This window comes from Desulfurococcus sp. (assembly GCF_038881575.1).
Classification (GTDB): domain Archaea; phylum Thermoproteota; class Thermoprotei_A; order Sulfolobales; family Desulfurococcaceae; genus Desulfurococcus.
Genome location: NZ_JAVZPN010000001.1, coordinates 199136 through 256806 on the forward strand (window position 1 = coordinate 199136; position 57671 = coordinate 256806).

Annotated in this window: 56 protein-coding genes (2 of these 56 running past the window's edge); 33 read left to right on the forward strand and 23 right to left on the reverse strand. The window is 47.5% G+C overall.

The genetic code is table 11. The features are described from left to right. Positions 1-800: the 3' portion of a pyridoxal-phosphate dependent enzyme gene (locus QXV08_RS01015; RefSeq protein ID WP_342786574.1), read on the forward strand. It extends 415 nt beyond the left edge of the window; 800 of the gene's 1215 nt are visible here — the last part of the coding sequence; its start codon lies beyond the left edge, outside the window; it ends in the stop codon at positions 798-800. Between the two features lie 5 nt (positions 801-805). On the opposite strand, the gene QXV08_RS01020 is transcribed toward QXV08_RS01015, so the two are convergent. Next, positions 806-1948 carry a magnesium transporter gene (locus tag QXV08_RS01020; protein WP_342786575.1) on the reverse strand — a complete coding sequence of 381 codons (1143 nt, stop codon included), beginning with the start codon at positions 1946-1948 and terminating at the stop codon, positions 806-808. Positions 1949-2032: 84 nt separating this feature from the next. Here QXV08_RS01020 and QXV08_RS01025 point away from each other — a divergent pair, with 84 nt between their 5' ends. Next, a complete protein-coding gene (locus QXV08_RS01025) occupies positions 2033-3241 on the forward strand; it encodes a potassium transporter TrkA (protein ID WP_342788092.1) in 1209 nt (402 codons plus the stop codon). A gap of 96 nt (positions 3242-3337) precedes the next feature. Further along, the gene (locus tag QXV08_RS01030; protein WP_342791446.1) at positions 3338-3802 is read left to right on the forward strand and encodes an archaellin/type IV pilin N-terminal domain-containing protein; all 465 of its coding nucleotides are present in this window, start codon (positions 3338-3340) and stop codon (positions 3800-3802) included. A gap of 189 nt (positions 3803-3991) precedes the next feature. Here the strand turns inward: QXV08_RS01030 and QXV08_RS01035 are convergent, their stop codons facing one another. Further along, complete coding sequence (locus tag QXV08_RS01035; protein WP_342788093.1) at positions 3992-5941, reverse strand: hypothetical protein; 1950 nt, start codon at positions 5939-5941, stop codon at positions 3992-3994. Beyond that, positions 5931-7391, reverse strand: a complete 1461-nt coding sequence (locus QXV08_RS01040) for a phospholipid carrier-dependent glycosyltransferase (RefSeq protein ID WP_342786749.1) — start codon at positions 7389-7391, stop codon at positions 5931-5933. Before QXV08_RS01040 ends, QXV08_RS01035 begins: the two co-directional genes overlap by 11 nt. A 547-nt stretch (positions 7392-7938) precedes the next feature. Between QXV08_RS01040 and QXV08_RS01045 the strand changes: the two genes are divergently transcribed. Continuing rightward, entirely contained in the window at positions 7939-8394 is a 456-nt protein-coding gene (locus QXV08_RS01045; RefSeq protein WP_342786748.1) for a hypothetical protein, read from the forward strand. Here the strand turns inward: QXV08_RS01045 and QXV08_RS01050 are convergent. The 3 genes from QXV08_RS01050 to QXV08_RS01060 are packed head-to-tail and all read right to left on the reverse strand — an operon-like array spanning position 8384 to position 11104. Next, positions 8384-9094 (reverse strand): hypothetical protein, encoded by a 711-nt coding sequence (locus QXV08_RS01050; RefSeq protein ID WP_342786747.1) that lies wholly within the window; start codon positions 9092-9094, stop codon positions 8384-8386. The two genes, QXV08_RS01045 and QXV08_RS01050, sit on opposite strands and share 11 nt — an antisense overlap. After that, complete coding sequence (locus tag QXV08_RS01055) at positions 9091-10527, reverse strand: ATP-binding cassette domain-containing protein (RefSeq protein WP_342786746.1); 1437 nt, start codon at positions 10525-10527, stop codon at positions 9091-9093. The genes QXV08_RS01050 and QXV08_RS01055 overlap by 4 nt, the downstream gene beginning before the upstream one ends. Beyond that, on the reverse strand, positions 10520-11104 hold the full coding sequence (locus QXV08_RS01060; protein ID WP_342786745.1) for a hypothetical protein: 585 nt from the start codon (positions 11102-11104) through the stop codon (positions 10520-10522). The genes QXV08_RS01055 and QXV08_RS01060 overlap by 8 nt, the downstream gene beginning before the upstream one ends. Positions 11105-11219: 115 nt before the next feature. Between QXV08_RS01060 and QXV08_RS01065 the strand changes: the two genes are divergently transcribed. Then, positions 11220-11741, forward strand: a complete 522-nt coding sequence (locus QXV08_RS01065; protein ID WP_342786744.1) for a nitroreductase family protein — start codon at positions 11220-11222, stop codon at positions 11739-11741. Here QXV08_RS01065 and QXV08_RS01070 read toward each other — a convergent pair. After that, on the reverse strand, positions 11738-13081 hold the full coding sequence (locus QXV08_RS01070; RefSeq protein ID WP_342821371.1) for a rhomboid family intramembrane serine protease: 1344 nt from the start codon (positions 13079-13081) through the stop codon (positions 11738-11740). The two genes, QXV08_RS01065 and QXV08_RS01070, sit on opposite strands and share 4 nt — an antisense overlap. A gap of 97 nt (positions 13082-13178) precedes the next feature. Between QXV08_RS01070 and QXV08_RS01075 the strand changes: the two genes are divergently transcribed. After that, positions 13179-15278, forward strand: coding sequence for an alpha-amylase family glycosyl hydrolase (locus QXV08_RS01075; RefSeq protein ID WP_342821372.1), 2100 nt, complete (start codon positions 13179-13181; stop codon positions 15276-15278). Here QXV08_RS01075 and QXV08_RS01080 read toward each other — a convergent pair. From QXV08_RS01080 to QXV08_RS01105, 6 genes are all read right to left on the reverse strand, one after another. Further along, positions 15275-16141: a cation diffusion facilitator family transporter gene (locus tag QXV08_RS01080; RefSeq protein WP_342786606.1), complete on the reverse strand. Its 867-nt coding sequence runs from the start codon at positions 16139-16141 to the stop codon at positions 15275-15277. The genes QXV08_RS01075 and QXV08_RS01080 overlap by 4 nt on opposite strands. Positions 16142-16325: 184 nt before the next feature. Continuing rightward, a complete protein-coding gene (locus QXV08_RS01085; RefSeq protein ID WP_342786605.1) occupies positions 16326-16910 on the reverse strand; it encodes a TATA-box-binding protein in 585 nt (194 codons plus the stop codon). A gap of 76 nt (positions 16911-16986) precedes the next feature. Beyond that, entirely contained in the window at positions 16987-18666 is a 1680-nt protein-coding gene (locus QXV08_RS01090) for a DUF2070 family protein (RefSeq protein ID WP_342786604.1), read from the reverse strand. A gap of 4 nt (positions 18667-18670) precedes the next feature. Continuing rightward, positions 18671-19195 (reverse strand): glycosyltransferase, encoded by a 525-nt coding sequence (locus tag QXV08_RS01095; protein WP_342786603.1) that lies wholly within the window; start codon positions 19193-19195, stop codon positions 18671-18673. 72 nt (positions 19196-19267) lie between these two features. Beyond that, entirely contained in the window at positions 19268-20035 is a 768-nt protein-coding gene (locus QXV08_RS01100; protein WP_342786602.1) for an ATP/GTP-binding protein, read from the reverse strand. 36 nt (positions 20036-20071) lie between these two features. After that, positions 20072-21904, reverse strand: coding sequence for an ATP-dependent DNA ligase (locus QXV08_RS01105; RefSeq protein ID WP_342786601.1), 1833 nt, complete (start codon positions 21902-21904; stop codon positions 20072-20074). Between the two features lie 131 nt (positions 21905-22035). Here QXV08_RS01105 and QXV08_RS01110 point away from each other — a divergent pair, with 131 nt between their 5' ends. From QXV08_RS01110 to QXV08_RS01130, 5 genes are all read left to right on the forward strand, one after another. Next, complete coding sequence (locus QXV08_RS01110; RefSeq protein WP_342786600.1) at positions 22036-23934, forward strand: S16 family serine protease; 1899 nt, start codon at positions 22036-22038, stop codon at positions 23932-23934. A 1-nt stretch (position 23935) separates the two neighbouring features. Further along, positions 23936-24613, forward strand: a complete 678-nt coding sequence (gene udg, locus QXV08_RS01115; RefSeq protein WP_342786599.1) for a type-4 uracil-DNA glycosylase — start codon at positions 23936-23938, stop codon at positions 24611-24613. 179 nt (positions 24614-24792) lie between these two features. Beyond that, the gene (locus QXV08_RS01120; RefSeq protein ID WP_342786598.1) at positions 24793-25596 is read left to right on the forward strand and encodes a GtrA family protein; all 804 of its coding nucleotides are present in this window, start codon (positions 24793-24795) and stop codon (positions 25594-25596) included. Between the two features lie 11 nt (positions 25597-25607). Further along, complete coding sequence (locus tag QXV08_RS01125) at positions 25608-25841, forward strand: DUF5622 domain-containing protein (protein ID WP_342786597.1); 234 nt, start codon at positions 25608-25610, stop codon at positions 25839-25841. Positions 25842-25846: 5 nt separating this feature from the next. Next, complete coding sequence (locus tag QXV08_RS01130) at positions 25847-26140, forward strand: hypothetical protein (protein ID WP_342786596.1); 294 nt, start codon at positions 25847-25849, stop codon at positions 26138-26140. Positions 26141-26151: 11 nt separating this feature from the next. Here the strand turns inward: QXV08_RS01130 and QXV08_RS01135 are convergent, their stop codons facing one another. Continuing rightward, on the reverse strand, positions 26152-27636 hold the full coding sequence (locus QXV08_RS01135) for a transglutaminase-like domain-containing protein (protein ID WP_342786595.1): 1485 nt from the start codon (positions 27634-27636) through the stop codon (positions 26152-26154). Positions 27637-27737: 101 nt separating this feature from the next. Here QXV08_RS01135 and QXV08_RS01140 point away from each other — a divergent pair, with 101 nt between their 5' ends. From QXV08_RS01140 to QXV08_RS01160, 5 genes are read left to right on the forward strand one after another with little or no spacing between them, the layout of a single operon-like run. Then, positions 27738-29870, forward strand: coding sequence for an ABC transporter substrate-binding protein (locus QXV08_RS01140; protein ID WP_342788097.1), 2133 nt, complete (start codon positions 27738-27740; stop codon positions 29868-29870). A gap of 57 nt (positions 29871-29927) precedes the next feature. Next, positions 29928-30986: an ABC transporter permease gene (locus tag QXV08_RS01145; RefSeq protein WP_342786593.1), complete on the forward strand. Its 1059-nt coding sequence runs from the start codon at positions 29928-29930 to the stop codon at positions 30984-30986. A gap of 12 nt (positions 30987-30998) precedes the next feature. After that, positions 30999-32096 (forward strand): ABC transporter permease, encoded by a 1098-nt coding sequence (locus tag QXV08_RS01150; RefSeq protein WP_342786592.1) that lies wholly within the window; start codon positions 30999-31001, stop codon positions 32094-32096. Beyond that, entirely contained in the window at positions 32093-33088 is a 996-nt protein-coding gene (locus QXV08_RS01155; protein ID WP_342788098.1) for an ABC transporter ATP-binding protein, read from the forward strand. Before QXV08_RS01150 ends, QXV08_RS01155 begins: the two co-directional genes overlap by 4 nt. A gap of 7 nt (positions 33089-33095) precedes the next feature. Further along, on the forward strand, positions 33096-34067 hold the full coding sequence (locus QXV08_RS01160) for an ABC transporter ATP-binding protein (protein WP_342786610.1): 972 nt from the start codon (positions 33096-33098) through the stop codon (positions 34065-34067). A 15-nt stretch (positions 34068-34082) separates the two neighbouring features. Here QXV08_RS01160 and QXV08_RS01165 read toward each other — a convergent pair whose 3' ends face one another. Next, complete coding sequence (locus QXV08_RS01165; protein ID WP_342786590.1) at positions 34083-34595, reverse strand: magnesium-dependent phosphatase-1; 513 nt, start codon at positions 34593-34595, stop codon at positions 34083-34085. A gap of 81 nt (positions 34596-34676) precedes the next feature. Here QXV08_RS01165 and QXV08_RS01170 point away from each other — a divergent pair, with 81 nt between their 5' ends. From QXV08_RS01170 to QXV08_RS01180, 3 genes are all read left to right on the forward strand, one after another. Next, a complete protein-coding gene (locus QXV08_RS01170) occupies positions 34677-35876 on the forward strand; it encodes an MFS transporter (protein WP_342786589.1) in 1200 nt (399 codons plus the stop codon). A 76-nt stretch (positions 35877-35952) separates the two neighbouring features. Further along, positions 35953-36213, forward strand: coding sequence for a TIGR00304 family membrane protein (locus QXV08_RS01175; protein ID WP_342786588.1), 261 nt, complete (start codon positions 35953-35955; stop codon positions 36211-36213). 2 nt (positions 36214-36215) lie between these two features. Then, on the forward strand, positions 36216-36503 hold the full coding sequence (locus tag QXV08_RS01180; RefSeq protein WP_342786587.1) for a hypothetical protein: 288 nt from the start codon (positions 36216-36218) through the stop codon (positions 36501-36503). 42 nt (positions 36504-36545) lie between these two features. Here QXV08_RS01180 and QXV08_RS01185 read toward each other — a convergent pair whose 3' ends face one another. Further along, a complete protein-coding gene (locus QXV08_RS01185; protein ID WP_342786586.1) occupies positions 36546-37364 on the reverse strand; it encodes a hypothetical protein in 819 nt (272 codons plus the stop codon). 101 nt (positions 37365-37465) lie between these two features. Here QXV08_RS01185 and QXV08_RS01190 point away from each other — a divergent pair, with 101 nt between their 5' ends. Both QXV08_RS01190 and QXV08_RS01195 read left to right on the forward strand, forming a co-directional pair. Beyond that, positions 37466-38731 carry a mannosyl-3-phosphoglycerate synthase gene (locus QXV08_RS01190; protein WP_342788100.1) on the forward strand — a complete coding sequence of 422 codons (1266 nt, stop codon included), beginning with the start codon at positions 37466-37468 and terminating at the stop codon, positions 38729-38731. Continuing rightward, positions 38731-39510, forward strand: a complete 780-nt coding sequence (locus QXV08_RS01195; protein WP_342786584.1) for a hypothetical protein — start codon at positions 38731-38733, stop codon at positions 39508-39510. The genes QXV08_RS01190 and QXV08_RS01195 overlap by 1 nt, the downstream gene beginning before the upstream one ends. Positions 39511-39528: 18 nt before the next feature. Here QXV08_RS01195 and lpdA read toward each other — a convergent pair whose 3' ends face one another. The 3 genes from lpdA to gcvPA are packed head-to-tail and all read right to left on the reverse strand — an operon-like array spanning position 39529 to position 43879. Next, positions 39529-40899: a dihydrolipoyl dehydrogenase gene (gene lpdA / locus QXV08_RS01200; RefSeq protein ID WP_342786583.1), complete on the reverse strand. Its 1371-nt coding sequence runs from the start codon at positions 40897-40899 to the stop codon at positions 39529-39531. Then, positions 40896-42461 carry an aminomethyl-transferring glycine dehydrogenase subunit GcvPB gene (gcvPB, locus tag QXV08_RS01205; RefSeq protein ID WP_342786582.1) on the reverse strand — a complete coding sequence of 522 codons (1566 nt, stop codon included), beginning with the start codon at positions 42459-42461 and terminating at the stop codon, positions 40896-40898. The genes lpdA and gcvPB overlap by 4 nt, the downstream gene beginning before the upstream one ends. Continuing rightward, positions 42461-43879, reverse strand: a complete 1419-nt coding sequence (gcvPA, locus tag QXV08_RS01210; protein ID WP_342786609.1) for an aminomethyl-transferring glycine dehydrogenase subunit GcvPA — start codon at positions 43877-43879, stop codon at positions 42461-42463. The genes gcvPB and gcvPA overlap by 1 nt, the downstream gene beginning before the upstream one ends. A 98-nt stretch (positions 43880-43977) precedes the next feature. Between gcvPA and gcvT the strand changes: the two genes are divergently transcribed. The 5 genes from gcvT to QXV08_RS01235 are packed head-to-tail and all read left to right on the forward strand — an operon-like array spanning position 43978 to position 48573. Continuing rightward, entirely contained in the window at positions 43978-45087 is a 1110-nt protein-coding gene (gene gcvT / locus QXV08_RS01215; RefSeq protein ID WP_342786581.1) for a glycine cleavage system aminomethyltransferase GcvT, read from the forward strand. 51 nt (positions 45088-45138) lie between these two features. Continuing rightward, positions 45139-46485 (forward strand): serine hydroxymethyltransferase, encoded by a 1347-nt coding sequence (gene glyA / locus QXV08_RS01220; RefSeq protein ID WP_342788424.1) that lies wholly within the window; start codon positions 45139-45141, stop codon positions 46483-46485. 36 nt (positions 46486-46521) lie between these two features. After that, entirely contained in the window at positions 46522-46950 is a 429-nt protein-coding gene (gene gcvH / locus QXV08_RS01225) for a glycine cleavage system protein GcvH (RefSeq protein WP_342786669.1), read from the forward strand. 56 nt (positions 46951-47006) lie between these two features. Further along, positions 47007-47711, forward strand: a complete 705-nt coding sequence (gene deoC, locus QXV08_RS01230; RefSeq protein ID WP_342784116.1) for a deoxyribose-phosphate aldolase — start codon at positions 47007-47009, stop codon at positions 47709-47711. A 1-nt stretch (position 47712) separates the two neighbouring features. Further along, positions 47713-48573 carry a spermidine synthase gene (locus tag QXV08_RS01235; protein WP_342784117.1) on the forward strand — a complete coding sequence of 287 codons (861 nt, stop codon included), beginning with the start codon at positions 47713-47715 and terminating at the stop codon, positions 48571-48573. A gap of 35 nt (positions 48574-48608) precedes the next feature. Here the strand turns inward: QXV08_RS01235 and QXV08_RS01240 are convergent, their stop codons facing one another. Continuing rightward, positions 48609-49481, reverse strand: a complete 873-nt coding sequence (locus QXV08_RS01240; RefSeq protein ID WP_342784118.1) for a DUF4350 domain-containing protein — start codon at positions 49479-49481, stop codon at positions 48609-48611. Beyond that, positions 49474-49986: a hypothetical protein gene (locus tag QXV08_RS01245; protein ID WP_342784119.1), complete on the reverse strand. Its 513-nt coding sequence runs from the start codon at positions 49984-49986 to the stop codon at positions 49474-49476. The genes QXV08_RS01240 and QXV08_RS01245 overlap by 8 nt, the downstream gene beginning before the upstream one ends. Before the next feature lie 85 nt (positions 49987-50071). Here QXV08_RS01245 and QXV08_RS01250 point away from each other — a divergent pair, with 85 nt between their 5' ends. Then, positions 50072-50617 carry an LOG family protein gene (locus tag QXV08_RS01250; RefSeq protein WP_342784120.1) on the forward strand — a complete coding sequence of 182 codons (546 nt, stop codon included), beginning with the start codon at positions 50072-50074 and terminating at the stop codon, positions 50615-50617. A gap of 539 nt (positions 50618-51156) precedes the next feature. After that, positions 51157-52035 carry an EVE domain-containing protein gene (locus tag QXV08_RS01255; RefSeq protein ID WP_342784121.1) on the forward strand — a complete coding sequence of 293 codons (879 nt, stop codon included), beginning with the start codon at positions 51157-51159 and terminating at the stop codon, positions 52033-52035. A 263-nt stretch (positions 52036-52298) separates the two neighbouring features. Here QXV08_RS01255 and QXV08_RS01260 read toward each other — a convergent pair whose 3' ends face one another. Next, a complete protein-coding gene (locus QXV08_RS01260) occupies positions 52299-52562 on the reverse strand; it encodes a hypothetical protein (protein WP_342784122.1) in 264 nt (87 codons plus the stop codon). Positions 52563-52579: 17 nt separating this feature from the next. Continuing rightward, positions 52580-53206 carry a class II aldolase/adducin family protein gene (locus QXV08_RS01265; RefSeq protein ID WP_342784123.1) on the reverse strand — a complete coding sequence of 209 codons (627 nt, stop codon included), beginning with the start codon at positions 53204-53206 and terminating at the stop codon, positions 52580-52582. A 385-nt stretch (positions 53207-53591) separates the two neighbouring features. Between QXV08_RS01265 and QXV08_RS01270 the strand changes: the two genes are divergently transcribed. The 5 genes from QXV08_RS01270 to QXV08_RS01290 form a co-directional block, all read left to right on the forward strand. Next, positions 53592-54041 carry a hypothetical protein gene (locus QXV08_RS01270; protein ID WP_342785138.1) on the forward strand — a complete coding sequence of 150 codons (450 nt, stop codon included), beginning with the start codon at positions 53592-53594 and terminating at the stop codon, positions 54039-54041. A 116-nt stretch (positions 54042-54157) separates the two neighbouring features. After that, positions 54158-55123, forward strand: coding sequence for a glycosyltransferase family 2 protein (locus QXV08_RS01275; protein ID WP_342784125.1), 966 nt, complete (start codon positions 54158-54160; stop codon positions 55121-55123). 107 nt (positions 55124-55230) lie between these two features. Beyond that, on the forward strand, positions 55231-56355 hold the full coding sequence (locus QXV08_RS01280) for a glycosyltransferase family 2 protein (protein WP_342785136.1): 1125 nt from the start codon (positions 55231-55233) through the stop codon (positions 56353-56355). A gap of 186 nt (positions 56356-56541) precedes the next feature. After that, positions 56542-57417, forward strand: a complete 876-nt coding sequence (locus tag QXV08_RS01285) for a ParA family protein (RefSeq protein ID WP_342784126.1) — start codon at positions 56542-56544, stop codon at positions 57415-57417. Further along, positions 57414-57671 carry the 5' portion of a hypothetical protein gene (locus tag QXV08_RS01290; RefSeq protein WP_342784127.1) on the forward strand. The gene runs 189 nt beyond the window's last position, so 258 of the gene's 447 nt are visible here — the first part of the coding sequence; its start codon is at positions 57414-57416; its stop codon lies off the right edge, out of view. Before QXV08_RS01285 ends, QXV08_RS01290 begins: the two co-directional genes overlap by 4 nt.

Genomic DNA, 57671 nt, shown 5'->3' on the forward strand with positions numbered 1-57671 from the left:
GGGTTGCATGGTACATGCTCCACAGGTTTCTCGAGAGAGGTGGTAGGCCGGCTAAACTGTACGAGGCGTCTTCAACTAACACGGGTATGGCGCTGGTGGGACTCGGGAACTATCACGGGGTGAAGACAAGAATATATCTCCCAGCTACAACCCAGAGATGCGTCGACTACGTGTTCAAAGCAATGGGTGCCGAGGTCGTGAGGGAGAGAACACCTATAACGATAAGCATGCTCAGCAAGGTCCTCGTGGAGGCAGCTAGGGATAATGCTGTTGTATTAAACCAGTTCGAGAACGACTATAACTTCCTCACTCATTTAAGGTATACAGCCAAGGAGATAGACTACCAGTTAATGGGCAAGGGAGTGAAGCCAAGTGTTGTTGTAGCTGGGCTCGGGACAAGCGGGCATCTCTCAGCGCTCTCATTCTACTTTAAGAATAAGTACGGGGACGTAGAGACTATAGGAGTTCAGCCGGCACAGGGCTCAAGTATCCCGGGTATCAGGAGGGTGGAGACAGGGGTTAAATGGCTCCACATGGTTGAAGTAGACAGGGTTGTCGATGTAAGGCTCGAGGAGGCTTTAACAGGGATACTTCACGTGGCGAGGATTGATGGGATACTGCCAGGCTTCAGCTCGGGGGCAGCAGTATATGCATTGATGAGGCTGCTGAATGAGGGTTCGCTTAGGGGAGATGTAGTTGTTGTCTTCCCGGATCATGGATTGAAGTACGTTGAGCTACTCGAGATGCTTCTAGCTGAGAAATGCATCGAGGAGTCAGCACCAGGGTTGAGTCATGAATAATCAGCCTAGATGAATAATCTCAGTACCAGTAGTGTGGAGAGGTAGCCTGTAAAATCAGTGAACGTGGTCATTAAGGGAAACACTATGTTATCAGGGTCCCAGCCATGCTTAAACGAGATAGTGGTGAGGTAGAAGGTTGTAACAGTTGAGAGCGAGTATACGAGTATGAATGACATAGTGATTGAAATTGTTGACACAGCGAACATCCCTGGGGCACTGGTAGCCAGGATCACGATGTATGCTGCAAGTATCGATATGAATGTAGCTATAGCCTCGACAAGGCTTTCCCACCGGTATCTACTGGTATCAGCACTGCCTTTCACATGGAACTCTATGTTCAACTTATTGCCTAGGTGCCCCATGGAGGCCCCTATTAAAGCATTAAAGGCTGGTAGAACACCGAGGACCTCGGGGACCCTGCTAAGTAACCCCTCAATGCTGACGGCTGCAAAAAGACCTCCCAGGCTGCTTCCCGAGGCAGCTATGATGGATGACACGGCGTTCTCCTTAACCGGTTTATCCTCATGTATCCTGGCCAAGTAGAGGTATGATATAGCCAGCGATGCAAGCACGCCTAGTACGAAGAGGAGCTTAACTATGAACGGTATCGCCTGGTACATCAGTGACACAAGGATCAGTGTTAAAGGGGTTAGGGCATCCCCTACACCGGTGACAACCACGGCGACGAAGCCGGATGGATCCACGCCCTTCTTAAACAACATGATCACGGAAGCCAATACAATGGGGTTTAGCACGAGGAAAACGATGATCGTCGACGCAGTCACAACGAATACGAGGGAAACGGGATCCATGGAGCCAAGGTTAAGCATGTATGAGAGTACCAGCCCCATGAAGCATAGTTCAAGCGAGGCAATTAGGGATACCGTGAACCCCGTAAGAATATTAATCATGTTGAACCTAGTGAACAACTTTGGCTCAGCCGCACCTATATGTAGCGCTGTTGTAAGCCTGTACCCTATGGCGCCGTAGACGTCGCCGCGAAGATCCATGAGCCCGGGTATCACAATCATCAACACCGGGTACACTAGTAGCAACTCTATGTTGAATCTCAGGGTCAACCCGGCTATTACCTCCCCCACGGCGAGGGTTAGCAGGGGTATTAGCGAGCCGATGAGCCTCCTAGCCACCGCAATATGCTTCCACCCTTATTCACTCTATGTGGATGTTTTTAAGAGGGTTACAGTATATATATCTACCACTCGAGGAGTTGCATGGTGTCCAGTGGGAATCTAACGCCTGAGCAACATAGGAGGCTCCACGAGAAATTCACAAGGATAAGATACAAGCCTGTATCCGTTGCAAGCATCTTAAAGACTATCTGGAGCCTGAGCGATATAGGTTTAGACCTAGCATTCTACGCTTACTTCTCAAGGGATACTGAGGCAGCTGAGAGAGTCCTAGATATAAACAGGGTGATAGACGAGAACCTAGCCCAGTTCATAATGCATACTGCACTGGCATACGGTAGAACCAGGGAGGGAGCCGAGGCAAGCCTCCTAGCCTTCTACTATGGCTCAGCAATAGACACGATAGTAGACAGCGTCAAGGACATAGTTTACACACTGCTAGTCGGGCACGCGCCGAGCCTGAGCTATGATGAGATAGCATTACTCATGGATGGAGAGATAGTCGCCAAACTCGTGCTCGAGAAACCAGTTAAAATCATAGAGCTCACCGACGCATACCCAGTCGACGTGCTGCTTAGCGTCCATGCCGGGAAATCAATGCTCGCCCCCTCACCCGAGACTATTCTACCGGCAAAGTCCACAATATACGTGAGGGGTTACAGGGAGAACGTTATCAGGCTACTCAGCGACCACGGTGCAACACTACAGGAGAAACGGTTATCAGGGGAGCTCGAGCAGGTTTTAAAGAGCATAGTGGAGCTCAAGGACTACACGAGGCTCATGATAGACCTAGCCCACTACACGCTACTGGAGCCCGAGCCAGGCGTGGTAGAGGAGGTGGAGGACCTCGAGGTCTACATAGACTGGAGGCAGCTAGACGCATTAAACAAGCTCAAGGAGGCTTCAGGTAAGATAAACCCTGATACATTCATAGGGCTCTCAATCCTCTTCAAGGAGCTCGAGGACATAGCCGATGCATCCAACACTATAAGCCACATACCAAGCCTCCTCGAGGAGCTGCCCGAGGAGTACAGCGAGGTCTTCGCCAAGATATTCGAGACAATAGGGGAGAAGATAAAGACGATCACAGTGTCAAGGGAGACAAGCCTAGACAGGGTGACGGTGTGGCTGAGGAAATACGGGGGAACAGTCCTAGCTGTTAAAACAGGGGATGCATGGATAGCGTACCCACTAGCAAGAAACCCCGTGCTTAAACCCGGAGACAAGCTAGTGGTAGCATACCCAGCCGAGTTCACTGAGGAAGTGGGGCAGCTCCTAAAGAACCATATATAATGGTTAAACAGCTACGTGTTTAAATTCGACAGAAATACCGTAAAACATTATTTATAAACCAAACCAAGGAATAAATAAATCGAGGTGGAGATAAAAATGAAGAAGGCAATTTCACCAGTAATAGCCACAGTAATAATAGTAGCAGTAACAATAGCAATAGCGATCGCAGTAGCATTATGGATGACAGGCCTAGTAGGCTCATTCACAGGCACCGAGAACCTCCAAATAGTCTCAGCATACGCTCAGAAAGCTCCTAGTGCAACAAACACGTGGACCATATATCTTGAAGTAAAGAACGTTGGAACAGTAGACGTAACAATAGACAACATATTCATAAACGGAGTACCAGTATCAAGCCTCAGCAATACGCCCACTATTAGCACAACTATCGGCTCTCAATCAGGAAGTGTTTCACTTAGCGACATAAGAATACCTATTTCAACAGGTGGAACAGCTAAGATAACTATTACTGTCACAGGCTATACTCCTGGCCAGATGCTTGAGGTAAAGCTACACAGTGCAGCTGGCAAAGAATACCCGAAGCAGGTAACGCTACCATAGGGGTGTCAAATACCTTTAAATCCACACCGTTTTTTACATGCGTCTATATGGTATCTCCTCTACACGTCGACATCACCCAGCTTGATTGCTTCCCGCAATATGGGAATTAGCCGGTTGAATAATAACGGAGATATCGTTCTAGCTCTAGGTGGTATATTGATTACTCAGACTAATAGGCTGTTTTGAGGTCTATGATGCACTGGTGAATTTATATAGGCAGTAGCTGGTGCCACAGTAAACTGTTTCAACGTGTAGCACAATTTCTGCTACACTATACTTCTCCCTCAGTAATGTGGATACAGCATCTTTGAATCCATCTGGATCCGGCTGCTTCTCCATGAGCACTGTGAACTCTTTGATGCCCCGTGAAGCGATTAGGGAAGCTAATGCATCTGGGTCTAGGCTCCACCATGTATTAATGAGCCTGCTTGTATCCGGGTTTCTCAAGCATAGATGAATGAACCTCATGTATGGATCGCTTGTTACCAGGACTCCTCCATCCCAGTATATCTCTGCTGCATGCATCGATACATCCAGTAGATCATTGAGTAATGCCTTGCTGCTGGGCACCGGCTCCAGATACAGAGGCATCCTGTTTAAAGCGTAGACGTAGGGTTGATTGAGATACTGTAGTGATGGATTTAGCGTGGCATACAACCCGGGCGTAATCACTAATAAAGCTAGGAGCACCCCAGGTATTCTCCCAGCATGGCTGAAAACACTTACACCACACGCTATCATCAAGGGTGTTACCGACATTAATACTCTATCATACTCTTCACCGGCTAAACCCGTTAGAGGCGTTAACCATGTTGTCGTCGCATATAGTATGAGTATGAGGGTTAGCATCGTAGTGAACCATGCCTTCTTAAGCGAGTCTTTGTAGGCCACGGTGTATAATGCTATATATACTCCTGCACCAGCTATAAGATAGGAGAAGGCTCTCCCTGCCCCGCTTAGATCACTGGTTACAACCGGGGGAGCAACCCCTGTAACCGTATTCGCCACCAAGGGGGTCCTCGTATACCATGAGTAGAGAAACACCTGTATAACACCAGTCACCATGTATAATATTACAGCCATGAGGCGCCTCCCAGACAGCCCAGCACCCCTCAGAAGCCTGTATACTATGAGCAATATGAGTACAAGGGAGAATAATACGCCGAACTCCGAGGCAAGCCCCATTAAGATTAGTAGCGAGGCCACGGCAAGGTGTCTCCTCAGAGATCCACTTGTAAATAAGGCATCATCCACTACTAGTAGAGCCGCGAGCAATAATATTGCTGCAAGACCCTGCTTATGGAGATCCCATGTCAACCTGAGGACCAGTAGGCTGAGGCTTGTCAAGATCATACCTGTGAAAACCCATTTATCACTGTACTTGAAGACCCTCTTCATCAACAACCCATTCAACCCCACTAGTAAGCCTGTTACTATGGCTGGATACACCTTGAACAAGTACCATGGATCGACAACCAGGGAGAATGGATACAGTATCCAGTCGAGCAAGGGGGGAGTGTTCCTGAGGCCAGCGTTCCACACGTATACCCCGAACAACATGGGTTTAACCAGGAAATCCCTTGCATGTGCAATGTACTCGACTGTATCATAGCCCACTGGGTAAGGCCAGTAATGAATCTCGGGAAGAATCCTCACCGCGAACCCTAGGATGAACCCGGCTAGGAATATATGGAATAATTTAACAGGCCTCCACGGCTTAACCTCGAGAAGCATCTTTAACCCGTAGTGTCTCCCAGCCATGCAGAGCCCTATTGAGAGAACCGGTGCTGAAAGCATTAATGGATAGGAATACAGTAGTGCTCTCCCCGTCTTCACGAGTCCACCGATATATAGTGAGCCAGGGGAATCCATTAGGGACAACACTATTGATACCACTCTTCCTGATGCCACCAGGATAATATTGGTAAGCAAGGGGATCTCGAGGAAGTCCCTAGACTGCTTCCTCCATTCATACCAGTAGAGCAGTGCAAGCACGGCTACCAGCCAGTATATATAGTCTACTCTAACAAGATAGAGGGGATCACTGAGCCTCCCTGGCTCCAGCAGTATGAGCAGTAATAAGATTAACTGGGTTATATAGAGTGAGGCTTGATTAAGAAGCAAGGATCTACCCTTCATCCCTCCTCTTCCTCCACCAAGAATAAGCTGTTTTAAACATGTATACAGTGATTGAGACGAGGAGCACTGTTGAAACAGGTGCAAAATGTATTATGTAGAAGCTGTAGAGCGATTTATTACCGATTAAGTAGAGGATCACGTAGCCTGAGAGTATTGAGAGGTATAATAGCCATACACGCCTCAGCTCATCCCGCTTAATGATCCATGGCGAGAACACCAACCCGGCAACCAGTGCTGTAAGATATATGATAGGCTGGCCACTACACCTCACCCATTCGCCGGTTGATGCATCAAGCCACATGTAGAAGGAGTTGGATCCCAGCAACCAGTCCAATGGTGACGAGGCAATGGTGTCGCTGGTAGTCTTCACTCCCGTATGCCATTTAATACTCCCTTCAACAGATGTCTTGAACCAGGCACTCCAACCCATAGCATTGATGAAGGGGTGGGAGAGGACTAGGAGAATCAACGGGTATATGGTGAAATATAATAGTAGCTGTGAAAAACCATTCCTAACCCTGGTCAAGGCACCCCTCTTATCGAGCAATCCCTCAATGAAGTCCCCGGGCACCGCGAATAAACCCGACGCCTTCACACATCCTGCCAGGGAGAAAACAAGCACCCTGGCAACCCTGCTCCCTAGGGATGCATAACCGTGTTCAACAAGCATGTAGAGCCCGAGAAGCGTGAATAAAGCGAGGAATGAGTCGAGCATAGCTAACGCACCCACGGTGAAGTAGGAGTTATCGGTGAGCATTAATAATGGTGTTGCAAGGGCTATTAAACGAGCCAGGGGCTCACTGGTGATTCCTCGTAGAATATAGAGTGTCACAGCGTACCCGAGTAGAAACAGTAGCGTGGTAGAGATTATTGATGGAAGACGCCACGTGAACGGGTTGTCCCCTAGAAGCAGGCTTAACCCGATGATATATTTACCCAACGGGGGATGCTCGAGATTCATGTAATCGTTTAACCCGTTTTTATCGGGTAGGGCCCAGCCGCATATGTAGCCGGTGATATTGTATCCCATTGAACCAGCCTTCTCCGCTACGGGTTCCAGGCCATCGTAGAGCTCAACGTAGACAGCGTTTAATCCGCTCCCTAGTGGAACAGGTATCATCGCAGTGGAGCCCCCGTCCCAGGTAACCGTTGCATAAGTATACTCGACCCCAGTGTATCCTGAGTCAAGGATCCTGCATGAGTCAGTGCTGCAGAGCTCGTTTACAAGCGTCTCATTAGGCCTCCCACTCAGTATAAGGGTGCATCTCAATCCATCACCAAGCCATGTGTTTAATACATTGACCCCGAATAATTTGACAAGTATGTTCCTGGCGCTGGTGACGTACCATACCTCGTCAGAGACATAACTCTCCCTGTAACTACCTGGGGAAAGGGATAGATGGAGGTCTATATATACCAATCTATAGGCTACGAAGCAAAGCAGGATCATTAAAACCCCTATTGATATAGCCCTAGCCAGCTCTATACGTCTTTGAATAGCGATCCCCGTGAAGACTGATATAAGGGGATTAAATTTTAAGTCTTCACATCAAACCACCAGTATTTATAGTAGATGAAAGAAGCATGCATCTAACCCTGGGGAGCGCTTCGATTAATGAATTCTAGCAGGCAAGATCTGAAGCCGTTTACCCGAGAGTGGTAGGTTAGGGCAGTTTATGGCCATCCTCGGGTTCATCACGGTTTCTCATCCCCTTCCCCTTGCCTGCGGGAGCTGTGCCCCATCGGCGGAGAGGGATTCACTAGGAGACCCCCTCACCTGGCTCACAGAGTTCACTCCATTTCACTAACTATGTTCATGCAAATACCTAATAAGTTTTCCTAAAGAACGCGGCGAAATGATGAAGCTAATAGCACTAAAAGGACTGAAACAACCATAAAACACCATAATCATTGTTTCTGCCCCGACGTCTCTTGCCTTGAGATCGCCGAAATATTTAATATCTAATGGTGGAGATAATTATGAGGGAACTATATTCATGCTCGGCGACGGAGAGGTCATAGGCATAGTGGTTCTAATCGCGGTCACCATAGTTGTAAGCATGGCTTTCGTCTTCTGGATCCAGGGTAACCCCGCCATGGATACAGGGATAGACATAGTTGTTATAGCGCACAGCGTGAACTATACTGGTGATGGATGGAGAATCTGGCTCCTGGTCGGCAACAAGGGTAGTAGGACGGCCGACATAGAGTACCTGCTCCTCAACAACAGGGTTTGCAATATCGATGTTAATGTGACGCGTAGTGGTATGGTTGAACACTATACCCTACCCGGTCAACCAGTGCCCATCGAGCCCGGTGAATCCATTGAGATAACGTTTCATACAGGCAACATTAAGGGGTGTGATATAACAGTGAGTCCCGGCCTCCATTTAGGGCTCACGCTGAGGACTAGTCAAGGCAGGGACTACTACAGGGAGATCACTATACCGTGAAACCAGGCATCAATGGGAGAACCAGTAGGGCTAGTATGATGTATAGATACATGTCTTTCACCCTGAACAATGTCAACCCGGAGTACGAGGGTTTCACCGGGTACTGTAGAAGCGCTTCAAGCCTGCTCCTAGTCAGCAATGCTGTATGGTAGATTAAAGGAGTCACTAAGGCACCTATTCTTCTCCCCCTATACTTAAGGCTTATCGTCACTAATGCCTCGCTGAAGTATATGAGTGTTAAGGGCAGCTGCGACAATAGTAGTGTAAGGATTACTGCTTGATCACTTAGACCCATAGCCACTAGAATACCCCTCCACTCATCAACACTTAGCAACTGGAATAACTGTGTGAAGGCCAGGAAGAAGGCAACCAGCCTCACGGCTCCGACAGCCATCTCGCTGAGTGGTATGGCTGGCATACCGGTCAGCACAGCTAGGTACGATATAATGGCTCCAAGTAGCGTGAACACTACGATTAGCTTTAACCCATTCACCACTATCCTATAACCCCTCAGCCATGATAGAACGGCTAGCTCCAGGGAGAGTATTATGGCTGGGTAGAGGTAGTAGAGGGGGTAGCTGATGCTCCTTGATGCAGTGAGCACGGCGATCAAGCCGAGCGAGTAGATGATCTTACACAACGTGCTGAAGCCTGGATCCCTCTTGGACTGGAGGAACATGTAAGCTAAATCCCTGATCACACAGCATCACCGAGTAGCCCGGCGGCTATGCTGGCATAGGATACCGCGGTAGATCCCTGTGTTTCACTCCTCTGCAATACACCGTTCTCCAGCTTGTAGGTCTTGGAGCCCGGCGGATACCCCAGTATATCACTATTGCTTACAGCCATAACCACCGCCTTACCGAGCCCCATGAGGCTGTTCACAAGCTTAACCCTGTCAACATAGGTGAGGCCTGAGAAGGGTTCGTCGAGGAGTATTATGTCGACTTCCTCCCTTAACCCTGCTAGGCTGACTGCTAGCTTAACCATTTGCCCATGGGATAAATTAAAGGCTGGCTGTGATGGATCCACGTTGAGCTCCGCCGCGATCCTCAAGCCTTTTTCAATGCATTTTCTTTTATCCCTCGATGATCTACAGATCCCCTCTATCTCCCTTGCTATGGATTCCTCGGTGTAGAACATGTGGATGTTTTGTGGGACATATACTGCCTCCCCGCTTCTCCACACCCTGCCTTTCACAGGCTTCAGGTAGCCGGCTAATATCCTCAATAACGTGGTTTTCCCGGAGCCGTTTTCACCATATATGTATAAGAGGTCTCCTTTAGACACGGTTAAATCAACGCCTTTAAGCAGGTTTAAGCCGTTTACCCTATACCATACGTTCTCGGCTTTCAACACTGTTACAGGGTCTCCCTTATTCATGGATGCATTATACGCAGTAGTTGTTTCAAGGCGTGCCTCGTGTTTAAGCCTATATACATCAATGGTTTTATCCTCGAGCACGCCATTCCTCAACACGTATACCTTGTCAACTACGCTCAGCAACGGTATGAATCTGTGCTCCATGAATACTAGTGTTTTACCCATGAACCTCAATGCCTCGGCTAGCTTTAGGAACTCATTGACTCCCTTGTCATCAAGCCACATTAATGGCTCATCGAACACTATTACCTCTGGATCAGCTATCATGGACTTAGCGACCAGGGCTCTACGGGCTTGGCCCCCGGATAACTCGAAGAAATACTTGTCTAGGAGTTCATGCATGCTCATCGATTCGACAGCCTTCCACAGGGCTCTCCCAGCTATCTCACCGTCTTCATGAAGGCTGTAGGCATATAATTCAAGGTCCTTCCTCAACAATGGATTAATGAAGTACATGTAGGGATTCTGCCCAACCACGTGTATCTTCCTGGCCAGCACCCATGGATCGCCGTCCTCACCGACTTTGAAGCAGTCTACGATTACCTCGCCTTTTAATTCGCCATTATATATCCAGAGGGCTGAGCCATTGAGTACTCTGGCTATGGTGGATTTCCCGGAGCCGGTGCCGCCGATCACGAGTATGCTTTCCCCTTTGCGCACGTAGAGGTTTACCCCTTTTAAAACCCAGCTGCTCCTCGGGTACTTGAACCACACGTCTCTAAGTGTTATCACATACATGCTGTCACTCATTTATTACACCGGTCCTTACTAAGACCCTGTAGACTGGTAGCGTGGCGAACACTATTATTAGTGATATACTTATATTGAATACCGCTATCACCGGTATATACTTTACGGTGAAATCATATGCTGCATGATACGTTGGGTAATACCTGGGATAAGTGATCATGAGCCAGAAAGGCGTTACAGCTAGATTGGCGAGTGTCATAGCAATAGTCCTGGATGCAACCGCCACGACACCTGATAAAGAATAAGCCGCCTTAAACCCTAGCCTCCCTGCTAGGTGTTTATAGGTGAGGACAAGCGGGATGAAGGTTGAAGCCTCGGCAAGAGTCTTCATTGCCATACCTATGGGATCCGAGCCGGCTATAACAGATACAATATAGTACACCGGTAGAGCAGTGACACCCCACTTAATAGACTTGAACCCGATTACCGCGAGGGGGACTCCTGAGAAATCATATTTTAGGAACGATGCTAGTGGAAATGGGATCTCGAAGAACTTTAGCACTATGGCTAACGCGATGAACCCTGATACATAGGCTAGCTCCCTGTACTTCTCCACCTGGCTCCAGGCCGAGCCCATGGTATACACCCGTAGATTCCAGCTATTATCACTCGGTATTTAATAGGGTTATTGAACCGTTCAACAAACCCGCTTAAATACTCGGGAAACAGTATTTATCACTAGGTGATCATTGGTGAGCGAGATATTACTCGAGCTACTTAAATCGAGGCGCAGTATAAGGAGGTTCAAGCCTGAACCCCCTCCGAGGGACCTGGTCTTAAAAGCCATCGATGTAGCCAGGTATGCTCCGAGCGCTAGGAACAGCCAGCCCTGGAGATTCATAATAATCGAGGACCCGGTTATCAGGCAGAGGCTTGGCGGGATACATATATATGCGAAGCCAGTGTTAAATGCCCCCCTTGCAGTAGTTGTTGCATGCATGAATGATGAGTCGCCAACATCATACCTCCTCGACTGCGCTAACGCGACAATATACTTCATGCTGGCAGCCCACGCCCTGGGATTAGGCACAGTGTGGATCCAGACACTGAGGAATGTAAAGGAGATCAGGGAGATACTTGGCCTCCCAGACAATGTTACCCCGGTTTCCCTACTGGCTGTCGGATACCCTGCTGAAAACCCTGGCCTAAGGCCGAGGAAGCCCCTGGAGGAAGTAGTCTACTTAAACAAGTATGGGGAGCCCTTAAAAACCTAGTAGTAAGGTAATGAAGGGGCTTCTTCAGTAACCATTGCTATTTCATCGGCCCTTCTAAGGGATAGAACCGAGTAAATAGTGATCCCTAATGCTAGGACTCCGCCGATGCTTAGAAGCGGTACTGTATTTAACCCGATAGAGTTCAACGCGAAGTCAATGGATATAGCATCACCTATTACGGCGTTGCCATATATATCAATATTTACTACCCTAGTATGCATTTCACCACTACAATACCTCACAACCCCTGCTTCATCGTATACAGCGTTCATCCTGAGGTGAACGGGTACCCAGACCCCCTGGATATTCACATTGTAGTTCTCATTATACGTCTCACTAGTGTTAGCTAGACTTGGATTATATAGTGCAGGGGTGAGTCCATTCAATAATATCCTGACACTGTCTACACTACTATATGAGACATCCACGCTACCCTGGTAGACGACCAGTGAGACAGTATCATTGAAGCCATTGGCTGAGACGTTGAGAAGGTAGGTTAATGGGGGAGTAGTATTGATGAAGTATAAGCCATAAGCGAAGCCTGCAGCCACAAGAAGGAGTAACACTGTGAGTATGGTCTTAGCTACCTTACCTAGCCCACGTGGCCTTCTGAAAACTATCCCGATCTCCTCGAGCCACCTGTATATGTAGTCGTAGGTGTAGCTGGACCTATAGTGTTCTATGATGCTCCTCGTAGCTATATATGTTAGGGCAATGCCGGCGACGAAGCCGCCGACATGGGCGAAGTAGGCGACGCCTCCAAGCCTCAGATACCCGTATAACACTTGCTCAGCGAACCATATCAGGAGGAATACGGATGTAGAGACCGGGAAGCAGTATGGTAGAAACAGGAAGAACATGCACCACATGAGCCTTGTATTAGGGAACATTAACAGGTAGGATCCCAGTACACCGCTTATCGCTCCCGAGGCGCCTACAGCAGGTATTACTAGTGAATCATATCCTCCGACAGGTATTATGGCTACATGGAATAACACGGCTGCAAGGCCTGAGGCTAGATATAGCAGTAGATACCTCCAGGAGCCAATGATGCTCTCAACCCTCCTACCGAACAGCCACAGGAAGTACATGTTGAAGAATATATGGAATAAATCAGCATGCGTGAACATCGCTGTAAATATTCTTGCAACACCCTGCAACGGGTTAGTGAATAATGTGGCTGGTGTGAAGCCCAATAGGTATATGCTCTCATTTGTGGATTCAAGGAATAAATTAGGGTAGCTGGTGTAGAGGTAGACTAATACATTAGCCAGTATTATAAGGGTTGTGGCTCTAGAGGAACCTCTTACACGGATTCTCTCGCCGGGTACAACAACCATTATTTATGTATCCCTCATATAGTCCTGTAAATACTATTAGCTTCGAGTATTTAATAAAGCTTGATTTTAATCAAAACCTCTGAAGAGGTGTCTAGTCATGGAGAAGGTGTTAGCCGTAGTGTTATTCATATTGCTTGTCTCAACACCAGTGTTATTCATTGTTGCAGGCAGCTCTGAAACACTGGAAATCTATGCTGGCAGAGACTCGGGTCTAGCCGTGCATGATCCCGCAGACCCAGCGTACCTCTCGATCGCGGATGATTATTTAATCCCCAGGATTAAAATCCTTAAAGCCCTGGACATTGCGTCAGGAGTGCTTGTAGCTAACGGCGTCGAGTACCCTCTTAAACTCCAGCTGGAGACGAGTAGTTGGAGGATGTATTATGCTACTGTACCTTTAGATAAGGGTGTAAACGGGTTAAACTATTACTTCAGACTGACGCTCTCTAATGGAACACTCGTCTACGTGTATAACTCGGATACAAGCAGGTTCTACTACTTCAACGGCTCAACGCCTTTCAAGCAGGTTGAATGGGTTAGAAGTATTGTGGGTTACCAGATATTCCCTGATAGATTCTATAACGGGGATCCAGGCAATGATCTAAAGGCTAATTCAACCGATGAACTATGGATAAACGAGGTCTCCAAGGGTACGCCGGTTTTCACGAGGTGGGATGGACCCGTTACCCCCCTACATTGCTGCCACCAGTACTTCGGGGGAGACTTAAAAGGGGTCACCGAGAAACTCGACTACCTTAAGGAGCTCGGTGTTGGATTAATATATTTAAACCCGATCTTCACCTCGGGTAGTGTACACGGCTATGACGTATACGACTATTACACCGTGGATCCCAAGTTCGGGACACTGGATGACTTGAAGACTCTGCTGGATGAAGCGCATAAACGCGGTATAAGGGTCATATTCGACTTCGTACCTGATCACGTGGGACTCGGCTTCTGGGCTTTCCAAGACGTTTACAGGAATGGACCCAGTAGCCGTTACTGGAGCTGGTTTATAATCTACAAGTGGCCCTTCAAGCTAGGGGATTCAAGCGCGTATAAGTGCTGGTGGGGCATAGGTAGCCTGCCGCAGTTGAATGTATTGAATAAAGAGGTAAGGCAGTACTTGATCAATGTGGCATTATACTGGCTGAGCATAGGCTTTGATGGCTTAAGGATCGATACGCCGCTAGATGTGATTGGCTCGGAAAACTTCTTCAGGGAGCTCCATGAAGTAGTTAAGTCAAGGTATCCCGATGCATACATTGTTGGAGAGATATGGGATTACCGCCCTGAATGGCTGAGGGGCGAGGCATTCGACTCCCTGATGAATTATTATCTAGGCAGGAATATACTGCTCAGCTATGCAAAGGGTGTTTTAAACGGCTACACAGCGTCGGCTAGATTATCTGAGTACTATGCTGGGATAGGTGTCAACGTGGCTGGAATGGGCTTCAACATCATTGGGTCGCATGATACATCAAGGATACTAACTGATCTAGGCGGTGGGGGATTAAGGGATACCCCAGGCAATGAATCCATAAAACGGTTGAAGCTGCTCTCAACACTCCAATATACGCAGCCAGGCATGCCCGTGGTATTCCAGGGTGATGAGAGAGGCGTGACCGGGAGGCAGAGCAACTATGATGAACAGAGATATCCTATTCAATGGGATAGATTAAACCAGGAGGTATTCGAGCACTATAAGAAGCTCGGCGAGTTAAAGAACACTATTCCAGCTCTTTCAACAAGCATAATACACGTGTTAAGCACAGAGGGCAGTATACTCGCATATACGAGAGGATATAATGACGAAGTACTCGTGGTGGCTAACAACGCCCTAGAACCTGTAGCATACAAGTTGCCTGAGGGTAATTGGTCGGTACTCTACGTGAGTAGCGGGGAGAACATGGAGGTGGACAATGGATCGATCACCATGCCCCCGTTAACAGCTATAATATTGGTGAAGGAGCAGTCTTCAACGATTAGTAACGTGACCCCGCCTACTTTCACCCAGACATCAAACACAACTACCCAGACAACGGCTCCCTCGAATAACACTAGTTTAACCCAGCCCGGTGAGGAATTATGGAAAACCCTCTCCCCAGTATTCACAGCTGTAGCTGTATTAGCGTTCATTATAGTGGCCATCATTTTAATAAAGCGCGTGAGAACCAGGGTGGATAAGGGTATTTAGTCCTTATATGGCTCTACATGTATCGTTGCCCCCCACTTCAACTCTTTCCTTATTAACTCCTCTAGTTTACTAGCTATCTCATGTGCCTCATTAAGGTTGATGCCTGGGGGTAGCCTTATATGTAGGGTTACCTCTACGTGTTCACCGTACTCGTGTAGGTGGACGTGGTGTAGATCCCTTATGTCGCTTGAGATCCTTGAGGCAAGCTCCTTCAGCATTGATGTCTCGCTTGGAGTTGGTGATCTACCCATTATGTTCTCTGATGCCTTCTTAATTATATCATATGCGACATAGATTATCAGCCCCGACACCATTAAGCCTAACACTCCATCAATCCACCATGCAAGACTACTCGTTAATAACCCGATCAAAACCAGTAGCGTCGCCACCGCGTCGCTACGGTGGTGCCATGCATCAGCCTTGATACTCCCAGCATTAAATCTAGCCGCTAATCCAAGAGCCCACCGGGCAAGCCACTCTTTAACCACTACTGAAACAGCTAGTACTATCACAGCTATCCAGGAGAAGATCAGGGTTTCTCCGCTGATCAGCTTAGAGATACTTCTCTGAACAAACTCGAACCCTATGACGCCTAGTAGTGTACCTATAATTATGGATGTGACTGATTCAAACCTCTGGTGGCCGAATGGGTGTTCCTTATCAGGTGGCCTGAAGGCTATCTTATAACCTATTATAAGCGCCACCGATGTGATGCTATCGGATAGCGTGTGAAACGCGTCGGCTATTATAGCTATAGAGTTAGCGAGGATACCAGCGTATAGTTTAATAATGAATAACAAGATGTTCACTATAACTGACACCCAGCCCTCAAGGTACCCAGCTTCCTCCTTACTAGACGGCATTGAATACACCATGAGCTAAGGAATTAGGTGGAAAGCCTTTTAACCTAGTGTTATTCAATAACTGAACTATATCTCCATGATCAGATTGAGCATAAGGGTCTTCATCCCATTGAAGCTAGTGGTCTAAGTGGCTGCCCGCGTCATCACTATGCTAATTAATAGTTTAAGGTGGTTTAAAAATAAGTTATTCCTCCTCGCCCAGCCTAGGACCCACTATGCATCCAGCTTTATATAGTTGCCTAGCAATATTGTTCACAGCTCTTTCAACCTCCGCCTCCTCCTTGGCGCCAGTGATCACCATTTTACCACTACTGAATATTAGGAGAACCACCCTTGGATCCCTCATCCTATGTATTAGCCCGGGGAATTGCTCGGGCTCGTACATGCTGTCCTCAAGGTGGTAGGCTGCTTTCTCAAGGTTCACGTATGCATGTATATCGCCGCCTGCAACTATATTCTGTATCTGGACACGGGGCCTCCCGTGGACGTTTACACCATTCTTCACGAATGTCTTTATTATTTTCTTAACCGCCTCAACGAGTTGCTGAGTGCTCTTAGTCCCTGTTACAACCATCTTACCTGATTTAAACACGAGCGCTGTGGCCCTGGGTTTATCTAGGCGGAATATCAACCCAGGGAATTGATCGGGTTTATAAGTGATACTGGGTATCCTTGTCTCAATAAGCTCCAGGTCGAGGTCGTGCTCAAGGATAACTGTTGCCACAATGTTTTCAACACGGTAACTGGTTTTAAAAGGGATACTGCTCATGCCGACCACCACTCGTGCTTATAGTAATTATCGAAGAGAGGCTTTATAAACTATTGAAGAATAATGTATGGGTGATTTAATGAGCTATTTTAAAGACAGCTAGGAGAACTGGTAGAAGGAAGGCGTAGGATAACAGCAGGATCGTTGCCTCCATATAGGAGTCCCTTAACAGCTTCTCCAGCATTACGGCTGTATAACCCATTAGCTTGGTGTCAAACCTCGTCGAAGAATACCATGCCCCAAGCCTATATGGCATGCCCACTAACTCCCTGGCAGCTGCTTCAGTATCCCTGAGTAACTCAGGTGAGTCATGTATTGGAATATACGCCAAGGATGATCTAACACCTGTCTCACTGTGCTCATCATTTGTGAACACCTCCACGTAATCAGCCCCGGTGGTCTTCCCGAGAATATCGATAAGCTTCTCTCGAGAACCAGGCTTCATATTGTTACCGCGTAGATACAGTAGGACAACCCGCTCCCTACCCTCCCCAGCAACCTCGATAATGCATGCATCACCCTGTATGAGCCCAGGGGCATTAGTCTCAAAGCACTTATACCTGAATAACACCTCGACGGGCGGCTGCTTCTTCAGCTCTATGGCTTTCTCAATCACTTCATTGAGTAGTTTATCCAGTTCACCGAGGTTGAAGCTCTCTTGTTTCTCCCAGTTATGGGCGTCAACCAGTATTAAGTCGCCTAACCCCCTCTTCCTTGCCATCACATTGTAGCGGAAGAACAGGTTGTAGGGTATATCATCTATCCCCTTCACCGGTCTCGAGACGAAGACTATTGTCAGCTTATCGAAAACCAGTGCCAGGGCCTCCCAGTTGTCTCCACCTGATAGCTTTAAGGCACCATGGTATCTAAGCCTGGTTTTCTCGGCATCGATCACGACTGTATATATTTTCCTCACGTAGTCTCTCAGATACCTTGAGGACGCTAGGTTTCTATCATGTGATCCGAAACCGTGGAGCGTTACAACCGAGTAGCCTAGGCTGGAGAACAACTTCTTTAATTCACCGGGTAGCTCACTGCTACCCGTGTTCGAGAATGGGCCATAGTGTAGATCAGTGTATATTATTAATAGGTCATCCATGAAGAGCATCCTTGGATGAACACCCTCGCTGGTTGACAGCTCATCAATCACCTTCTCGATATCCTTCCTCCTCTCAAGCCAGTTCTGTAGGAAGAGCGTCCCGAGATCAGGTGCCTTATAACCATTGACCCTATGCCTACCCATGGCGAGGTATATTAAGTAATCAGTTATAATGAATAACAGTATCAGTGAAAACGCCTTTACCAAACCAGTATGTGAAACAACACCACTTGTAATCCACATGGAGAGCACTATGGATGTGAAAGATGGAGCAACCGCTATAATATACCTCCACCACTTGGTGCCGTCGAGACCCTGGATCACAGCTATAACTATCGTCGACGAGGCTGCCACGACAAGGATCCAGTCCCTGAGCAGCAGGTAGTATATTAATGTATATATAAGCACTGTCAGCGATAAACCAATCACCCTCTTCAACTTATGGAAAACAGTTAAAGGATAGAGCACTCGATAAGCCTCTAGAAACAGGATGATTAATACGGTGTTCAATAGCAAGGGGGCAGCGCGTTCTCCAAGCCCATAGAGGGCTATAACTGAAACCCCTATTAATACAGTGGCCAGGAGCTTCCAGTGGGGCAGGGAGAACAGGATGGAGTAGTACCTGCCTATAGCCGTCTTAGGCCTGTATAGCTTCATTTTTTCACCATTTGAACGCTACATATAGATATATGCGGAGAAACAATGCTATTACAGCTACTGTAAGAGCCGCCAAGGGATTAACCAAGCTGGAGAGCCCTAGGTATAACATAAATAACCCGGCCATGGAAGCAGTAATGCTCACCAGTTTCTCTGATACAATGTATAATAATGCAACAAGGATAACCAGTATTAGTAAGGCTGGGAAACTCGAGTAGGGAAGCCTAAGACCCCCTACTATGATGAGCCATAATGGCGTTGCAGCCAGTATTGAAAGCACTATTTTAAACAGGAACCAGCTTACAAGTGATATAATTATAAACACCAGGAGGAATACAGCCAGCGAGCCCAGGGTCCCGAAGCCCATGCGTAACATAATTAAATATGCTATATACCCTCCTAGAAGCCCTCCCCCGATTGAAACCATCACCTTTAAAACGAGTTTGCCGGCTACTAGAAGGATTAATCCATATAATACAGTAAATAACGCGGTTAAGACACCCATTTCCACTGGTTGACCCATATGCATGGCGCCCACCTTTAACCCTGCCGTCGTGAATTATCCGGGTATTTGATGATATCTAAATATAAAAATAAATCCTCAAGTGAGATCTCCGCAGGCACAGAACACTTCGTGGAGTAATGCATGTAATTTATCCATGCCCTCTTTATTTAAAGCTGAGACCTCCACAGCCCTTAGGGGCCCCATGGTCTTCAACGCTATGCTTAGTAGATCAGGGATTACGTCCCCAGCGAACCCCGCGTCATCCCTGATCATGCCTAGTAAATCCATCGGCCTCTCAATCAATACTCTCACTATTTCACGATTCCTCGCTATATCTGATTTACTTATAACCGGGATAGTCGGCAGCCCTGTTTTAACCTGTAGCAGTACATATATAAACCACAGGGTGACAGCGTCTGTAACACTCTCTATTGAGGATGAATCGATTAAGTAGACTAGTACAGTGTTACCCAGCCTGGACACCCTTCTAAGGAAAACACTGCTAGCAGGCCTAAATATGAATGCCTCCATCTGTCCCGGTGTATCAACCACTACTAGATCCCATTTCTCAATATTAGAGAACGGTGGCTTGCCAAGTATATCCTCCATGTAATCCGCTATCAGCTCAGATGACTTAATGAATGCGCCGTTGGGGCCTAAACCATATTTAACCATTACATCCCTGAGTGTGAAGAAATCCCTTATATCCAGCACCGGCTTGTAACCAGGCTCCTCGACGCCTGGATCCAGGTTAACCACAGCCGTCCTTAATAGGAGTGTTCTTCTAACCCATTCACTATAAGCTTTAACCAGGCTTGTCTTACCAGAGCCCGCGGGACCAGTGAACACTATTATAGAGACCATTAAGGCACCCTGCATCCGCTAAGTACAACGGGGTGACTAGGCTTCCTCAACCGGCTTACTCTCTCCAGCTATCTTTTTTAACTGCTGATTATACATTTCAACGAGCTCGTTACTAGTTGTAGCATCCTCAGGTCTCTTGTCAGGCCTCCACCTTATGAATCTTGGGAACCTTATGGATAAGCCTGCGTCACTCTTAATCCTACCGTAGGCGCATGTATGTATCGGTGAAAGAGTTAATTCAGCCCCAATAATCTCCGCGACAAGCGCTGGCTCAACCCATACATCGGGCTCCATCTCGGCTACCACGCGAGGCGACTTCCTATCTCTTATATACGGCTTCAGTATCTCTGGGAGCCTGTCTAGGTCTTCGTCCTTGAATCCAGAGCCCACCTTGCACACTGTCTCGAAGACGTCTTTCTCATCGTTATAAGCAGCCATGAGTAGTGCACCATACTTCCCGCCCCTCCTCCCCTTCCCATAGAAGGCTCCTACGACGACTAGGTCTACTGTATCGATCATTTCGCTCCTGTAGTCACGCTTGAACTTTATCCATAGCCAGCCCCTTGTACCAGCCTGATATATTGAGCCATCATGTAAGGCTTTAACCATAACACCCTCCGCTCCCTCACTTATGGCTTTCAAGAAGAATTTTTCAAGCTCTTTTACATCGCTCGTCCTTATATACTCGGCCACCGTGAACTCCTCTGTTCTATCCACGATCTCCAATAGCTTACCCCTCCTAGCTGGGAGGGGTTCTACGGTATAGTCCCGTCCATCCGCGTATAATAGATCAAACAGGAAGACCCTTACAGGGTATTCCTTGAGCGCGGTGCGAACCTCATGCTTTCTCTTTCTATGCATAAGCTCCTGGAAAGGCTTCAACTCCCCTGTATCCGGGTCGTATGCTACTATCTCACCCTCCACGATGACTTCTCCAGCCTTTAAGTGATCCCTAGCTAATTCGACGACATCAGGGTATTGATGAGTTATGTTTTCAAGCCTCCTGGAGAAAATCCATACCTTATCATCCTTCTTATGTATCTGGGCTCTCTCACCATCATACTTGTACTCAATGAATGCATCCCCGCCAACCTTCTCAAGTATCTCCTTGGGGTCGCTGAGCCTCTCAGCCAGCATAGGCCTTATAGGGACCCCGACCTCCGGTCTCACATTCCTGAGGGCTTCCAACCCGTTCAAGGCAAGTATCTTGGCTACCTCCCCGAGATCCGCTCTGAGATTATACGCTCTCTCGATAACCTGTCTAGCAGCCACCCCACCCCCATAAGTTATTGCTAGGGCATCCATGACTGTTGCCTCGCCTATCCCAACCCTTAGCCTGCCCTCGACAAACCTCACGATGAACTTGGCCTCCTTGGGTGAGGCCTCCCTGAGGAGCCCGGCTAAAAGCCTTATTTTCAGGTCCTTGCTTCCCTCGCCTTGAGTCATCGCCACCCTTACTAGTGTATCATACACTTTGTTAACCGTTAATTCCGGTTGCTGCTGGGTGAAGCTGAATAATGTTACACCCTGCTGTCTACCGCTGATCCTTGATTTTAATTGCTCGGCTACTTTACCCAGGTCGCCGAGGCTTTTAGCTAGGTCTTCAACCTGTGCCTCACTACTGTTCGTAGCTAGAGCTATAGCTTTAACCAGTAGCTTCTCGCCTACCCCGAGCTCTGGGAGTTCTTTCCAGTCGGGCCATAGCCTGCCCTGTATTAAATAGACCACGCGATCAATGATCTCGGGTGGGGTCTGCTTGAATAGAGAGACCAGTAGCGCGGTCATCTGGGTCCTTGAGGTTATTACCTCTATACGCTCGAATACATCGGCGATAAGCCTTACCGGGATATCTGCCCGCCCAGTACTCATGGAGTGCACCATCCCAGGTATATTTATAGGTTTACTCCAATATAAAGTAGCAATCCAGGTTTTTCAACCCCTGTTGAAATAACTATAACATGGTGATGACAACCCGGCAATTATGAGCCGGAGGGCTGTGATTGATCAGTGTTACGCTGAGCCATGGAAACAGGGTTGCCGCAGGTGTTCTCGCAACACTCATCATGGTGTATATTATCGTTCAACCAGTCATAGGCGTCGAGTACTGGAGCAAGGCCTCAGCTTTCAAGCTACTCGCTGTTGACGAAAACGGTAAAGGAGTAACAATAAGTGTAGAGCTAGGCATAGTTTACCCTGGGACGGGTTCCCTGAAAGTCCTGGGGGAAGGGAGCCTGGCATCAGATACACTGGATTCCATTAAGCTCGCACTATGGTATGCCTCTATAATAGCAGGCCTGGATCCCAGCGTCATCGATACATATATCACGGTGAAGGAACCGGTTAAAATAGAGGGGCCGAGCGCCACAGTGTTATTCACACTGGTACTTACAGCATTGATGCGTGGAGACCCGGTTAACCCATCCTACTCGGCGACAGGCATCGTGACCCCTGGTGGAGTAATAGGTGGTGTCGGCGGGGTAAAAGCGAAATTCGAGGCGGCTTCTGAAGCCGGTTTAAAAAGGGTTCTGGCATCGATCATGGAGCCCGTTGACTCGCCGCTATATTATCCATCCATAACGCTCCTGGATGCATACTATGGGTTCACAGGGGTTAACATAACTAGTGGAGTTGAATTGATCCCTCGGCAACCTGTAGCAGGTGACACTATTCTCTCAGGATTCAACGAGTCCTATACGTATTTCATCAATCAATACAGTGTGTTTGATTCATCACTACCTGGAGCATGGAGTGATCAATATCGAGAGACAGCCGTATATTACTATGAGAGAGCCTTGAAAGCCTATGAAGCCGGCTCACACTACCTGGCCGCCTCATACGCCTTTACAAGCTTCTACAATATTCTCGCATCCTACCTCAACTATACAAATATTAATAACCCAGCCGAATTCCCAGAGAAAATCTCCTATTTCATGGCCGAGGCTAATTCCACCCTGGTTAATGTGGAGAACCTGCTACACAATGTAACAAGTAGGCTCCTGAATAAGGGGGCTATAGATATATGCACCATAGACTCCCTCACCTCAGTATATGATAGAGTGCTGGAGGTTAAGCGGGGAGTAATGTTGATCAATAACGTCCTTAATAAAACACCGCATCCACTCAGTATCATCTACGATGTCAGCTACCTCTACGCTAGATCCCTGACAGCCTTGAAATGGCTTGAGCTAGCCAGTGGAATCATTTATGAATGCAGTGGCAGCCGCCTAATCGACCCTGGAAACATTGATCCAATACTGGGCCGCCTCGAGGAGGCCCTTAGAATCCATTATGCGTATCTCAACGATTTAACGAATTCAAGCATGGTATTAGTGATGGATGACTCCACGAATAAGCTCGAGAGGCTTATATACCTTCTATCGGCCCTCGAAGACCTCGCCTCACAATTCTACTCGCTCATAGGCCTGGAGAACACGCTCCCAATATACGTTAACTCAACCATATATAACATACTCCTCGACGAATACAGGGAGCTCCTCTCACTCCTCAGGGAAGGCTCAGTGGTAACTAATAAACTACCGTTAAGCACGTTGACCCTTATAGAGCTCATCAACGGGAATGCCACGGTTCTAGGCGGGAATACATACTCAGCCACCCTGGTTCTCAAAGAGTTATCCAGGCTCTACACGTACCTCTACCTGGCGAGAATACAGGAGTGGAATGAGACAAGTAGCCGTATACATGCATGGCTAAATATAAGGATGTATATAGCATATACCTCGGCACTTCTAGCCGTGGTAGGGGTGTTAGTAATGCTTGCAACGGGTAAAACAAGGAGCCGGACTGCTTTACCAGGGATTACCGCCTCAATAATGATGCACCATCTAATACGTAAAATACTTAATCCAGCTATTTCAATCCAGTACACTAGCGGCGATTAAAATGTCTGAGTGGGACAGCCTGGTTAACTCTATTTTAAACTGTAAGAGGTGTAGGCTGAGCCAGTATAGGAGGAACCCTGTACCAGGGGAGGGCAACGTGAATGCTGGCGTGATGTTTATAGGTGAAGCACCTGGGGAAAAGGAGGATGAAACCGGGAGGCCATTCGTCGGGGCGGCTGGCAAGCTTCTCACTGAGTTAATAGAGTCGACTGGGTTTAAACGGGGGGATGTCTATATAACTAACATTGTTAAATGCAGGCCTCCTGGTAACAGGGATCCGGAGGATGATGAGATAGAGTCCTGTCTCCCCTACCTGTTGAAGCAGATCGAGTTGGTAAAGCCGAGGCTAATAGTGGCCCTGGGGAGGCATGCAGCTAGAACGCTTTTCAGGCTTGGAGGCCTTAAATGGGTGAATATGAGTACGATGCATGGGAGGCCATATAACGCCGTAGTAAATGGACTCCAGGTAGTAATCATACCAACATTCCACCCTGCTGCAGCGCTCTATAATCCAGGCTTGAAGGATGAGCTTCGAAGAGACTTCGAGGAAGTGATAAAGAAGCATATGTCCCAAGCCATTAAGGCATCCACCGGTGTAAAGGCGAGGGGTAAGACTATACTGGATTTCCTTAATGATTCCTCCAGGGGTTCCGGCTTCACAGCGGTTCATGATGGTTGATGTCTTCGCTCGCCTCATCACCCCTTGCCCGGCTTCTGTGCCCGCTCTTCGGGGCCCTCCTCTCCTCAGGCGTCTTCCTCCCTCTCGCAACTGCCCACCGAGTTCACTGTGCCGTCCTCAATACCTGCTTACAATAATAAATACCTTATAGCTTTTTTGAGAAACAAGGGCTAGGTAAAATGGTGTCAGCCTTCATAAACCCATGTAAAAGCCAAGGCGGCAGACAAAGGCATGTGTATAAGGAGCTCTATGACAGTAATGGCTTCAAATACTATGTGCTGGAGGGATTCGAGGATCTAGTGGAGTTGCTCAGAGGTAAGGGGGTAGGCGTTGTAGTTTACATGAGGGTGAGCCTCCTGGATAAACTAGTATTCAAGCTACTCGGGATCCCTGTGTATATTTGTGGGGACAGGGTTATCCTGGGGTTCTCAGCGGGGAGCAAGGATCCCGGGGCCCCCGTATGTGGTGTGAATGAATATGGGGCTGAGGCCATTGAACTCGGTGTAGATGCTAAGCTGAGGCTGTATAGCCTTAAGTTGCCGAGGATACTTGCTCTCCCCTTATCAGAGATCAACCGGGTCGCGAAATTCATGGCGGTGGGTGCCTCAGGAATAGTAATCAATGTTTCAACGGCTGTATTCTCGCGTAGGCTACTCATAGGCCTGGATCAATTCATAGCTAATCCATTAGCGTCAAGCATAGGCTTCGAGTCAAGCATTATATGGAATTTCATCCTGCATGAGGAATGGACTTTTAAGGAGGCTGGACTCAACAAGGGGCTTGGTGAGAGGTTGAAGAGGCTTGTAAAGTACCATTTAGCCAGTGCTGCAAGCTGGGCCAGCCAGGCAGCGTGTGCTACATTACTACCAGCCTACCTTACCACACCATTCTGGGCTGGGCAGGTCATAGGGGTGTTAATAGGGTTCGTGCTAAACTTTTTATTGGGATATATTTATACATGGAGCTGGAGTAGACTAAGGTAAGGGTGTCTGCAATGGGCTTGAAGCACGGTAAATACGTCTACGTTAAGAGGAGTGATGGATGGTATGTGAAGATCAGGGTACTCAATATAAGATTTGGTAAGAAGCAGGAGGAGGGTATAGATGTAAACAACCCGACAAGATACATAGTCACCGGGTTCAAGACTAAGGTACCGCCTATCACGGCCATAGTAATCAGCGAGGACGCATTGCCCCAGCCTGTTAGAAGCCTCGTCAATGAGGTTTAGAGGTAATGTGGAAAGCCGTAAGGGATGAGCTAGCCAAGTATTTTTCCAAGGTTATATATGAGGAGCAAGGACACTACGTGTTCTTCCTGCTTTCAAGCGGGCAACACGAATACGTTTTCTGCATGGATAAGGCAAGCGGGTTCATGTATGGTAAAATAGTAAGGCTGGATAATACTACATTGCTTAACTGTAGGGAGCTCGAATACGAGCCCAGGGGGCTCTACGTGTTCGCTAGGAATCCCAGTGAACTAGCCGGAAAAATACTATCTAAACTAGGTGGCTATAAGACGCTGGCTTGAAATAACAGTATTCAACCCTGGTAGTATACGCGTATAGTGTACGGCTTTGGCTCATCTACACCAGTTATAACTATACTAGCTCCTAGCGTACCTGCTAGCCTGTTAGCCACGTAGACAGCGTATTCGTGGGCAAATATATCGCTGTAGTACTTGAATCCACCCCAATTGACTTCCAGGTAGCCAGTGGGCTTTGCCCCTGGATCATACTTATACGTCTCTCCTAACACATTAATTAACTCGTTAATAAAGCCGGGCGTGATATCGTCGAGTGGATTTGTATCAGGGTATTTCCTCAACAGGTCTTCGAGGGAGGTTCTGATCATCAATAGTTTAACAGTGTTGTTCTCGATCCATACTTCATGAAGAAATATATCACCGACTAATACACCGCCTATTATGGAGTCCAGGTTGCTGAAGTAGTCCTCTAACTCGATAGGCGGCAACTTCTGGTCTAATATAAAGAATCCACCACCGATCACCACGCCCGCCGTTGCATGCCCCACGTTAGTGGTGTTAAAGACTAGTATGTACACACTCCTACTCAGATTAATGAGTGCTGTAGCGGTGAACAACGCGTAATCCGTACATATTCCCCTCCTTATGTTGGCGAAGGTTATTGGATCATATATGTAGCCATGGTTACTGCCCGCCTTAACGTAGTCGTATGAGGTGTATTCCTCAAGCCATTGAAGCACCATCCAGGATGCATTCCCCAGGTCTCGTGGCTGGCTATCATTGTATAGGAGGTGAGAGATGTACTGTATTGATGATGTATTCACGTATTTCACCACTGCCTCAATAATCGTTGTCCCAATGCCTGCCTCTACTTTAATGGGTGTAGCCCTGCAGCCGGTGATATTGATTGCAGAGATGGATGAGGCAATATCGCAGGCCCAGTCGTTTAATGCTTTAAATAATAACACAGGCCTACTCAGCCCCCTTGAGGAAATCATGTCAGCAACCTCGGCTACATCATATATTTCCGTATAGTATAATCCATCATACTCAAGGAGCCTAGCATACACGACCGGTACTGTTACCTGGAAAGGCGTGAGGTAGAAGTAGTTGGCATTGTTCACTGCATCAACCATGATTAACACCGGCCTCCATGAAGTATATCTTAGGACTAGGTAACGTCCAGCAAGCATTAACTCGCCTCCCCCGTCAACAAGCCTGAACGACGGTATAACCAGCTCCAGACTAGTTAACTCACGTGTCTCGATAATAGTTGTTGTCGAAGTAATTGTAACCATGGTTCTCGACGTGACCGTCTGTGAAAGGGTAGTGGTTACAGTGGTCGTCCTATATATCTCACTAGTCAACGTGGTGGTTACAGTGCTTGTCTCAGTAACGGTTCTAGTCGATGTCTCCGTGATGGTTGGCACAGGGTTTCCCCGGCTCATCCCAACGATAGGTAAGGGGTATAGTGAGCCGATCACGTATGCTATGATAAGGGATAATACTATGGAAAGTAAACCAGTTCTCCACCCATTCATTTCCCTCAACCAATATATTTCTTCAACAAGATACAGTATTAGTAGCGTGGGTAAAATTTATATTTGTTTATGCCTATTACTACATCACGTAGGTGGTATATGTGAGTAAAGCCATAAGTAGGACCGTTGCGGTAATCCTCATTCTAATAGTTGTAATAGCTATCGGCATAGGAGCTTATTATTGGAGTAGCACGCAGCAACCAACCCAGGTCACTAAGCCCTCTAAGTCTATTCACACCCAGGTACTTTACTTGATATCTAATGATGAGAATACTAGGATTCAATTATATCAATCAGGCACGGTTGATATAGCTGTTGTAACACCTAGTAGGTGGAAGGATATAAATAATACGCCAGTAGGAAACTTTAAGCTCATACTAGCATTCGATCCAAGTAAGCTCATGTTGACAATACAGCATGTAATCCTCAACACTATGAGGGAGCCATTTAATATAACAGAGGTGAGGCAGGCCCTTGCATGGGCTACACCGTATCAGGCTATATTAGACCAAGTGTTCAGCGGGCTCTACACGAGGTTATATACAATAGTGCCTAAGGGGGTACAGGGATACACCGAGTACAATATCGTTAAGTACGAGTATAATTTAACCAAGGCTAAGGAGATAATAGATCAATTGAAGCAGAAAGGCTTCGATCCCTCTAAGTACACGATAGAAATAGCGTACAACCAGGGTAACACGGCGAGGCAGCAGATAGCTGCAATGCTACAGAACGCGTGGAGCCAATTAGGCTTTAGAGTAATAGTCAACACGTATAACTGGCCCCAGTATCTCGATAAAGTAGATAACTTCAACTTCGATGTTGCATTACTAGGCTGGATCCCAGACTACCTCGACCCAGATAACTACCTAATGCCATTCGTGTGGGGCGGTGCCGAGTTCACTGAGATCAATTACTATAAGGCTTCATCACCTAACGACGTATCCAACTACGTTTCCAGGGTTGAGAGGGTTATTGACACAGAGAAATACATTGTTGTAGTGGGTCCGAAGGGTAGTGGGGCATCATATACCGGTCCAGCAAACAAGCCGATACTAGTGGTCAACTATGTGTTGAATGAGGAGGCAACCATGAAGAACTGGGAGAACCCGGTATCCATGGTGACTATAGGTGCGCCAGGCTGGAAGGATATACCTGTAAGCGCGTTGGTGAAGCTCTCGAGAACAGTATTGGATCCAGATATTAGGACCGCTGTAATCAATGCCGCCATAATAGTATTCAATAATGAGTCCCCGATGATAATGCTGGGGCAACAGGTTGGAGAACGCAATTATGGATCATGGGTCTACAACATGTACTACCCGCTTTCAGCGTTCGCTAGATACGACTTGGTGTGGGAAGACCCCAATGCACCGGTGGTTGACACGGGTGTATCAGGGATAAAGAACGATCCTAACACTATGGTTATCGCTACTATTGGATGGCCGGATACATTTGACCCGGCTAAGTCCTACGAGTCGTTTGGATGGGAGATATTCTGGCAGATATACAGCAGGCCAATAACATACTACTATGAAAACACGGAGCCCGAGCCAGAGCTAGCCGTGGCATGGGCTTTCAGTAGTGACTCGACCGACCTATACCTTGTTATAAGGGGCGGTGTAGTGGCTTACGATCCATGGAACAATAAGACCTACCCAATAGATGCAACCGACGTCCTATTCAGTATTTGGAGAGTGGCTAGGACAAACCTGCCTGGAGGTCCATCCTGGATGGTCTCGGACTTCATAGATGTGAATGCGTCACAGGTGCTAACCGAGGACGAGTTTAAGCAGGTGGTAAGCAATGGTTTGACAACCGTGTATCATGGGCAGTCAAAGACCGTTAAAAGCCTTAATGAACTACTAGGCTTCTTCAATTACTCTGGTCAGACGGCTGGGGTTGTCAAGTTAAAGCTGAAGTTCCCGTATCCACCTATACTCCACGTATTGACGACGGCTGTGGGATGCGTTATACCGATGGAGTACGCCCTAGGAAACCAATACCAGCAGGCACTAGCCGATAGCAATAATGGTAAGAACCCCGCGGCATGGGCCAAATACGTTCTTGAAGGTGAGAATGACCCTACTTACAAGCTATTAAAGGATAAACCGGTGAGCACCGGTCCATACTACGTAGCCGACTACAAGGAAGACAGCTACATACTATTAAAACTCAACCCGTACTACTGGAATGCAACGGTATGGTATGAGCTCTATGGCTTCAAACCATAGGTTACCTGTTATTTTTTAAAGCCTCCTCCTCAATTTTACCCTATACGAGGGAGATAAATGGGTCTGGGAAGATTTCTAGTTAGAAGAATAGCTACTTTCATACCCACAATAATAGGAGTATTATTTGTAACCTACCTCATAGCATACGCCATACCCGCGGATCCTGTTAGGGCCTGGGTTGGAGAGAAATTAATGAACAGGGAGGCCCTTGAAGAAATACGCGTGAAATACAAGTTTAATGCACCATGGTATGAGCAATTCGCGTTCTTAGTCACTAGTCTTCTAACAGGTAACCTTGAAGACCCTATACAACACAGGAACATCTTTGATGAGTTATTCTACAGGTTCCCTATAACGGTTGAGGTAGCTATAATGGGCTTTATCTTCACAGCTATTATAGGCATACCCCTCGGCTTCATAGCGGCTCTAAAGAAGGACTCGGCGGTGGATTTCTTTGTTAGGATTTTCGCGCTAGTGGGAAGCTCTCTACCAGCATTCGTCTTATACTACTTCCTCATCCTCTTCTTGTTCACGTATATGCACACCACGGTTCTAGCTGGAATGCCGTTCCCCTCGCAGGCATGTACAGCGTCTATTTCAAGCCTGCCTAGTAAAATACCGGTGATAGGGCACATGGTATCGGCTATTGGAAGCGTTCCAATGTTCGGTGCAATGATGTGTGGTGAATGGGGTGTCGTAACCGATACCTTCAGGAGGCTTTACCTACCCGGATTAGCACTGGGGTTACTGGACGGTGGATTAATAGCGAGGATAGTTAGAAACAGCTTGCTCGATAGCCTCAGCCAGGAGTATATTCAATACGCTAAGGCGAGGGGCCTTAGGAAGAACAGGATATGGATGCATGCATTAAAGAACGCCTCCATACCAGTTGTAACAGTACTGGGGACGCTTTTCGGCGGCTTACTCTCGGGCGCGATAGTTGCTGAGACAGTGTTCAATATACCAGGTCTCGGCAGATACATCTATAATGCTATAACAAGGCTTAACTTCCCAGCAATAATCGGGGGGACCTTCCTAGTAGCCATAATATATGTAACAGTGAACCTCATAGTTGACATAATCTATGCAGTCCTCGACCCGAGGATAAGATACTAGGGGGCGGTGTCAATGGAGGCGATATATAAACTACTCGTTAAGATAATAGATGGTTATGCATCGCTGAGAGATAAGATCAGTAAGGGTTGGAAGGAGAAGAATAGCTCCAGGATACGTGAATGGAAGCTCATGGCCTACGCTTTCAGTAAGAGCAAGATCGGGGTGCTCGGTGGAATACTAGTGTTCATCGAGGTAGTACTAGCTATAGTAGGCCCTATTATTGCATGGGAACCCTACTGGGTGTACCCGGTGATAAATAACCCCGATCTAAAACTACTACCTCCATGTATCCCGCCATGGTGTACTGGGGGTCCACTACTTGGAACCGATGAATGGGGGAGGGATCTGCTCTCTATAACGCTCGTGGGTATCAGGATCTCCTTCATTATCTCAATCCTGGTAGTATTATTTGGGGCACCATTAGGTATAATACTGGGACTGGTGGCAGGTTACAAGGGCGGTGTAATCGATGAAGTAATAATGAGGCTTACAGACATATTCATGGCTTTCCCAGCGCTAGTTCTCGCAATAGCATTTGCTGCAGTGCTGCCAGAACGACTCAGGCTACTCTTAGAGTCAAACGCCGCGCTAAGAGGCTTCCTGGCGGCACTCCTAGGTTTAAGAGTGAATGAGTATCCTCAGATAGCCTCCCTCCTAGCTGTATGGATAGCCATGATACTAGTATGGTGGCCCGGTTACGCTAGGATAGTTAGGGGAAGCGTGTTAAGCGCCAAGGAGCAGACGTTTGTGGAGGCCGCTAAAGTACTTGGCTTATCCACGAGGAGGATACTCTTCAAGCATATATTGCCGAACATTATTTCCCCAATTATAGTAATGATGACGTTTGATATAGCTACAGCAGCGTTATTCGCTGCCACGCTTTCATTCCTGGGCCTCGGTCCACAGGAGCCTGTCCCCGAGCTCGGCTTCATAATATCAAAGGCCGGTAACTGGTTCCCGCATAGGAGCTACCATATCGTCACCTTTGTAGGCATGGTCCTCTTGGTAATAGCCCTCGGCTGGAACCTGCTCGGAGATGCATTAAGGGATATACTTGACCCGAGAACCAGGAGGGCGATAGAGTTTACCGAGGGAGGTGAGAAGAAATGAGTATTGGGGGAGACCTGGTTCTAAGTGTTAGAAACCTCGATGTCAAATTCTACACCTACGCTGGAGTAGTACACGCCGTATCAAACGTCTCATTCGACGTCTATAAGGGTGAGATAGTCGCACTGGTTGGTGAAACAGGGTGCGGGAAATCCGTGACCACGAAGGCTATTACAAGGCTGATAGATCCACCAGGGAGAATAGAGGGCGGTAAAGCCTATTTCAGGAGGAGGAATGGCGAGGTAGTCGACTTGTTAAGTCTAAGCGATGAAGAGATAAGGGATATAAGAGGGAATGAGATAGCATACGTGTTCCAAGATCCCACCTCAGCCCTCGACCCCCTCTACACTATTGGACACCACTTCTATGAAACAATGATCGACCATAGGAAGATAGATAAGAAGAACGCTATCCAACACGCCGTAAACCTCCTCAAGGAAACACTTATCCCGAGCCCCGAGTCAAGGGTAAAGAACTATCCCCATGAATTATCCGGAGGTATGAGGCAGAGATCAGTGATAGCCATAGGATTAAGCAATAACCCGGTGCTCCTAATAGCCGATGAGCCCACAACGAATCTGGACGTCACCATACAGGCTCAGATCCTAGAGCTGATAAAGGATCTCCAGGCAAAGCACGGGATGAGCGTCATCCTCATTACACACAACCTGGGTGTTGTAGCAGAGGTAGCACACAGGGTGTACGTGATGTATGCTGGTAAAATAGTTGAGGAGGCACCGGTCGAGGAGTTATTTGAAAACCCCCAACACCCATACACCAGGCTATTATTGAGGACAGTGCCCGATCCAACCAAGAAGATTGAGAAACTGGAATCAATACCTGGAACCGTTCCAAGCCTCATTAACCCGCTACCTGGATGCAGGTTCAGGGATAGATGCCCATTTGCATCGGAGAAGTGCCTAGAAGAACCCCCCATGGTTGAAGTGGGTGAAGCACACAGGGTTTACTGCTGGCTACATGCTGGAAAGGGGTGATACAGGGATGAGTGAGGCATTAATAGATGTAGTAAACCTGAAGAAATACTTCAAGGTTAGAGGGTTGTTCTCAACGAAACTAGTTAAGGCAGTGGATGATGTATCGTTCTCCATCTATAAGGGTGAGACGCTGGGTCTTGTAGGTGAAAGCGGGTGCGGGAAGACCACGCTGGGAAAACTCCTTCTACTACTGCATGAGCCAACCGATGGAAAAATAATGTTTGAGGGTAAAGACATAACAAGGCTAAAAGGCAGCGAGCTCAAGGAGTTCAGGAGAAATACCCAGATGGTCTTCCAGGACCCGCATACCTCTCTGAATCCAAGGATGACTATTGCAGAGATACTTGAAGAACCCATAAGGGAGCATAATGTTGAAATACAGGGGGATATAGAGGACTTCCTAGCCGATCAGATGAAGCTAGTGGGGTTGAATCCTGAACTCTTATATAGGTACCCACATGAGCTAAGCGGGGGTCAGAAGCAGAGGGTAGCTATTCTAAGAGCCATACTCTTGAAGCCTAAGTTCATCGTTCTCGATGAACCTACCTCCGCGCTAGATGTATCTGTTCAGGCACAGGTGCTTGAATTACTAAGGGATCTCCAGAGAAAATTCGGGCTCACCTATCTCTTCATATCCCACGATATCTCAGTGGTAAAGTATATGAGCAACAGGATTGGGGTGATGTATCTCGGCAAGTTAGTTGAGATAGGTGGGTCGGATCAAGTATTCAATAACCCGTTGCACCCATACTCACAGATGTTGCTCTCTGCTGTTCCAATACCTGATCCAAAGATATCTAGAACTAGGAAAAGGATTAAACTAGAGGGTGAACCTCCATCACCAATAAATCCACCTACTGGATGCAGGTTCCACCCTAGATGCCCATATGCAAAGGATATATGTAGAAGAGAAACCCCTCCTCTGAGAGAAGTTGAGAAAGGGCATTATGTGGCATGCTGGCTCTACACTAATCCCTAAAGCATTTCCATCTCCTCATCCTTGCTTCAGCCTAAGCCATTGCTCTATGAGGTTTACACACTCATGGGTGCTTCTACAGGTGGACCAGGCCTTAATGTAGAGTAGATTACCCAGTGCTTTTCTCATGTCATCAAGGTGTATTTCTCTATCATCGATATATATGATGGATGCTCCACCCAGGCATCTGCCCTCCCTTCTCAATGATCCAAGTATTTTGAGGGCCATGGATGCTTTATCCGGGTGATACTCTATCGCATTATAGTGGAAGAGCCTGTCAACCCCCATTACCTTCAGTGCCTCAAGGGCTTTCTCAGGCATATTCCAGCTGAGGGTTGAAGTAATGAAGCCACGGTTTAAGGCATATCTAAGTATCTCTAGCGCCATGGCATTCAATCTAACTCTTTCACCAAGTGAATCAGTGAACTCTAGCTCGGAGATCCTCGTAAACGGGGGTTTGAGAACCGAGATGTCGCCGTGATCCCAAAGGGTGCCGTCGAGATCCATGAATAATATAATGCATTGATCCATCCATGTCCACCGTTTAACAGTGTTTTTAAAAATGCCTAGATTTAAATCCACCGCCCCCCTACCTATATTAAGGTGTGACCCATGAGTGCTTCCAGTAAGACAATAAAGGTTATCATTGTTTTACTGGCTGCATATGTACTGGTCTACTTTCATAGAACCATGACTGGAGTTATGAAGCCGGAGATAGATTACTACTCGGGGTACTACGGTGTAGATGCTGACCTATTGCTGGCTATAATGTCCTCCGCCTACTTCTACGGGTATGCTGCAAGCCAGCTTTTCACGGGACCCTTGATCGATTATTACGGTGTTAAACGCATCGGATCAATAATGCTTACAGTGCTTGGGGTTGGCACAGTATTAATGGGTGTGCCGAGCCCTGTTACACTCGTAGCTGGGCGTCTTCTAATCGGTGTATCCGCGAGCGTCGTGTTTCTCTCATATATGAGGTCCGCTGCGCTTGGCTTTAAGATAAGCTACCAAGGGAGGCTATCCTCTTACGCGTTATTCGCTGGCAGTATAAGTACGATAGCCGCTACATACCCCCTCCGGCTAATGCTTAATAGTATTGGCCTCTCATCAACATACATCATACTAGCGCTTTCAGCATTCACGCTAGCACTCCTAACATATCTTACATCAAGCGATACAGGCGGGAAGAAAGGGGACAGCTCTTTCCTGAAGCAAGCCTTATTAATAGGTAGAATTGCTAGGAATCCACATAGCTGGGGCGTTGGAATAGCTGCTGTAGCATCATATGGACTTGGATTAGCGTATCAATCGGCGTGGGGCCAGATACATCTCAGTAAAGTATTCCTGCTTGGCAAGGAGGAAGTCAGCATTTACTTAATGGTATTGGCAATAGTCTTCGCGGCTTCGTGCATCCCAACCGGCTACTTAAGCGATAAATACAAGAGGAGGAAGCCATTCCTAATAGCGGCGACCACTGCATCAGCTGCTGCATGGATCCTCATGTATCTATCCAGTATAAGCCGTGATAGAAGTATCTTACTAGTTGCACTAACCCTTCTCGGGGTATCCCAGGGCCTTCACATTGTTGCACCAACCATGGCGAAGGAGTACTATGATCCGAAGATATCGGGCACGAGCGTGGCGTTCTTCAACATAGTTTTATTCACCGGTATTGCAGTACTTCAATCGGTTCTAAGCATACTCGACCCCACTGTATCAGTAATAATTAACATCTTGATAGCATTCATCGGTATACTCGCATCAATCATACTGGCTAGGGAGACGTATCTATACGAGAAAATAGTTTAAGCAAACCCCACTTATTTTTTATTAACCCGCATCAACCTATGGATTAACAGGGGCCGGGTTTAAGCGGTGCCACATGATGATGGCGCTACTAGTGTTCTTCATTGGATTAGTGGTCTTCATCATAGGTGTAGTCCTCGCCATAGTGGCAGCCTTACTCCAGGGAGCCCGGGGAAACGAGGGCGGCATGAGCGGTGGTGCTGTAATAGTGATCGGCCCCATCCCCATAGTGATAGGGAGTAATAGGGAAGCAGGTAAGACGCTAATGATTTTAGCGATAATACTATCGCTTATAGCGTTCCTGCTATTTCTAATACCCTATGTATTAAGGGTGATGTAAAGGTGTCAGTGCTTGCGAGGACGGCGAACTTATTAGTGGTCCTAGGGATGGTGTTAATGATGCTGTCAATAGTGTTCTTCATGCTTGAATCATTTAAAGACACCGGCACTGGCACGGTGTCTGGCGGGGGATGCGTAATATTATTCTTTATACCTGTATGCTTCGGGTTCGGAGAACACTCCACAGAGCTCCTATTTATCTCTGTGCTACTGGCACTCGCATTAACAGTGATATTATTGATCACCATGTTCTCCACGTATAGGAGACTACGCGGGGAGCAGGGCTTGTAAAACGGATACTTGACTAGGGAATACATTCTATTGGAGAAGCTCCTAGTCCTTCACCGCCTTATACAGTATGAATGCTGTAGCTGCTCCCACCCCTATAGATATCCCTATCGAGACTATTTTCACTACTTCACCGACTATTTGGTACTGTGCAAACATAGCTGTTACGCCAACTATTATAAATAGTATTAGTATTATGAACTGCGCTACCTGCGAGTACTTCTCGAAGCCGGGATTGATCGTCCTGATCATCCGAGTAGCCTCCGAGGACACTATCACGCCTAGAACCATTATTAACGCGCCAAGTATCAATGGGTAGAGGTCCTTGGCAGGTATCCCCATGGTTTCCAGCGATATCGAGAGTATCATGGCGAGTAAGCCCACGAATATTATGTTCTCAACGAGTGTAGAGAGCCCCTTATACTGCTCGCTAAAAGTTTCCTTCATGGCGAAAGCTATGCTCTTCACTAGTATAACCGAGAAGAATAATCCTATTATAAGTATAAGTAAACCTATCACCAGTCTAGGCAGATACATTATTGATGAACGGATGAGAGCTCCCTCAGCGCTAGGTAGGGGAATATATGTGAACGCGATGCTGATGGCTAAAGCGATGATTAATGCCTTAACCAGCCACTCCACTACCGAGGACATTTTAAAACCCGCGAAAACGAGCATCCTCCCTATTGATGCGCTTGAGAGAGGGGCTTCAATATACTTTTCCACCACATCTCTGATTATCCTACCTATGATTACAGCTAGAACTATCCCCACCACTATCCATATCAATGCACTAATTATTCCAGGAATAGCCAGAGTGAATGACTCCCATAAACTGGAAAACACGTCTTCAACGCCTGGCATTATAACACCTCTGTGATTTATCCTTGAACAAGTTAATTAAGGTTTGAGGAAAATTAATGATGTATTGTAGTATTTTAATATTGTATAGTATTTCAAAGCCTATGATAGAGGTTTTAGAAATGCGTATTAGTAGACCACTGGTTATCGAGCATTTTGGAGACATCTCTATAACAAGCCCTGTTAAAACACTATCCATGGCTAGCTCAGTTAAAACCGGTGGGGAAGGATACAGGGTCAGCATGGATGAATTAATCGGGATAGCCGAGAAAACAGTGATAGTTGTGCCAGTGAAGGATGAGGATTTATTCCTGTTCAGGAACACGCTTTACGCTATACCAGAGTGGTCGCCTGTAATCGTGGTATCTGCTTCCCCGCATAATATTTTCGAGAAAGAAGTTGAAGTCGCTAAACTAGTGAATGAGCAGACGGGTAAGCATATAATACTAGTGCATCAGAGGGACCCTGCATGGTCCACAGTATTAACAAACACCCGGTTATCCTCAATGCTTGACGGCAATGGCCTGGTAAGGTATGGTAAAGGCGAGGGAATGTTATTAAGCATATTGTTCTCCAAGTGGCTTGGGGCAGAATACATCGGCTTCGTTGACAGCGATAATTACATACCTGGATCTATTCACGAGTACGCCATGATATACTACACAGGGTTCAGCTATCTAAATCACAAGTACTCGATGGTTAGGATAGTGTGGAGCCATAAAGGCAAGCTAACTGGTGCATACGAGTACGGCGAAGAAACCGGTATCAGTGACGCATTCATCAAGTACTTTATTAGCTTATTCGGGAAAACAATTAGTGGGGACAAACGGGTTGTTCTAAGGAGGAAGGGAAGAGTATCCCAGATAGTTGAGGAAGTCTTAAACTATGCTTTAAGCGTTGCAAGAGGCATAGGTACCGATATAGTTAAAACCCCTAACAGCGGGGAGCATGCATTAAGTACTGAGCTAGCGTTAAACATGGAGTGGGCTGGGGGTTTCAGTGTGGAAACATATGAGCTCGCATTTCTACTGAGCGAGTGCTTCATAGGTTCTAGGGATGGCTCACCATGCGGTTTCAAGGAGGGCGTTAAAATACTACAAGTAGAGTCATTGAACCCCCATATACATAGTGAGAAAGGAGATGAGCACTTGGCGGGCATGCTGGCTGAGAGCCTTGGAGCCATATATTACTCTAAACTAAACAATCAACTGGTTTCAAAACGCATAAGGGAAGCACTAAAGATGTATGCTGATAACGCTGAACCGATTAAGCCTAGAACATATAGTCTCAAGGGTGTTAACCCGGTCAAGATCATAGAGGAATATATCGCTCAAAGCAAGCTATTACATCAATTCGGGTCGAGGGCTTAATGGATAAGCATGTATTAGTAACGGATATAGATAACACCATGATAAAGAACCCCGATGACTTATACGTTGTCAAGCCGTGGGTTGAAAAACTAGTGGCGCTCGGATTCACATTGGTCTTTAACACTGCTAAAACCATTGATGAACTCCTATATATACTTGAAACCCTCGAGCTAGATTTAGACAAGGTGATCCTGATACCGGAGAACGGGGGAGCCGTATGCAGTAGCAGGTATCCTGTGCCAGGGCTTCCCCTTTATGAATACAACGGGTTGAACTGTAGCGTTCTCTCACTCATTACCCCGGAAATAGATGCATTGCTTGATCACTCGGTTAAACTCTGTGAAAGCGCTAGAAGGATTAGCAAGGCATCCACAGCCGAGCTAGCATCCATCCTAAACCTACCGAGCCATCTTGCACGATTAGCCGGGCATAGGTTGTTTAATGATGCAATATATGTTGGAGACGAAGAATGCATCACCCTATTAGAGGGGTTTCTCACCGGGAAAGGGTTAAGCACTGTGAGGCATGGCTCACTAATATACGCGGGTATCTCAATTAGTAAGAAGAAGGCGCTCGAGGCTCTTCTTAAAACTCCTTGGTTTAAATATAGTGTTTTAATAGGTATTGGAGACAGCGTAATAGATGATTTCCTCGAGTTAACCAGCCACCCTATTATAGTCGGATATAATGGTGGCTGGCTACGTAAATGGCATACCAGGATTCCTTATGAGCCGCCGTATGGCTGGATATGGAGTATTGAAAAATCATTATTGATATAGTTGCTGAGAGTGAAAAACCTACTTCCTGAGTAAGTGCACTGGATTACCTAGCAGGTACTCGGCGAGGTCCCTAAGGGACTCGGATACTGTTAGATGCGGGTAGGGTATCCTGGAGGCGTCTCCGAAGCCTATTTTACCAAGGTATAGTGGTATATATGCTGAGATAACCTCTGAGGCATTGGGGGCAACTATATGTACTCCAAGTATCTTCTCCTGCCTCTCATCAAGCAATACCTTTATGAAGGATTGCTTGCCGCCCTTAATCTTTACTGCCGAGAGATAGTAGGCCGGTATCCTCACCTTGACATATTTCACCCCCTTGCTCGTTAACTCCTTCTCAGTATAACCTATTGACGCGATTTCAAGCCCTGTGAATATAGTGGAGGGTATGGCTGAGTAGTCTATGTGGAAGCCCTCCTCACCACTCATCCATCTAGCCGCTGAAATACTCTCTAATATAGCCTTGTGAGCGAGTAGTGGTCCCCCGACGACATCGCCTGAGGCGTATATGCCTGGTATGCTTGTCTCCTGTCTCTCATTTATCTTTATGAAGCCCTTCTGATCCAGTACTATATTGTTCTCAATTAATCCGGCTTCCCTGGTTCTAGGCTTTCTCCCAGTTGCTATTAATACCTTATCCACTTCAAGCTTCAAGCCGTTTGAGAGCTCTACTAAATATTTGCTGCCAGTCTTAGTTACGGATTTAACCGTTGTCTTCTCATATATCTTCACGCCTCTTGAAGAGAGATGCGTCTTCAACGCCTGCGCGACATCCCTATCCATTGTGGGCAGTATGTGATCCATTAACTCCACTACCGTAACACCTACCTTGAAAGAGGAGAAGATATTGGCTAGTTCAACACCTATTACTCCACCACCGATTATTAATACTTCGCTGGGTTTCTCCCTCATGTATAGGGCTTCCCTGTTACTGATTATTCCCTCGCCGTCGAATGAAACCCCTGGTATCGGCGAGGGGTCTGTCCCTAGGGCTAGAAGTATTTTACCGGCTTCAATCAGCTTCTTCTCCTCCCCGGCACTAATAACTATCTCACGCTGCGTCTTGAGGATGGCCCTGCCCTCTATTACATCTATCCCGTGCGACTCGAATAAACCTTTTATTCCCTCTCGGCTCTCCCTCACCACCTGTGATACCCATTCAACCAGGCTCTCCCATTTAACCGAGGCTTCGCCGCCGGTCTTCTCAATGCTCCTAATGGCCTCCGCTACCTGGTAAAAAGCTTTACTGGGCACGCATCCGTAGTTAGTGCATTCCCCACCGATCAAGTGCTCCTCTACGACTGCAATCTTTAAGCCCTTCTGAGCCAGGTATATTGCTCCCGGGTAGCCTCCCGTGCCGGAGCCCACTACCACCGCGTCGTATCTCACTGAATTTCTCCCCTCATTCTCCTGACATGTACTCTCCATGTGGGTGTGACATGCTTGGGGTGATTGGCCTTGAGAACATCAACTCTTCCAACACTAGTATTCCTTGGCCATGTCTTAGGCTCGCTTGGATTGCTGTAGGCTATCTTACTGATCTCCTTGAGTCTCTCAGCATACTTCTCAACGTTCTCCGGTGTCTCGGTCTCAGTGAACTCTGTCATTAATGCCTCCTTGACTATTAGCGGGAAGTATATGGTTGGGGCATAGAATCCAGCGTCCAGCAGACCCTTCGCAACGTCTTCAGCCGTTACCCCGACCTCGTCAGCCATGGGCTGCGCGCTCAAAACCACCTCGTGCTTTCTGAAGCGTCCTCTACCATATGGTATACTATATCCTTTAACGTTCTCCATGAGCTTCATGAAGTAGTTGGTTATGAGTACAGCATGCTCTGCGACCCTCCTTAATCCCTGCGGACCCATGCTCAGGATGTATACGTAGCCCCATATCAGCGGCGTTATATTGCCGAAGAAGGCCTTGAGTAATCCAGCACTATGCTCCCCGGGTCCCTTTACCCTGTATAATCCTGTTGACTCATCGTAGACGACCCTGTAACCTGGCGCGAGATCCGAGAGCATTATATTCTTTCCACTATCGACAACCCTATCCTTTATACAGATGGGCCCGGCTCCAGGGCCGCCTCCACCATGGGGTGCCCCGAAGGTTTTATGTATATTCAGGTGGGCTATGTCGAAGCCCATGTCCCCGGGCCTCGCGTAACCCATTATCCCGTTGAGGTTTGCCCCGTCATAGTATAGTATTGCGTCATGCTTATGCAGGAGCTCTGCTATCTCTAGTATATGCTCCTCGAACAATCCTAGAGTACTCGGATTAGTTATCATTAATCCAGCTGTTGACTCCCCTACAACGGATTTCAACGCCTCCATATCTATGTTGCCGTCCTCAGCAGAAGGCACCTCTATAACCCTGAAACCAGCCATCGCCGCGCTAGCCGGGTTTGTTCCATGCGCGCTGTCAGGTATTATTATATCCGTCTTCTTATCCAGTTGATTCTTTACCTCATGGTACCTCCTTATAGTTAATACACCGGCCAGCTCTCCATGTGCTCCAGCCGCTGGATGCAGTATACAGGTATCCATACCAGTTATGTTTGCAAGCCATTTCTGGAGCTCATATAGGATCTCCAGTAATCCCTGAACTGTTCTCTCATCCTGTAAGGGGTGTAGATTAACTATCCTTGGATCACCGGCTATCTCCCAGGCTATCCTCGGGTTATACTTCATAGTACACGAGCCCAGGGGGACGGGGCCGTTGTCTACTCCATATGCTGCTTGAGAGAGGTTTGTGAAGTGCCTTACAACCTCGACCTCGCTTAGCTCAGGGAGCTCTGGATCCCTTGTCCTCTTCATCTCTGACGGTATGTTTACACCGTCCACGTGCTTCCTCACTGCATCCTCCGGCTCTGGGACCAGGAAGCCTATTCTACCCTTGCCCCCGAGCTCGAATATTAATGGCTCCCTGTTACTAGCCTGTCTGAACCCACTCATTACCTGCCCACCTCCCGGATCACCTTGCCGAGTACCTCGATAAGCCTATCTATAGCCTTCACGGAGTGTAGTTCTGTGAAGGCGTATAGGGCTGTCTCACCTAGCTCAGGATAATACCCGCCTATGTAGAGTCCTCCATGTAACCCGTGCTCAAGTAGTTTCTCATGTATCACCGAGTACTTGACCCCTGCCTCATTGAATGAGACGGGGAATTCATTGAAGAACTCCGCCTTGAAGACTCTCCTCAAGCCGATCCCGCCCATCCTACTTGCAGCGTAGTGAGCCCTATAGTATATAAGCTCAGCCAGCCTTCTAAACCCTGTCCTACCCAGCAGAGCCATGTAAACAGCTGCCGCCACAGCCATCAATGCCTCATTAGTGCATATGTTGGACGTAGCCTTCTCCCTCCTTATATGCTGCTCCCTCGCCTGCCACACCATCGCGAATGCCTTGTCTCCTCCATCAATGGTCGTCGTCAACCCTATTATCCTCCCAGGCATCTGTCTAACCAGGTTCATATCGTATTTGATGGCGAATATCCCGAGATAGGGGCCGCCATAGTTCATGCCTAATCCAAGCGATTGCCCCTCGCCTACAGCGATGTCAGCGTCTAGTTCACCAGGGGGCTTAAGGATCCCGAGGGCCACCGGGTACACACCTGTGATGAATAATGCCTGCTTCTCATGGGCTATCTCGCCAACGGCTTTAGCCTTGTCCTCCACGATGCCGAAGAAGTTGGGGTACTGTAGGTACACTGCCGCTGTGTCATTATCGATCATTGATTTAAGCGCCTCCACATCCACCGTGCCCAGCTCCCTGTCATAGGGTATGGTTTCCAGCTTTAATCCATGGGGTTTGACATATGTTTCCACAACCCTTTTATGGAGGGGGTTCATGTTGGCTGGTAGCAGGATCTTCCTCCTCCCCTTTCTAACTCTGAAAGCCATTAACACGGCCTCGGCGATGGATGAGGACCAATCATACATTGATGCATTAACTATATCCATCTCAAGCAGCTCAGCCATCATGCTCTGATACTCGAAGAGGGCCTGCATCAATCCCTGAGATATCTCGGCCTGGTAGGGTGTATATGCCGTGAGAAACTCCCCCCTTGAGATAATGTATTTAACAATAGGGGGCACGTAGTGGGGGTAAACCCCTCCACCCATGAATGGCGGGGGATTGAAAACCCTGTTTCTAGCCAGCTTTTCATCAACGACTTCTTTGACCTCTATCTCGGATAAAGGCCTCCCTACACCTATCTCCAGCCTATTCCACTCGTCTTCCCCTACCAGTATCTCCCTTGGTATATCGTTGAAGAGCTCGGTGATGCTTTTAACGCCTATTGCATCCAGTATTTTCTTGAGTGATTCCTCAGTGGAACCAGGTATCCAAGGATGAGGCCTCGTTTCAACCACCCAGTAAACAAATAATGGCTTCAAGGTATATATAGCTACCACTATGTATGGAACCTATAAATACTTAGATACACAACATTAAAACCATGGTGTATAAAATGCCCAGGATACCTTTACTCGAATACTATATTGAGAAAGGGGCTGAAGCAGGCTTATTCGGGGAATGGGAGGTACCATACCGCTATACCAACGCTATCGAGGAGCATATGGCTGTGAGAACAAGCGTTGGGCTCTTCGACGTATCCCACATGGGGAGAATACTGTTAAAAGGCCCCGATGTATTACCATTCGCTCAATACATATACACCAAGGACATCAGTAAGACAAAGGAGTACTTTATGAGCGGCCCGATGCTGGCATTGAATCAATGGGCTAGAGTAAAAGACGATGAAATGATGTATAAGGTAAGCGATGAAGAGTGGCTCCTGGTAACAAACGCCTTAGCCAGGGAGTCGATGCTAAACTACTTTGAGAAAGTAAGGAGCGAGAAGGGATTCAGGGTTGAAATAATGGATTTAACATTCAATTACTCTATGATAGCCCTACAAGGCCCCCGTGCAACAGAAGTAATGGAGTCGCTTGGAGCAAAGTGGGCGGGCGACCTCAAGATCCTGGAGTTCCGTATGAATGAGGAGATACACGGGGTCAAAACCTTCCTAGTGAGTAGAAGCGGGTGGACTGGTGAGGATGGATTCGAGATCTGGGGTGAACACGGTGAGATAAGGAGGCTGGTCGACCTACTTGTCTCGAAAGGGGTTAAACTAGCCGGGTTGATAGCCAGGGACACCCTGCGTATAGAAATGGGCTTCGTGCTGGGCGGGCACGAGTACGGGGAGGACCCGGTGAAATTCCCATGCGCGCTAAGCCTGAGATACGGTCTCGGCGCAATCACATGGGAGAAGAGGGGCTTCGTAGGCGAGGAAGCATTAAGGGCCTGCAGGCGTGAGGGTGTTAGATGGATTAGAGTAGGGTTAAAGCTGGGTAAGGAGGCTGGGAGACTGTTTCCACGGCAGGATGCCGGGGTATACTCTGATGATGTATGGGTTGGATGGGTTACTAGTGGAACCTACTCCCCAGTCCTCAACAGGGGTATAGCGATGGCTTATGTAGACGCCAGGTACGCTGTATTCGGTGAGGAGTTAGCAGTGGATATAAGGGGGAAGCGATACCCTGCTAAAATCGTTGACTTCCCATTCATAAAGAAATGAGCATTTATAGGATCGTGAAGACATAGTGAAAGCAGTGTAGGTGGATTGAAATTGGTGTATGAATCAGGTGAAGCCCTAGGCATAGATGCCCTTAGAGAAATGTATCCAGACCTCAACCAGGTATTAAGCATCACCATAAACCACACAGTATGGAGGAAGCGTCAAACAATAAACATGATTGCAAGCGAGAATGTTATGTCACCCCTTGCAATGCTCGTGTACCTGAACGACATGATGCACAGGTATGCAGAGGGGAAGCCGTATAAGAGGTTCTACCAGGGGCTCATATACGTTGATGAGCTGGAGGTTAAAGCCCAGGAGTTAATGGGCGACCTCCTAGGCACTAAATACGTGGATTTAAGACCTATAAGCGGTACAACGGCGAATGCAACAGCCTTTAGAACATTCACGAAGCCAGGCGACAAAGCAGTAGTGGCCCCTGTCCAAGCCGGTGCACACGTAAGCCACACCAGGTATGGGACCCTTGGAGCACTGGGCATAGAGCAGATTGAGATGCCGTTCGATATAGAGGAGTGGAACATAGATGTTGATAAAGCCAGGAAGCTCATTGAAGAAGTCAAGCCGAAGATAGTGACGCTGGGCGGTTCACTCTACCTATTCCCGCATCCAACCAAGGAGATTGCTGAGGCAGCTCACAGCGTGGGGGCTAAGGTAATACATGACGTGGCTCATGTCTTAGGCTTAATAGTTGGAGGTGTATGGGAGAACCCGTTGAAGCTCGGGGCAGACGTAATCACCTCATCAACACATAAGACGTTCCCAGGTCCACAAGGCGGAGTATTCGCTACCTTAAACGAGGAGGACTACAAGGAAATGGGTAAAGTCGTCTTCCCAATGTTCGTCTCCAACCACCATCTCCATAGATTAGCCGCGATGGCTGTTACAGCAATAGAGATGAAGCTCTGGGGATCCGAGTACGCTAGGCAGGTGGTTAGAAACGCTAAAGCACTAGCAGAGGCCCTCGCAAGCGAGGGCTTCAAGGTCGTGATGGAGAGTAAGGGTTACACCACGAGCCACCAGGTGGTGGTAGACGTTGCAGAGCTCGGCAGAGGCACCAAGGTAGCTAAGCTACTAGAGGACGCCTACATCATAGTCAACAAGAACATGCTGCCATGGGATAGGCCGGAGGATGTCAAAGATCCAAGCGGGCTAAGACTCGGAACCCAGGAGTTAACCAGGTGGGGTATGAAGGAGGGCGAGATGAAGGAGATAGCTAGGCTCATGAGGATGGTTGTGATAGATAAGAGGAGCCCAGCTGAGGTGAAGGAGAAAGTCATGGAGTTCAAGAAGGAGTTCATGGAGATACACTACGGCTTCAAGCTGACGAGGGAGGATGAGGTAAAACTATTAAAGATAATGCTCCATGCGGAAACCTAATATTCCCCGGCTACAGAGCTATATATGGTGGGATACATGAGTGAAGTCATTGTAGAGGTTAAGGGTAAGAAATACATTGTTAAAACCGATAGAAGATACACTGAGACAGATGAATGGGCCCTCCTCGAGAACGGGAGGATCAGGGTGGGTATAAGCGACTACGCTCAGAAGGAGCTCAAGGACATAGTCTCGGTTGAGCTACCTGAGGTCGGGAGAGTAGTGAGGAAAGGAGAGGAGTTGGGTATAATAGACTCCATTAAGGCGTCGTCATCGTATTACGCACCAGTGAGCGGTAGGATAGTAGAGGTGAATGAGGAGCTCTCCACGACCCCGGAGCTCATTAATAAGGATCCCTATGGAGCCGGATGGATCATCGTTATCGAGCCATCGAACCCGAAGGAGTTTGAGGAGCTATACACTCCTGAGAAATACTCTGAGAAAATAAGGAGCGGGAAACAACACTAGTTTTTTAACCGTTTCTAATCCACTGTATAACCACGAGAAATAAAGAGGTGGTTTACTTGTTTACACGGCTCGTTGAGAAGCTGGGTGTGAGAGAGCTGGCAGGCATGATTGATCATACTTTACTGAAGCCCGAGGCTGATTTAAAGCTGCTTGATAAATACATCGAGGACACTAGGAGATACGGGTTTAAACTACTCATGATCCCCCTCTCACTCGTCGAGTATGTGAGGGAGGCAGCTGGTAGAACAATAGATGTTGGCGTAGTAGTAGGCTTCCCACTCGGTAACACGTCTACAAGGGTGAAAATAGCTGAGGCCATTGAAGCTGTTGAGCAGGGTGCAAGCGAGATAGACATGGTTATGAACATAAACTTGTTTAAGTCGAGGAACTATGAGTACGTTAAGAGGGATATCAGGGGAGTTGTTGAGGCAGCTAAGTCCAAGGGGGCTAGAGCCGTTAAGGTGATCATCGAGACCGGGTTACTCAGCGACGAGGAGAAGAAGAAGGCGACGGAACTAGTCGTGGAGGCAGGGGCGGACTTCGTGAAAACATGTACAGGGTTCCTTGGATCAGTTGCAACAGTACATGACGTAGACATATTATATAAGGCGGCATCCGGTAGGATAGGCGTGAAGGCATCGGGCGGTATAAGACGTGGGCTAGATGCCCTGGCATTAATAGCTGCAGGCGCATCTAGGATAGGCACTAGTTCAGGGGATAAGATAATCGAGGACTTTATAAGGATTAAGGAGGAGAAGTAGAGTGCCCGGCGACGAGGGATTATACTTATTTGAACCAGCCGGTAGATCATTCAAGCTATTATTAAAGGTCCTCAAGGTATACGCTGTTGAGAAATCACCGTACCAGGAGATAATATTCGCCGAGCTAGATGGCTTCGGTAAGGCGCTTATAATAGATAACTTTATACAGAGCACGGAAGCCGATGAAGCATTATACCATGAACTACTCGTCCACCCAGCGATGGTGCTCCACCCGGAGCCATCCAGGGTTCTAATCATCGGCGGCGGCGAGGGGGCAACGCTCAGGGAGGTCTTAAAGCATAATACTGTTAAGGAAGCCGTGATGGTGGATATCGATCCCGTGGTGGTAGAGTTCTCGAAGAAGTATCTTGAACACATGCACCAGGGGAGCTTCAATGATCCGAGGTCAAGGGTGCTCATCATGGATGGATTTAAATACGTGGCTGAGGCACCGGACAAGTATTTTGATGTAGCGATAATGGATCTCACGGATCCCTACGCTGGCGAGGCGGCGAAGCCCTTATACAGTGAGGGATTCTATAGGAGCGTTAAAAGAATACTAAGCGATAACGGTGTTCTAGTCACACAGGCTGGAAGCAGCTACTTCTATACAAGCGAGTACGATTATGTAGCCGGTAATATTAGAAGGGTCTTCAAGTATATGGCGGAGTATAATATATGGATACCCAGCTTCGGGTTAAACGTTAACTTCATCATTGCATCAGACGCCCTCGACCCGAGGAGTATTACCCCGGGAGACTTCGACAAGAGGCTCGCGGAGAGAGGAGTGAAGACGAGGTTCATTAATGGCGAGCGGTACAACGGGTTATTAATGCTCGGCGTATTAAGGCCTCTGCACTGATTATCTTTTTGAAATATACATGCCACACTAATCCTCTAATGCCAGGGGAACCGGCTGCGGGATACTGTGAGCCCTAGTTTTAAAAGCACTACTGTGAGAACCATGAGTATCATCGTTAGCACCGCCAGGAGCTTTAGGAGGGGGTCACGTATATATAGTATGGACTGGAAAGCATTCGACGCTAATAGTATGAACCCCCTGATGTACTGTATAATTACGCCGGTCGATGAATAAGTATACGTCCTACCACCCTCGTATACCACAAGGTCTCTCCCATTAGTCACCATATCTATGAATAACCTGTTACCGTACCATGCCCCCTCCTTTGATAAAACCTCGTTAATAACCAGGCTTGAATCACCTATCGCGACAACCATTCCCCCACCCATGTTGCGGCTTAAACCAGTTGTCTTATCGTTGACGCGGCATAAGACCGTGTAGTTGCTTCTCGAATACACCCCAGTGTACACGTCGAAGACGACCTTTATATTCGTGTTTCCCACGCTGCATACGCCGACAGATATCTCCTGTATAGCCGGCGTGTTCTCCAAATATATGTCGAAGCTCCTTAACAACTCCTCGGTATTCATGGTCTCATCCATTATGATGACGAGCCCTCCATCCTCCACCCACTGCCTGAGCCGGGGTGAGGCGTCAACGCGTGTATCAGGCCCCACGATTAACAAGGCGTGTTTACCTGGGTCATACCTGTATATATCGTTTAAGGAGTAGATGATATCCACCCTCCTCTCCAATGCCTCGCTACTGGTGAAGATAGTGAGTCCACCAGGCATGTTATTGTATATTGAGGGGGGATCCCCGACCAGCCCCCCTCTTATCCGTAGCCCGGAGCACCCGGCTATAAGTAGTAGCAGGATGAATACGCTGAGCCAGTATACTTTAACCACTTGAACCACCTCCCTCCTCGATGAGTCTAACAACCTCTAAAGCATCATCTCTATGTTGATCACCGTATACAACGTCCTCATATACCTCGCTAAACCTCTTCAAGACCGTGGAGATCCTTAGACGGGCCAGCTCCCTCGGCGTACACGTGCCGCATCCATGGATACTCCTAAGCTTTCTCAGGGTGCGCCACAGTATCTCCTTAACCCCTGTGTAGGAGTACTGTATTCTCAATTCATCCTCCTTGCTCATGGAGATCTTAAACATGGTTGAACCCTGGGGTATCCTCGCCGAGGCAATGGATAATACGAGTAATGCTATTATGAGTAGCGAGGCGGCGACGAGTAGTATGAGTAATGGTGTCGATGCACCCTGCTGTAGAGGGCCTACCGTGGTGCCATGAATACCAGTGGTCGTAGATACAATACTATGGTTCATGCCTTCAGCAGGGTTTTCACCAGGGGTGATCACGGGCTCGGGGAGCGGTAGGTATCTCGGTGAACTCAATTGATTCGCCCTTCTCCACCAAGGTGACCTGGTTTTATTATATGGGTGCCGGATATAATATTTTCATATACCACGGGTGTCCCGGATGAAGACTATAGCCATAGCCGCGTATAGCGGTCCACCAAGCGAGCGGCATGCCAGTGCCGCCAGGATCATTATAGGGGAGCTGTCCCGGTACTGCTTAGATGACGTAGTTATAGCTGTAGGAGGATACTGGGGGTTAATGAAGACCATAGTTGATGAAGCACTCTCACACGGGTTCAGGGTCGTCGTCTATCCTTACGCTGAGAGGGAGGACATGGAGTACCCTGGTGAAGCAATAGTGGTTAAAACAGGGCTGACTCCGGAGGCACGCAGCATACTATTGGTTAGAAGCGGCGATATCCTAATAGCCCTCGGCGGGGGAGTGGGCACGATGATAGAGGTCTTACTCGCCTATAGCATGGGTAAACCAGTGTACTTACTGAAGACTGGATTAGCCTCGGATAAGCTAGAGGTATTCACCCCCTATATTGATGAGAGGAGACTGGCTGAGTTAAAGGTGTATGAGGACCCTGTTAAACTAGCGAGGGATGCATGCTTATTCCTTGCATCACAGAGGGCTCCGAGCTTAAAGAGGATTCATGGATAAGGTTTCATCCTACTCACACGTATTCCACTATTCCCCTCTACGACTTTATTTTGCTTGAAACCATCGTGTCCTATATATTAGTGGCGGGGCCCCACCTAGTCTAGGGATTGAGGTATCACTGCGGGTTCATATGTGTTCATCGAGTACAACGGCATTGGGTCGGCATCTACGAGTAACCCTAATAGAAGTTTCTACATTAATGAAGCCACTATTATTATAGCCTGGGGAACATTAAAGAAAAACAAAACAGCCCTGCAATGACTAATATATTTAATAAGATGATAGTTGACCTATGAAAAACATGCTCTCCATTATTCAATACAAACACCTATTAACATTTTCTCTTTTGTCTTATATCTATATTAAGTTTTTACTGTTCACGCTCTTCTTGGTTTATAGGTCATTGAGAGCCTTTCGTAAAAGAGCTAACCGAAATCCCTAGGGAGGTTCTTAGTCCAGTAGTGCTACAGTATTATCTTTAATAAAAATAAAATAAAAATAATTAATTGAAAAGAGAAAAAACTCTATTGGTGTGAATGATGGGTTATTGGCTTGTCATGATGAGTGAGGAGAATTATCGATACACTGTTGAGAACGGCGTATATGGTTTGCCTGAGGGCTTGAGCCGGCTGAGGGATCGCATTAGGCCCGGCGATAAGCTCGTGATCTATATTGTGAAGAAAAACTGTAAAGAGCTCTGCAGGTCTTTTGTAGCAGTGCTAGAGATTGTTAATGGATGGAGAAAGTCGAATATGCCTAATTGGCCTGATGAAGTTAGGGAGGGAAGGATATTATACCCATGGATAGTCAATGTCAGTGCTGTTGCTAAAGGCAGGATCGAGTTCGACAATATTAAAAGCGAGATCTCGAGGATCCTCGGCAAAACACTTGAAAATCCGAGCGAGTTGAGGGTATATATGTTGAGGGAACTACCAAGTGACTTCGGCGAGTTCGTCGAGGGAAGGTTGAGGAGCACGCTTAGAGCTATGGAGGTTAGTGAGCGAGCCAAGTATAGCCACAACGATCTTGTCAATATGGTTAAGGATATAGGGGAATGGCTTAACTTCGATGTTAAGCTCAATTACAAAATCGATAACTTTAAGGTAGATGTAGCATTCTTTAGAAAGCCTAGGACTGGTCCACTCGCGGTTGTCGAAGTTCATGTTGGCGGTGACGTGTTCAAGGATCTGTCCTCGTTGAAACATGCTTACGATAAGTTCGGCTCAAAACTCATATATGTAATCGCAAGGGACGAGGATAAAGTAGTTAGCCTTGTGAATGAAGCCATAGAGGGCGCATTTCATGAAATCAAAGATAAAATAATCATACTGAGAACCCAGGAACTTGAAGAGATACATGAAGCGCTAAGAAAAGAAAACACAAGAAGACTCATAAAGGAATTAACTACTAAAATATAGAGATAAAATAACTCACGGGCCCAGGGATCCGGTTACAATCTATTATGAAACTGGCACGTTCTAGCTATCCGTATAGTTGTAGATGAACTTAGGAACGAGGTTTAGATCACAATGCCTAGACTGTGGGGATAAGGGGGTTTAGAGATGCGCATTCAGCAGTAAGTATATATTAAGTTTTCTAGTGGTGAACATTGTGAGAGGCCACTGAGACTTTGCTGGAGAGTCCAGAGACAAAATACTATACAATGCCATAATACAATTGATCACAGTATAGAGTTTTCGCTAGCTTGTATAGGGAGGTATAGCTTAAACTTATCTAGAGCTCTATCAGTTCTCTTAATAAGCCAGTTTCTTCTAGCCCGGATGATCCTTGATGAGATCTCCGCTTCCTTACCACTGTGATGCGGGTAGTTCCTCCATTTATCGGGTATCACGGATGCTTCTTCTAAAATGGAGCATGAATCCTTATCTAGGGATAAATCCTTGCATATCTCTCTAGCTATAAGCTTGTGTGTTCTCCACTTCAAAGCAAACCTCCTGAGGATTATTTTCTTAAGAGCCTGGCTACCGCGTGTTCCGGTACTAGTGGGGTTTTCCCGTTTGTTAAGAGCTCTGATAACACGTATATCTGGGAGAGTCTCTCGGTTAAGACGAGTGCTTCAACCGCGTCCTCAAGGCTCTCCCCAATGCTTACTACGCCGTGGTTTGCTAGTAGTGCTGATTTACGTCCTTCAAGGGCTCTTACAGCGTTCTCAGCTAGCTGTGTTGTACCGTATGGAGCGAACTCGGCTACCCTGATATCGCCTCCGAGTATTAGTACCGCCTCCTCGATTATGACTGGAAGCGGTCTACGTGCCACAGCCAGTGCCGTGGCGTAAATCGTGTGCGCGTGGATTACAGCGTTCACATCCATGCGGGCCCTATATATGGCTAGGTGAAGGTTGATCTCGGATGAGGGCTTGTTACGTCCCTCAACGACCACACCGTTTTGATCCACTACAACGATATCCTCTGTATTCAGCCTGGATTTAACTAGGCCACTGGGCGTTATAAGTACATGGTTAACCCCGGGTATCCTCACACTTATATTACCCGATCTCCCATGATTCAACCCCCTCTCCTCCAGGAACCTCGCTACTTCAACTATCCTCGCCTTGAGATCACTATACATATAGTTCCCACCCCCTCCAGCCTCCACCCCGCATTGAAGAGCAAGGCTTCCACTTCCAACAGGGCCAACGTGATCCAGCTCAGTCTTGCTTATTTAAAACTCAGCTAAAATACATTGTGGATTCGCAGATCTAACCGTTTGTCCCCACCGCAGATACAGAAAGCTATAGTATTAAACAATATGAAGCGGTAGGGACAAATGGAACCAGTGAACCACTCAGAAGGGAACCCCAGCCCTTCAGGGCGGAGAATGCTGGCATTAGCTGAATTAACGGGTATAGGAGGGCCTGGGCGAGATTGTTTCGGGGGAAGAGTGATCAAATCAAGATTTTTAAACTCAAGCCATGATTGTAGTAATAACGCGGTTGATTCATGGTTGTTGATCCATGTATCCCACGCCGCCTGTTTTCCAGCTAGCTGAGTTGTCCTGTAAGGGTGCTGGTGAAGAGGTCTTGGTTGAAGCTAAGAGGGTTGTTTCCAGAGTAATTGATGCAGGCTTAGGGTTGATAACAGGTGGCGTGGTCTCCTATTATCTCCGTAAGTCTCTCCGGAATAACTCTTGGAGGCTCCTACCCCGGTACTCCCGCGCCCTGCTCCTAGCTCTCTCCAAGTGGGGTGGTGTTGTGAAGTCAAGGATTCTCAGGGAGATATTGATCGAGGTATTCACGGAGATAGAGGTTTACAGCTTCAGGGGCCGCGCCCTATTGTACGGGGTTATCGTGGCGATGGCGAGGGCCCGGGAGCTGCTGGGGGATATCTTGGGTAACGTGAGGAGGTTGCTCACCCTGGGGATACAGTACCTGCACCAGCCCCTGCTATACAGGGTGTTTGGATAAAACACCCTGCCAGTCATGCTAACCCACTACGCTGTGGGCCTGCTTATCTCCCTGAGGGGCTTAGTGATCGCTATTATCACAGCCATCACCCTGCTAGTTGAACACGTGCACGGAGCATGAGGGGAGTGCCTGGGGAGGGTGCTGGCCCGGGTAGCGCTGACTTCTCCGATGTAACAGTGTTGATACCGACTCTCGATGAGGCTGCTGCGATTGGCCGGGTTATAGATGAGGTACTGGCTGTCGGGGTCCCAGCGGGAAACATTCTCATCGTGGACGGTGGCTCGAGGGATGGCACGGTGGATATCGCTAGGGGGAGGGGGGTTAGGGTTGTTTTCCAAGAGGGCTCCGGGAAGGCTATGGCCATTAAGACTGGGCTCAAATACGTTGAGACAAGGTTCGTGGTGGTGATGGACGGGGACTACACTTACCCGGCCAGGTATATCCCGGTGCTCGTGTCTAGGCTTAGGAGCGGGGAGTGCGACCTCGTGATCGGCGCGAGGCTCCAGGGGAGGGAGGTGCAGAAGCTGCTCTTCAGGCTCGGGAACAAGGCGATCACCTTCGCCTTCAACTTGCTCTTCGACACGGATCTCAGAGACGTCTTGAGCGGGATGTACGCGGCAGAGGCAGGCGAGCTGAGGCGCGTAGAATACGAGATGGAAGGGTTCAGCGTCGAGTCAGAGATAGTGGCCCACTTCGCCTCCACGGGCAGAGTCTGCGAGGAGCTCATAGAGTACAGGCCCAGGCTAGACCCGAAGAGCAAGAAGCTCAGGGTACCACACGGCTTCAAGATAGCAGTAGACATCGTGAGGCTCACCTGGAGATACAGCCCCACCTTCTTCATATTCACACTCGGCGCGTTGCTACTAATACCGGGCCTAGCACTAGGAGCATACGTATCATACCACTACTTCTTCACAGGAATCAACTACTACGTAAAAGGCCTAGTAGCAATAATGCTCACACTAGCCGGCTTCCAATCACTAATCGCAGCAATACTAGCACTATACCTCAAAAGAGCCGAGAAAAGATACAGACAATACATTGACGAATTAATCAAGCGCGCCACCAAGCAGTGCGCCTAGAGAAAACTCTCCACACTACGGGATGCCTCCGGCAAATCTACGCCTCCAACACCAGTGGCTTAGATTTCGACAACCAGGAACGAAGATCTGTGTCGTAGTCTAGCACCTTGCTGGATTTACTCACAGCCACGGGTTTAGCGCTGGCCGCCACGCATTTCAGCATCCCCTTGGCTTACTATGCTTACATTAGGAGGTTCTACAGTAGGGATCCTCGCGTTGAGAACACTGATAACCCGAATTACGCGCCCTTGATTAGCGTCGTAGTGCCCACGTATAACGAGGCCAGGTTCATCGTGGAGAAGCTGGAGAACATTTACCAACAGGAATACCCGAGGGACAGGATCGAGATAATTATCGTGGACTCCGGGTCCACGGACGGGACCCCCGAGAGAGTCTCGGAGTGGGGCAGGAGCCACCCGGACATCACTCTGAGGCTTATCAGAGAGCCCGTCAGAAGGGGCAAAGCATTCGCGCTCAACGAGGCCCTTAAACAAGCGTCTGGGGAAATAGTAGTCATCACGGACGCTGACTCGAAATGGCTCCGCGGAGACACATTGAAGAAAGTGGCAGTGTACCTCGGAAGCCCCGATATAGGGGCCGTATCCTGCGTCAAGATACCCGAGGCCAGCGGGCCCGGGGGCGTGGAGGAATCATACAGGGACTTCTACAACGTCCTGAGGGTTGCCGAGAGCAACCTCCACTCAACACCCGTGTTCCACGGAGAGCTAGCAGCATTCAAAAGAAGAGTTCTGGAGGAGGTCGGAGGATTCCCAACGGATATCGGCGCAGACGACAGCCACACGGCAACACTGATAGCGTTGAAGGGATACAGAGCAATCATGCCTAGAGACATAGTGTGCATTGAAGCTGTACCCGAGAGAGGGTACAGCATGTGGAGAGTGAGGAGAGCACAACACTTGATACAGCACTTCTGGAAAATCTTAAAGCAAGGGCTTAGAACGCCCAAGCAATTTAAGCTAACGCTCTACACCGAAGCCTATCTGCACTTAATAAACCCGTGGATACTCGTAGTGGCATCAATATTATTACTAGCATCCACGATCGCTAGGGGTCTTCTAGCATTGTTACTATTGATAACAGGCCTATTCTTATTAGCCTATAAACCATACAGAGCTTGGATAACACTTCAGCTATACCTCATAATCGCAGCATTAAGAAACCTCTGGACGAAAGAGATAGTATGGGAGAAGCAGATGAAAAACCAACATTGATATCGCTCTGTGATCTCACAGGAGCGCTCATAATATGCTTCAAGCTGTGTATAGAATTCGTGGGCGAATTGGTTTAGGAGCCGGTAGGATTAGTAATTAGAACCAATAAAGATGTCTCCGTAAAGTACACTAAAATAAAACAATATATAATACAAAATTTATCAAAAGTTAATTGGGAGATCTAATATGTCATCGAGGCAATTAAAGGTTATAACTATTACGAATCAAAAGGGAGGCACCGGTAAAACAACACTCTCAGCACTTTTAACATACGGACTTGCTTCAAGGGGGTACAACGTTTTAATGCTGGATCTAGACCCGCAATCCCACCTGTCTTCACTCCTCCTTAAGATTACCGAGATCGAGGAGGTTAAAGACGGGATCATACAGATGGCTCAGGGAGAAAAGTTTAACATAAGGAAAATTGACCTGGGAACGAAAGGGGAGATAGGGTTAATACCCTCAGGCCTCAACTACATTATTACTGTCTTTCGAGGTCAAATACCCTCATGGGATCCCTACGCTATATACTTGCGTCTAATGAGGGAGCCTGCAATAACTAGAAAATACGACTACGTAATATGTGATACTCCACCAGAACTCTTCCCACCCACCATATGGGGCCTTTACGCTGCTGACTACATACTAATCCCCTCAAACTATGAAGAGCTATCTCTCAGCGGTGTGAAGCTTCTCTTACGCGAGATAATCCCGGAAGTTATGAATAGAAGTAAGAAAGAACCTAAGGTTCTTGGAGTAGCGTTAATAAACGCTGTTAAGAAGATCTCTCAGAAATCTCTCGACGAGCTTAACACAGCCCTATACAATTTCATAAAGAAGACTTTGCCATCACTGAATCGTAGCTACATATATAAGAAACCTCTATTTTCCAATGTAATACATAGGTACGATGATCTTAAAGATCTCATCTATAGACCCAAAAGATGGGAGCTTCCGCTTCACAGAGTAATAGATAGAAACCCGGAACTTAAAAGTGAAATAACTGCTTTTAGCGATGAAGTCCTTGAGAGGATTAATAACTTCGAGGGTATAAGTCAATGAGCCAAGAAGAGATCAGAGTAAAACTGCCGAAACACCTAGCTATTTGGCTTCAGGAATTCTCGAAAGCCATTGCTATGACGCCGGATCAGCTTCTAGCTAACATACTCAATTATTACTACGAAGCATGGAGGATCGGAGCAGAGGGAAGGGTAGAGCTGGGGCTTGAAAGCCCTGAATATGCTAAGCAAGAGAAGATCGAGGCTCTGCTAGAGGAATATACAACCACTAAAAGGCTTAGAAAAAATAAACATGTG

Bases quoted from the DNA above. Each gene is read 5' to 3' on its own strand.
- QXV08_RS01025 (WP_342788092.1), top strand. From the start codon at position 2,033: ATGGTGTCCAGTGGGAATCTAACGCCTGAGCAACATAGGAGGCTCCAC.
- QXV08_RS01030 (WP_342791446.1), top strand. From the start codon at position 3,338: ATGAAGAAGGCAATTTCACCAGTAATAGCCACAGTAATAATAGTAGCA.
- QXV08_RS01035 (WP_342788093.1), bottom strand. From the start codon at position 5,941: ATGAAGGGTAGATCCTTGCTTCTTAATCAAGCCTCACTCTATATAACC.
- QXV08_RS01040 (WP_342786749.1), bottom strand. From the start codon at position 7,391: ATGATCCTGCTTTGCTTCGTAGCCTATAGATTGGTATATATAGACCTC.
- QXV08_RS01045 (WP_342786748.1), top strand. From the start codon at position 7,939: ATGCTCGGCGACGGAGAGGTCATAGGCATAGTGGTTCTAATCGCGGTC.
- QXV08_RS01055 (WP_342786746.1), bottom strand. From the start codon at position 10,527: ATGAGTGACAGCATGTATGTGATAACACTTAGAGACGTGTGGTTCAAG.
- QXV08_RS01060 (WP_342786745.1), bottom strand. From the start codon at position 11,104: ATGGGCTCGGCCTGGAGCCAGGTGGAGAAGTACAGGGAGCTAGCCTAT.
- QXV08_RS01070 (WP_342821371.1), bottom strand. From the start codon at position 13,081: ATGGTTGTTGTACCCGGCGAGAGAATCCGTGTAAGAGGTTCCTCTAGA.
- QXV08_RS01075 (WP_342821372.1), top strand. From the start codon at position 13,179: ATGGAGAAGGTGTTAGCCGTAGTGTTATTCATATTGCTTGTCTCAACA.
- QXV08_RS01080 (WP_342786606.1), bottom strand. From the start codon at position 16,141: ATGCCGTCTAGTAAGGAGGAAGCTGGGTACCTTGAGGGCTGGGTGTCA.
- QXV08_RS01085 (WP_342786605.1), bottom strand. From the start codon at position 16,910: ATGAGCAGTATCCCTTTTAAAACCAGTTACCGTGTTGAAAACATTGTG.
- QXV08_RS01090 (WP_342786604.1), bottom strand. From the start codon at position 18,666: ATGAAGCTATACAGGCCTAAGACGGCTATAGGCAGGTACTACTCCATC.
- QXV08_RS01095 (WP_342786603.1), bottom strand. From the start codon at position 19,195: ATGCATATGGGTCAACCAGTGGAAATGGGTGTCTTAACCGCGTTATTT.
- QXV08_RS01100 (WP_342786602.1), bottom strand. From the start codon at position 20,035: ATGGTCTCTATAATAGTGTTCACTGGTCCCGCGGGCTCTGGTAAGACA.
- QXV08_RS01105 (WP_342786601.1), bottom strand. From the start codon at position 21,904: ATGAGTACTGGGCGGGCAGATATCCCGGTAAGGCTTATCGCCGATGTA.
- udg (WP_342786599.1), top strand. From the start codon at position 23,936: ATGTCTGAGTGGGACAGCCTGGTTAACTCTATTTTAAACTGTAAGAGG.
- QXV08_RS01120 (WP_342786598.1), top strand. From the start codon at position 24,793: ATGGTGTCAGCCTTCATAAACCCATGTAAAAGCCAAGGCGGCAGACAA.
- QXV08_RS01125 (WP_342786597.1), top strand. From the start codon at position 25,608: ATGGGCTTGAAGCACGGTAAATACGTCTACGTTAAGAGGAGTGATGGA.
- QXV08_RS01130 (WP_342786596.1), top strand. From the start codon at position 25,847: ATGTGGAAAGCCGTAAGGGATGAGCTAGCCAAGTATTTTTCCAAGGTT.
- QXV08_RS01135 (WP_342786595.1), bottom strand. From the start codon at position 27,636: ATGAATGGGTGGAGAACTGGTTTACTTTCCATAGTATTATCCCTTATC.
- QXV08_RS01145 (WP_342786593.1), top strand. From the start codon at position 29,928: ATGGGTCTGGGAAGATTTCTAGTTAGAAGAATAGCTACTTTCATACCC.
- QXV08_RS01150 (WP_342786592.1), top strand. From the start codon at position 30,999: ATGGAGGCGATATATAAACTACTCGTTAAGATAATAGATGGTTATGCA.
- QXV08_RS01155 (WP_342788098.1), top strand. From the start codon at position 32,093: ATGAGTATTGGGGGAGACCTGGTTCTAAGTGTTAGAAACCTCGATGTC.
- QXV08_RS01160 (WP_342786610.1), top strand. From the start codon at position 33,096: ATGAGTGAGGCATTAATAGATGTAGTAAACCTGAAGAAATACTTCAAG.
- QXV08_RS01165 (WP_342786590.1), bottom strand. From the start codon at position 34,595: ATGGATCAATGCATTATATTATTCATGGATCTCGACGGCACCCTTTGG.
- QXV08_RS01170 (WP_342786589.1), top strand. From the start codon at position 34,677: ATGAGTGCTTCCAGTAAGACAATAAAGGTTATCATTGTTTTACTGGCT.
- QXV08_RS01175 (WP_342786588.1), top strand. From the start codon at position 35,953: ATGATGGCGCTACTAGTGTTCTTCATTGGATTAGTGGTCTTCATCATA.
- QXV08_RS01185 (WP_342786586.1), bottom strand. From the start codon at position 37,364: ATGCCAGGCGTTGAAGACGTGTTTTCCAGTTTATGGGAGTCATTCACT.
- QXV08_RS01190 (WP_342788100.1), top strand. From the start codon at position 37,466: ATGATAGAGGTTTTAGAAATGCGTATTAGTAGACCACTGGTTATCGAG.
- QXV08_RS01195 (WP_342786584.1), top strand. From the start codon at position 38,731: ATGGATAAGCATGTATTAGTAACGGATATAGATAACACCATGATAAAG.
- gcvPB (WP_342786582.1), bottom strand. From the start codon at position 42,461: ATGAGTGGGTTCAGACAGGCTAGTAACAGGGAGCCATTAATATTCGAG.
- gcvT (WP_342786581.1), top strand. From the start codon at position 43,978: ATGCCCAGGATACCTTTACTCGAATACTATATTGAGAAAGGGGCTGAA.
- gcvH (WP_342786669.1), top strand. From the start codon at position 46,522: ATGAGTGAAGTCATTGTAGAGGTTAAGGGTAAGAAATACATTGTTAAA.
- QXV08_RS01250 (WP_342784120.1), top strand. From the start codon at position 50,072: ATGAAGACTATAGCCATAGCCGCGTATAGCGGTCCACCAAGCGAGCGG.
- QXV08_RS01255 (WP_342784121.1), top strand. From the start codon at position 51,157: ATGGGTTATTGGCTTGTCATGATGAGTGAGGAGAATTATCGATACACT.
- QXV08_RS01265 (WP_342784123.1), bottom strand. From the start codon at position 53,206: ATGTATAGTGATCTCAAGGCGAGGATAGTTGAAGTAGCGAGGTTCCTG.
- QXV08_RS01270 (WP_342785138.1), top strand. From the start codon at position 53,592: ATGTATCCCACGCCGCCTGTTTTCCAGCTAGCTGAGTTGTCCTGTAAG.
- QXV08_RS01275 (WP_342784125.1), top strand. From the start codon at position 54,158: ATGAGGGGAGTGCCTGGGGAGGGTGCTGGCCCGGGTAGCGCTGACTTC.
- QXV08_RS01285 (WP_342784126.1), top strand. From the start codon at position 56,542: ATGTCATCGAGGCAATTAAAGGTTATAACTATTACGAATCAAAAGGGA.